The organism is Enterococcus sp. AZ103 (genome assembly GCF_051714685.1).
In the GTDB taxonomy this organism is placed as follows: Bacteria; Bacillota; Bacilli; order Lactobacillales; family Enterococcaceae; genus Enterococcus_A; species Enterococcus_A alishanensis.
Map to the genome: position 1 here is coordinate 2245621 of NZ_JBIOSI010000001.1, position 57671 is coordinate 2303291.

Annotated in this window: 59 protein-coding genes (1 of these 59 running past the window's edge); 25 read left to right on the forward strand and 34 right to left on the reverse strand. The window is 34.6% G+C overall.

Annotation, left to right across the window (positions count from 1 at the left end):
- The 13 genes from ID741_RS11275 to ID741_RS11335 all read left to right on the forward strand — a co-directional run.
- On the forward strand, positions 1-321 hold the 3' portion of the coding sequence (locus tag ID741_RS11275) for a hypothetical protein (RefSeq protein ID WP_438720034.1). 237 nt of this gene lie to the left of the window's left edge; only the last 321 of its 558 coding nucleotides appear in the window; its start codon lies beyond the left edge, outside the window; its stop codon occupies positions 319-321.
- Between the two features lie 348 nt (positions 322-669).
- Entirely contained in the window at positions 670-1683 is a 1014-nt protein-coding gene (gene trpX / locus ID741_RS11280) for a tryptophan ABC transporter substrate-binding protein (RefSeq protein ID WP_438720035.1), read from the forward strand.
- A 2-nt stretch (positions 1684-1685) separates the two neighbouring features.
- Positions 1686-2570, forward strand: a complete 885-nt coding sequence (locus ID741_RS11285) for an ABC transporter permease (protein ID WP_218325271.1) — start codon at positions 1686-1688, stop codon at positions 2568-2570.
- Positions 2570-3343, forward strand: a complete 774-nt coding sequence (locus tag ID741_RS11290) for an ABC transporter ATP-binding protein (RefSeq protein ID WP_218325272.1) — start codon at positions 2570-2572, stop codon at positions 3341-3343. Before ID741_RS11285 ends, ID741_RS11290 begins: the two co-directional genes overlap by 1 nt.
- Positions 3344-3691: 348 nt before the next feature.
- Positions 3692-4855 carry a chorismate synthase gene (gene aroC, locus ID741_RS11295; RefSeq protein WP_218325273.1) on the forward strand — a complete coding sequence of 388 codons (1164 nt, stop codon included), beginning with the start codon at positions 3692-3694 and terminating at the stop codon, positions 4853-4855.
- A gap of 13 nt (positions 4856-4868) precedes the next feature.
- A complete protein-coding gene (locus ID741_RS11300; RefSeq protein ID WP_438720036.1) occupies positions 4869-5933 on the forward strand; it encodes a prephenate dehydrogenase in 1065 nt (354 codons plus the stop codon).
- A 3-nt stretch (positions 5934-5936) separates the two neighbouring features.
- Complete coding sequence (gene aroA, locus ID741_RS11305; RefSeq protein WP_438720037.1) at positions 5937-7217, forward strand: 3-phosphoshikimate 1-carboxyvinyltransferase; 1281 nt, start codon at positions 5937-5939, stop codon at positions 7215-7217.
- Entirely contained in the window at positions 7214-7717 is a 504-nt protein-coding gene (locus ID741_RS11310) for a shikimate kinase (protein ID WP_218325276.1), read from the forward strand. Before aroA ends, ID741_RS11310 begins: the two co-directional genes overlap by 4 nt.
- On the forward strand, positions 7717-8559 hold the full coding sequence (gene pheA, locus ID741_RS11315) for a prephenate dehydratase (protein WP_438720038.1): 843 nt from the start codon (positions 7717-7719) through the stop codon (positions 8557-8559). The genes ID741_RS11310 and pheA overlap by 1 nt, the downstream gene beginning before the upstream one ends.
- Before the next feature lie 97 nt (positions 8560-8656).
- Positions 8657-9883 (forward strand): LCP family protein, encoded by a 1227-nt coding sequence (locus ID741_RS11320; protein ID WP_218325278.1) that lies wholly within the window; start codon positions 8657-8659, stop codon positions 9881-9883.
- A 79-nt stretch (positions 9884-9962) separates the two neighbouring features.
- On the forward strand, positions 9963-10811 hold the full coding sequence (locus tag ID741_RS11325) for a DegV family protein (protein WP_218325279.1): 849 nt from the start codon (positions 9963-9965) through the stop codon (positions 10809-10811).
- Positions 10812-10911: 100 nt separating this feature from the next.
- Positions 10912-11391 carry a DUF6530 family protein gene (locus ID741_RS11330; RefSeq protein WP_218325280.1) on the forward strand — a complete coding sequence of 160 codons (480 nt, stop codon included), beginning with the start codon at positions 10912-10914 and terminating at the stop codon, positions 11389-11391.
- Between the two features lie 16 nt (positions 11392-11407).
- Entirely contained in the window at positions 11408-13639 is a 2232-nt protein-coding gene (locus ID741_RS11335) for an AAA family ATPase (protein ID WP_438720039.1), read from the forward strand.
- A gap of 50 nt (positions 13640-13689) precedes the next feature.
- Here the strand turns inward: ID741_RS11335 and ID741_RS11340 are convergent, their stop codons facing one another.
- The 3 genes from ID741_RS11340 to ID741_RS11350 are packed head-to-tail and all read right to left on the reverse strand — an operon-like array spanning position 13690 to position 15532.
- Positions 13690-14229: a TIGR01440 family protein gene (locus ID741_RS11340; RefSeq protein WP_218325282.1), complete on the reverse strand. Its 540-nt coding sequence runs from the start codon at positions 14227-14229 to the stop codon at positions 13690-13692.
- Between the two features lie 15 nt (positions 14230-14244).
- Positions 14245-14739 (reverse strand): ECF transporter S component, encoded by a 495-nt coding sequence (locus ID741_RS11345; protein ID WP_438720040.1) that lies wholly within the window; start codon positions 14737-14739, stop codon positions 14245-14247.
- 1 nt (position 14740) lies between these two features.
- Positions 14741-15532 (reverse strand): bifunctional hydroxymethylpyrimidine kinase/phosphomethylpyrimidine kinase, encoded by a 792-nt coding sequence (locus tag ID741_RS11350; RefSeq protein ID WP_438720041.1) that lies wholly within the window; start codon positions 15530-15532, stop codon positions 14741-14743.
- 159 nt (positions 15533-15691) lie between these two features.
- On the opposite strand from ID741_RS11350, the gene ID741_RS11355 reads away from it, so the two are divergent.
- Positions 15692-16318: an NAD(P)H-binding protein gene (locus ID741_RS11355; protein WP_438720042.1), complete on the forward strand. Its 627-nt coding sequence runs from the start codon at positions 15692-15694 to the stop codon at positions 16316-16318.
- Between the two features lie 117 nt (positions 16319-16435).
- The gene (locus ID741_RS11360) at positions 16436-16984 is read left to right on the forward strand and encodes a hypothetical protein (RefSeq protein WP_438720043.1); all 549 of its coding nucleotides are present in this window, start codon (positions 16436-16438) and stop codon (positions 16982-16984) included.
- A gap of 81 nt (positions 16985-17065) precedes the next feature.
- On the opposite strand, the gene ID741_RS11365 is transcribed toward ID741_RS11360, so the two are convergent.
- On the reverse strand, positions 17066-17290 hold the full coding sequence (locus tag ID741_RS11365; RefSeq protein ID WP_218325287.1) for a hypothetical protein: 225 nt from the start codon (positions 17288-17290) through the stop codon (positions 17066-17068).
- A 34-nt stretch (positions 17291-17324) separates the two neighbouring features.
- Here ID741_RS11365 and ID741_RS11370 point away from each other — a divergent pair, with 34 nt between their 5' ends.
- Both ID741_RS11370 and ID741_RS11375 read left to right on the forward strand, forming a co-directional pair.
- A complete protein-coding gene (locus ID741_RS11370) occupies positions 17325-17885 on the forward strand; it encodes a GNAT family N-acetyltransferase (protein ID WP_438720044.1) in 561 nt (186 codons plus the stop codon).
- A 76-nt stretch (positions 17886-17961) separates the two neighbouring features.
- Positions 17962-18198, forward strand: a complete 237-nt coding sequence (locus ID741_RS11375) for a DUF3923 family protein (RefSeq protein ID WP_438720045.1) — start codon at positions 17962-17964, stop codon at positions 18196-18198.
- A 261-nt stretch (positions 18199-18459) separates the two neighbouring features.
- Here ID741_RS11375 and ID741_RS11380 read toward each other — a convergent pair whose 3' ends face one another.
- From ID741_RS11380 to pbp4, 7 genes are all read right to left on the reverse strand, one after another.
- A complete protein-coding gene (locus ID741_RS11380; RefSeq protein ID WP_438720046.1) occupies positions 18460-19011 on the reverse strand; it encodes a restriction endonuclease in 552 nt (183 codons plus the stop codon).
- A 454-nt stretch (positions 19012-19465) separates the two neighbouring features.
- On the reverse strand, positions 19466-21346 hold the full coding sequence (gene asnB, locus ID741_RS11385; protein ID WP_218325291.1) for an asparagine synthase (glutamine-hydrolyzing): 1881 nt from the start codon (positions 21344-21346) through the stop codon (positions 19466-19468).
- 175 nt (positions 21347-21521) lie between these two features.
- Positions 21522-22709, reverse strand: coding sequence for a hypothetical protein (locus ID741_RS11390; protein ID WP_438720047.1), 1188 nt, complete (start codon positions 22707-22709; stop codon positions 21522-21524).
- Position 22710: 1 nt separating this feature from the next.
- Positions 22711-23550, reverse strand: a complete 840-nt coding sequence (locus ID741_RS11395; protein ID WP_438720048.1) for a hypothetical protein — start codon at positions 23548-23550, stop codon at positions 22711-22713.
- An 82-nt stretch (positions 23551-23632) separates the two neighbouring features.
- On the reverse strand, positions 23633-24676 hold the full coding sequence (locus tag ID741_RS11400; protein WP_438720049.1) for a DUF1002 domain-containing protein: 1044 nt from the start codon (positions 24674-24676) through the stop codon (positions 23633-23635).
- 199 nt (positions 24677-24875) lie between these two features.
- Positions 24876-25058: a hypothetical protein gene (locus tag ID741_RS11405; protein ID WP_218325294.1), complete on the reverse strand. Its 183-nt coding sequence runs from the start codon at positions 25056-25058 to the stop codon at positions 24876-24878.
- Between the two features lie 54 nt (positions 25059-25112).
- Entirely contained in the window at positions 25113-27113 is a 2001-nt protein-coding gene (gene pbp4 / locus ID741_RS11410) for a penicillin-binding protein PBP4(5) (RefSeq protein WP_438720050.1), read from the reverse strand.
- A 64-nt stretch (positions 27114-27177) separates the two neighbouring features.
- Here pbp4 and ID741_RS11415 point away from each other — a divergent pair, with 64 nt between their 5' ends.
- Positions 27178-27720 carry a guanylate kinase gene (locus tag ID741_RS11415; RefSeq protein WP_438720051.1) on the forward strand — a complete coding sequence of 181 codons (543 nt, stop codon included), beginning with the start codon at positions 27178-27180 and terminating at the stop codon, positions 27718-27720.
- Here ID741_RS11415 and ID741_RS11420 read toward each other — a convergent pair.
- From ID741_RS11420 to ID741_RS11445, 6 genes are all read right to left on the reverse strand, one after another.
- Positions 27712-28332 carry a GNAT family N-acetyltransferase gene (locus tag ID741_RS11420; RefSeq protein WP_438720052.1) on the reverse strand — a complete coding sequence of 207 codons (621 nt, stop codon included), beginning with the start codon at positions 28330-28332 and terminating at the stop codon, positions 27712-27714. The two genes, ID741_RS11415 and ID741_RS11420, sit on opposite strands and share 9 nt — an antisense overlap.
- Positions 28316-29239, reverse strand: a complete 924-nt coding sequence (locus ID741_RS11425) for a sce7725 family protein (RefSeq protein WP_438720053.1) — start codon at positions 29237-29239, stop codon at positions 28316-28318. Before ID741_RS11425 ends, ID741_RS11420 begins: the two co-directional genes overlap by 17 nt.
- A complete protein-coding gene (locus ID741_RS11430) occupies positions 29236-29925 on the reverse strand; it encodes a hypothetical protein (protein WP_438720054.1) in 690 nt (229 codons plus the stop codon). The genes ID741_RS11425 and ID741_RS11430 overlap by 4 nt, the downstream gene beginning before the upstream one ends.
- A 74-nt stretch (positions 29926-29999) precedes the next feature.
- The gene (locus ID741_RS11435; protein ID WP_438720055.1) at positions 30000-31322 is read right to left on the reverse strand and encodes a dihydrolipoyl dehydrogenase family protein; all 1323 of its coding nucleotides are present in this window, start codon (positions 31320-31322) and stop codon (positions 30000-30002) included.
- A complete protein-coding gene (locus ID741_RS11440; protein ID WP_438720056.1) occupies positions 31319-32275 on the reverse strand; it encodes an ABC transporter ATP-binding protein in 957 nt (318 codons plus the stop codon). The genes ID741_RS11435 and ID741_RS11440 overlap by 4 nt, the downstream gene beginning before the upstream one ends.
- Positions 32276-33811, reverse strand: a complete 1536-nt coding sequence (locus ID741_RS11445) for an ABC transporter permease/substrate-binding protein (RefSeq protein WP_438720057.1) — start codon at positions 33809-33811, stop codon at positions 32276-32278.
- Between the two features lie 115 nt (positions 33812-33926).
- Between ID741_RS11445 and ID741_RS11450 the strand changes: the two genes are divergently transcribed.
- Complete coding sequence (locus ID741_RS11450) at positions 33927-34469, forward strand: hypothetical protein (protein ID WP_218325303.1); 543 nt, start codon at positions 33927-33929, stop codon at positions 34467-34469.
- Positions 34470-34577: 108 nt separating this feature from the next.
- On the opposite strand, the gene ID741_RS11455 is transcribed toward ID741_RS11450, so the two are convergent.
- A complete protein-coding gene (locus tag ID741_RS11455; RefSeq protein ID WP_218325304.1) occupies positions 34578-34919 on the reverse strand; it encodes a metal-sulfur cluster assembly factor in 342 nt (113 codons plus the stop codon).
- A 95-nt stretch (positions 34920-35014) separates the two neighbouring features.
- Complete coding sequence (locus ID741_RS11460) at positions 35015-35908, reverse strand: YitT family protein (protein ID WP_218325305.1); 894 nt, start codon at positions 35906-35908, stop codon at positions 35015-35017.
- A 140-nt stretch (positions 35909-36048) separates the two neighbouring features.
- On the opposite strand from ID741_RS11460, the gene ID741_RS11465 reads away from it, so the two are divergent.
- Positions 36049-36540 (forward strand): YajQ family cyclic di-GMP-binding protein, encoded by a 492-nt coding sequence (locus ID741_RS11465; RefSeq protein ID WP_218325306.1) that lies wholly within the window; start codon positions 36049-36051, stop codon positions 36538-36540.
- Here the strand turns inward: ID741_RS11465 and ID741_RS11470 are convergent.
- Complete coding sequence (locus ID741_RS11470) at positions 36527-38899, reverse strand: ATP-dependent DNA helicase (RefSeq protein WP_438720058.1); 2373 nt, start codon at positions 38897-38899, stop codon at positions 36527-36529. The two genes, ID741_RS11465 and ID741_RS11470, sit on opposite strands and share 14 nt — an antisense overlap.
- 55 nt (positions 38900-38954) lie before the next feature.
- Positions 38955-39281: a phage holin family protein gene (locus ID741_RS11475; protein WP_438720059.1), complete on the reverse strand. Its 327-nt coding sequence runs from the start codon at positions 39279-39281 to the stop codon at positions 38955-38957.
- Between the two features lie 132 nt (positions 39282-39413).
- Between ID741_RS11475 and ID741_RS11480 the strand changes: the two genes are divergently transcribed.
- From ID741_RS11480 to rpsT, 5 genes are all read left to right on the forward strand, one after another.
- Positions 39414-40034 (forward strand): MBL fold metallo-hydrolase, encoded by a 621-nt coding sequence (locus tag ID741_RS11480; protein ID WP_438720060.1) that lies wholly within the window; start codon positions 39414-39416, stop codon positions 40032-40034.
- Positions 40035-40055: 21 nt separating this feature from the next.
- Positions 40056-40757 carry a histidine phosphatase family protein gene (locus tag ID741_RS11485; RefSeq protein WP_218325310.1) on the forward strand — a complete coding sequence of 234 codons (702 nt, stop codon included), beginning with the start codon at positions 40056-40058 and terminating at the stop codon, positions 40755-40757.
- 139 nt (positions 40758-40896) lie between these two features.
- Positions 40897-41730, forward strand: a complete 834-nt coding sequence (locus tag ID741_RS11490) for an undecaprenyl-diphosphate phosphatase (RefSeq protein ID WP_218325311.1) — start codon at positions 40897-40899, stop codon at positions 41728-41730.
- 144 nt (positions 41731-41874) lie between these two features.
- Complete coding sequence (locus ID741_RS11495; protein WP_438720061.1) at positions 41875-43764, forward strand: heavy metal translocating P-type ATPase; 1890 nt, start codon at positions 41875-41877, stop codon at positions 43762-43764.
- Positions 43765-43888: 124 nt separating this feature from the next.
- Positions 43889-44143 (forward strand): 30S ribosomal protein S20, encoded by a 255-nt coding sequence (gene rpsT, locus ID741_RS11500; protein WP_218325313.1) that lies wholly within the window; start codon positions 43889-43891, stop codon positions 44141-44143.
- A gap of 27 nt (positions 44144-44170) precedes the next feature.
- Here the strand turns inward: rpsT and holA are convergent, their stop codons facing one another.
- The 13 genes from holA to ID741_RS11565 all read right to left on the reverse strand — a co-directional run bounded on the left by holA (position 44171) and on the right by ID741_RS11565 (position 57614).
- Positions 44171-45208 (reverse strand): DNA polymerase III subunit delta, encoded by a 1038-nt coding sequence (gene holA / locus ID741_RS11505; RefSeq protein ID WP_438720062.1) that lies wholly within the window; start codon positions 45206-45208, stop codon positions 44171-44173.
- 27 nt (positions 45209-45235) lie between these two features.
- Positions 45236-47335, reverse strand: a complete 2100-nt coding sequence (locus tag ID741_RS11510) for a DNA internalization-related competence protein ComEC/Rec2 (RefSeq protein ID WP_438720063.1) — start codon at positions 47333-47335, stop codon at positions 45236-45238.
- A gap of 125 nt (positions 47336-47460) precedes the next feature.
- Entirely contained in the window at positions 47461-47952 is a 492-nt protein-coding gene (locus tag ID741_RS11515) for a ComE operon protein 2 (RefSeq protein ID WP_218325316.1), read from the reverse strand.
- A 15-nt stretch (positions 47953-47967) separates the two neighbouring features.
- Positions 47968-48585 carry a helix-hairpin-helix domain-containing protein gene (locus tag ID741_RS11520; protein ID WP_438720064.1) on the reverse strand — a complete coding sequence of 206 codons (618 nt, stop codon included), beginning with the start codon at positions 48583-48585 and terminating at the stop codon, positions 47968-47970.
- 72 nt (positions 48586-48657) lie between these two features.
- Positions 48658-49701, reverse strand: a complete 1044-nt coding sequence (locus ID741_RS11525) for a SepM family pheromone-processing serine protease (RefSeq protein WP_218325317.1) — start codon at positions 49699-49701, stop codon at positions 48658-48660.
- Complete coding sequence (gene coaD / locus ID741_RS11530; RefSeq protein ID WP_438720065.1) at positions 49691-50185, reverse strand: pantetheine-phosphate adenylyltransferase; 495 nt, start codon at positions 50183-50185, stop codon at positions 49691-49693. The genes ID741_RS11525 and coaD overlap by 11 nt, the downstream gene beginning before the upstream one ends.
- A 1-nt stretch (position 50186) precedes the next feature.
- Entirely contained in the window at positions 50187-50741 is a 555-nt protein-coding gene (gene rsmD / locus ID741_RS11535; RefSeq protein WP_438720066.1) for a 16S rRNA (guanine(966)-N(2))-methyltransferase RsmD, read from the reverse strand.
- A 71-nt stretch (positions 50742-50812) separates the two neighbouring features.
- Positions 50813-51154 carry a YlbG family protein gene (locus tag ID741_RS11540; RefSeq protein ID WP_218325319.1) on the reverse strand — a complete coding sequence of 114 codons (342 nt, stop codon included), beginning with the start codon at positions 51152-51154 and terminating at the stop codon, positions 50813-50815.
- On the reverse strand, positions 51147-51572 hold the full coding sequence (locus ID741_RS11545) for a YlbF family regulator (RefSeq protein ID WP_438720067.1): 426 nt from the start codon (positions 51570-51572) through the stop codon (positions 51147-51149). The genes ID741_RS11540 and ID741_RS11545 overlap by 8 nt, the downstream gene beginning before the upstream one ends.
- A 1-nt stretch (position 51573) precedes the next feature.
- Positions 51574-52674, reverse strand: coding sequence for a CAP-associated domain-containing protein (locus ID741_RS11550; protein WP_218325321.1), 1101 nt, complete (start codon positions 52672-52674; stop codon positions 51574-51576).
- Between the two features lie 12 nt (positions 52675-52686).
- The gene (locus ID741_RS11555) at positions 52687-56112 is read right to left on the reverse strand and encodes a pyruvate carboxylase (RefSeq protein ID WP_218325322.1); all 3426 of its coding nucleotides are present in this window, start codon (positions 56110-56112) and stop codon (positions 52687-52689) included.
- An 11-nt stretch (positions 56113-56123) separates the two neighbouring features.
- A complete protein-coding gene (locus tag ID741_RS11560) occupies positions 56124-57305 on the reverse strand; it encodes an FtsW/RodA/SpoVE family cell cycle protein (protein WP_218325323.1) in 1182 nt (393 codons plus the stop codon).
- A 3-nt stretch (positions 57306-57308) separates the two neighbouring features.
- Positions 57309-57614 carry a DUF1507 family protein gene (locus tag ID741_RS11565; protein ID WP_438720068.1) on the reverse strand — a complete coding sequence of 102 codons (306 nt, stop codon included), beginning with the start codon at positions 57612-57614 and terminating at the stop codon, positions 57309-57311.
- Positions 57615-57671 lie beyond the last annotated feature (57 nt).

Sequence of the window (57671 nt, forward strand, 5' to 3'; positions counted from 1 at the left end):
AACTCTGACCAACAAATTAAAGATTCTAAAACGATAGCTGTCATGTTTTGTCAGCCTCATGGAGAGACCTATAAAAAAGTACTTGCTATTTTAAATGATCCTTCTCAGGAAGAAACCTTGAATCGAAAATTTTATTTTTATCCAATTGTTTACCATAGTGACCAAATGGCTAAAGACTATCAAATTAATCCAAATCAAGTTACCTTTGTTTATTTTAAAAAAGGTGAAGAGAAAAATCGATTTGTAGTAGAAGAAATGACTCACTTAAATAGTGAGTTTGTCCCAAAACTTAATCGTTTATCCCAACGTTATTTAGATTAGTTAAAATATTTTTAATTTTATTTTAATAAATATATTGACAATCTCATTTTCATTGGGTAAACTAATTTCAACATCAAAGAAGGAGTGAGCCACATGAAAAAAGCAAACTTATCTCAACAAAAGAATCGTTGGCAAAACTGGCGTAGATAAGTTGCGTTTATGGACTCATTTCATAGATGCAGCGTTTAGAACTATTCTAAATCTTGTATCTATGTTGGATGTATTTATTATGTACTTTCCCCGCATAGAGACCGATCTATGCGGTTTTTGTTTTTCGAGAGACAACTACCGTTATATTTAGGGTAGTTGTCTCTTTTTGCTTACATTAAAATATTAGGAGGAAATATTATGAAAAACAAAGGGATTATTGGTTCAATTATCGCAATAGCAGTTATTTTAATCGGGGTATTCGCTTATCAAATGGGGAGCCGTCAAACCACATCAAGTGCCACAACAGATTCATCAGAATTACAAACAGTTGGAATTTTACAATTTATAAGTCATCCTTCTTTAGACCAAATTAAAGATGGCGTGGTAGATGGTCTGAAAGATGCTGGATATGTTGATGGTGAAAATATCAAAATTGAATACTTAAATGGTCAAGGCGATCAAAGTAAATTAGATACCATGAGCCAACAATTAATCTCTAAGAATTCTGATGTTTTAGTTGGGGTAGCAACTCCGGCGGCTAAGGCTTTAGCTAATGCTACAAGTGATATTCCAGTAGTAATGGGTGCAATCTCAGATCCAGTTGGTTCTGGTTTGGTGAAGAGCCTAGAAGAACCGGGCAATAACGTTACAGGATTGAATAATTTATCACCAGTCAACCAACAAATTGAATTAGCAAAAGAATTATTACCAGAAGCAAAAACGGTTGGGATGATTTATTCTTCGTCTGAAGAAAATTCTTTAGCTCAGATTGCAAGAGCTGAGAAAAAAGCAGCTGATGAAGGTTACACTGTGAATAAATATGCGATTTCTTCAAGTAATGAAATTGCCCAAATTACACAACAAGCGGCTGGAGAAAATGATTTCTTATATATTCCACAAGATAATATTATCGCTAACGCATTTGATACATTAGTACAAGAAGCTGACAAGGCAAAAATTCCAGTCTTTGTATCTGTCGATAATATGGTGAAACAAGGCGGAGTAGCTACAGTGGGACAAAATCAATATCAAATGGGTGTCGAAACAGGAAAAATTGCGGCTGAAATGTTGGCTGGAGCAGATCCAGCTAAAACACCAGTGACGGTGATTGATACAGGCGATACAATTATTAATGAAACAAAAGCAGCAGAACTTGGTATTACTATTCCAGATAATTTAAAAAACAAAGCAGAATTAGTTGAAGGAGACTAGCTATGATAATTTCGTCAATTGGACAAGGATTTATTTGGGGGATTTTAGGATTAGGAATTTTTATGACTTATCGTATTCTAGGTTTTCCAGATATGACAACAGAGGGATCATTTCCACTAGGTGGCGCGATTTGCGTCACTGCCATTGTTAATGGTATTCATCCGTTTTTTGCAACAATCTTAGGAATCTTGGCTGGTATGTGTGCAGGATTTGTTACGGGGATGCTTTATACTAAAGGAAAAATTCCAGTAATTTTAGCAGGAATATTAGTTATGTCTGGTTTAAACTCAGTGATGTTGTTTGTCATGCAAACACCAAATTTATCTTTGTTAAATCAGCCCAAACTACAAGACTTTTTTACTCAATTGAATCTACCAGATCACTTTGATATCGTGTTGATGGGATTAATTGCAGTTGGAATTATTTTTACCTTATTATTACTATTCTTCTTCACTGATTTTGGTCAAGCATATATCGTCACAGGTGATAATGAGACAATGGCTCGTTCGATTGGTATTAATACAAACGGCATGAAAGTAATTGGTTTAACCTTATCAAATGGTGTGATTGCACTGTCTGGAGCATTAATTGCTCAAAATGATGGTTACGCCGATATTGGAAAAGGAACAGGTGTGATTGTCATTGGTTTAGCGTCAATTATTATTGGAGAAGTAATCTTCGGCGAAGTTACTTTTGCAGAAAGATTAATAACGGTTATCTTGGGCAGTGTCATTTATCAATTATTAATTCTAGCAATTATTAAAGTTGGCTTAGATACGACTTATTTAAAAATCTTTTCGTCAATTATTTTAGCGATTTGTTTAATGATTCCAAGATTGAAAGAAGCATTGAACTTGAAAACAGGATTTGAAAAGGAGGCTAAGTGATGGAGGCATTAGAATTAAGACAAGCGAGCAAGACAGTTAATAATGGACTAAATGAATCGCGCCCTATATTACGTGGGGTTGACTTAACGATAAAAACAGGAGACTTCATCACTGTCTTAGGTGGTAACGGCGCTGGAAAAAGTACTTTATTTAATAGTATTTCCGGTAGCTTACCTCTGGATTCAGGTACGGTAAAAATTATGGATCACGATATTACAAAATTACCTGAAGAAAAACGGGCAAAATATATTTCTCGTGTTTTTCAAGATCCTAAAATGGGAACTGCTCCGCGTCTAACTGTAACTGAAAATCTGGCATTAGCTGAAAAAAGAGGTCAAAAGCGACCACTAAAAACTCGTAAAATATCACAAAAGAAAGAATTTTATTATAATTTATGTGCACAAGTCGGTAATGGCTTAGAAAATCATTTGGATACACCTACTGGATTTTTATCAGGCGGTCAAAGACAAGCGTTAAGTTTAATTATGGCTACTATCACAAAGCCAGATTTATTACTTTTAGATGAACATACAGCCGCTTTAGATCCTAAGACAGCTCGACAGTTGATGACTTTAACAGATAAAATCATTAAAGAACAAAATCTGACTTGTTTAATGATTACTCATAAGATGGAAGACGCTATAAATTATGGTAATCGCATGATTGTGATGGAAAAAGGACAAATCATCAAGGATTTAAATGCATCTGAAAAGAGTCAATTAAGCTTGTCTGATTTGTTTTTATTTTTTGAAGAAGATGAATTGGCGTTGTAAAAATGGAAATACAATGAGAACTTTTTCAGAAAACTATAAAAAAACAATTGACTTTTCTCATATCGACACCTATACTAAGTCTAATCTTAACCAATTGGGAGCGAAAAATATGATTAATACTACTTTATCCCAACTGAATAATTTATACTTTAGCTATTTTAGATAGTTTGTATTCATGTGATTCATGGGTACGGACGAAGCAATTGTTTGTATCTATGATGGCTAAGGAACTTGTGTATGAAGTCAAGCCACGTAGAGAATCTATCTACTGTGGCTTTTTTATTTATTCAAAAAGCTCATTGTAGATAGCTACAATGAGTTTTTTAATTTTAGAAAAGAGGAAAAAAGATGCGCTATTTAACAGCAGGAGAATCCCACGGACCAAAACTTACTACAATTATTGAAGGTATTCCAGCCGGATTAACGGTTTCAGTTGATCAAATTAACCAGGAATTGACACGTCGCCAAGGCGGTTATGGTCGAGGCGGTCGTATGAAAATAGAAACCGATCAAGTAGAAATTACTGCCGGTATTCGACATGGAAAAACATTAGGTTCACCAATTGCTATGACAATTGAAAATAAGGATTGGAAAAATTGGACAAAAGTCATGTCAGTAACGCCAGTTGAGGATAAAATCGCTAGTCAAAGAAGAGTTGCAAAACCGCGTCCTGGACATGCAGATTTAGTTGGTGGAATGAAATATCAACACCGTGACTTGCGAAATGTTTTAGAACGTTCTTCAGCAAGAGAAACAGCTGTCCGGGTGGCTATTGGGGCATTAGCCAAACAACTTTTAGCCAGCTTAGAGATTGAAGTAGCGAGCCATGTTGCAGTCTTAGGAGGCATTAAAGCAACGGTTCCAGAAGTTATCAGTGTAGCAGAAATTAAAGCTAAAGCTGCAGCTTCTGAAGTTCGAACGGTTGATCCGACGGTCGATGAAGCAATGAAAAAATTAATTGATGAAACCAAAAAAGCGGGAGATACTCTAGGCGGTGTCGTCGAAGTACGAATCGAAAATGTTCCTGCTGGATTAGGTAGTTATGTGCAATGGGATAAAAAATTAGATGGTAAATTGGCACAAGCGATGTTAAGTATTAACGCCTTTAAAGGAGTAGAGTTTGGTATTGGATTTGATGCTAGTATGAAACCGGGTTCCGAAGTAATGGATGAAATTACCTGGAATGATACTGGTTTTCATCGGACAACCAATCATTTGGGTGGTTTTGAAGGTGGTATGACTAATGGCGAACAAATTATCGTTCGAGGAGTAAAAAAACCGATTCCTACTTTATACAAACCATTGATGAGCGTTGATATTGATTCGAAAGAACCATTTAAAGCCAGCGTAGAACGTTCTGATAGTACAGCAGTTCCTGCTGCCGCAGTTGTAGCTGAAAATGTGATGGCAACGGTGATTGCAAATGAATTATTGGAAAAATTTTCTTCCGATACTATGGAGGAATTGCAAATAGCAGTGAAAGAATATCGGGAAAGACTGCTAAAATTTTAGTGAGGTAAAATAAATGAAGGTTTTAATTGTAGGTTTAGGATTAATTGGCGCCTCCTTAGCTAAAGCGATCAAAAGACCGAATATGACGATATACGGTTGGGATCATTTAGTTGAGAGTAGAGATTTTGCAAAAACTCACAGGATAGTTGATGAATTATCCGATGACTTTGGTGAAATGGATATAATTATTTTATCAGTACCTATTCAGACGACTTTAGAATATTTAAAAAAATTAGCTAAAATTGAATTAAAAGATTCTGTGATTGTGACCGATACAGGAAGCACGAAAGAAAAGATATTCCAGCTTGCAGAAGATTTGCCCTTCACATTTATAGGTGGACACCCTATGGCAGGATCACACAAATCGGGCGTCAAGGCAGTTAATCAAAATTTATTTGAAGAAGCTTATTATATCTTGACTCCTAAAGTTGAGGATCAATCAGTTAACGTATTACAGGAAATTTTGACGCCAACGAGAGCAAAAATAATTATCACTGACCCAGCAAGTCATGATGAAATCGTGGCAGTACTAAGCCATTTGCCTCATATTGTAGCTGCAGGATTAGTTAAAATGAGTGATCAATTAGCTGAAGACTATCCTCGAGCATCACAATTGGCAGCTGGTGGGTTTCGTGATATCACTCGTATTGCCTCTTCTGATCCAAGAATGTGGACAGATATCTTATTAACAAATCGTCAAACATTGCTGACATTATTAAAAAAATGGCAAGAGGAAATCGAAAAAATTCAGCAATATTTGGTTGAAGAAGATCAAAATGCGATATATGATTTTTTTAATCAAGCAAAATATTCGAGAGACCGTTTACCACATAAGAAACAAGGAGCTATACCGGCTTTCTATGATTTATATGTCGATATTCCAGATATTGCTGGAGCAATTGCGCAAATTACAACCATTATTAGTACAGCAGGAATTTCGATTACTAATTTGAAGATCCAAGAAACTAGAGAAGATATTTATGGTGTCTTGGAATTATCATTTAAAAATCAAGTAGATTTACTTCAAGGACAAAAATTAATTGCAGCGGAAAACTTTTGCTGTCGGGTGAGGAGTTAACAAATGAAATTATTACAAGCGGATCGTTTAATAGGAGAGTTAATGGTACCACCAGATAAATCAATTTCTCATCGCAGTATTATGTTTGGTGCCATTAGCCAAGGAACAACGACAGTCCATAATTTTTTAACAGCTGAAGATTGCTTAAGTACGATTGATGTTTTTAAAGCATTGGGAGTAGACATTCAGAGAAAAGGTAATGTAGTGACAGTTATTGGTTCTGGAATTGATGGCTTAGAACAACCTCAACAGGAATTAAACGCTGGAAATTCAGGAACGACTCTCCGTCTAAGTTTGGGTATTTTAGCTGCTTGTGGTTTTACATCAAAGATTGCAGGAGATCATTCTTTAAATAAACGTCCTATGGAACGAGTGATGTCTCCTTTAAGACAAATGGGGGCAAATATTAATGGGGAAAATCAGACTGGTTTGCCACCTATTACTATAACAGGCGGTAAATTAAAACCGATTGAATATATTATGCCTGTAGCAAGTGCCCAAGTGAAGTCAGCAATCTTATTTGCTGCACTACAAACTGATGGTGAAACAACTATTATAGAGAAAGAAAAATCACGAAATCATACAGAAGAAATGATTGAACAATTTGGTGGGACGATAAAAGTTCAAGATAAAAAAATCAAAATAACAGGGAAACAAAAATTAATTGGCCAAGAAATAACGGTGCCTGGTGATATTTCATCGGCTGCATTTTTCATTGTTGCAGGTCTAATTTTAAACAATAGTCAAATTACTTTGAAACAAGTGGGAATTAATCCGACACGTACCGGAATCATTGATGTACTAAAACAAATGGGGGGAGCTATCACTTTTAGTCAAGTGGATAAAAAAAATCAAGCGGCAGATTTAAAAGTCTCTAGTAGCAAATTAAAAGCAGTTCAAGTAAAAGGTGAAATTATACCCCGCTTAATTGACGAATTACCAATTATTGCTTTGGCAGCTACTCAAGCTGAAGGAACAACCGTTATTTCTGATGCTGCTGAACTAAAAGTGAAGGAAACCAATCGGATTGATGTTACTGCTTCTGAACTAAATAAACTCGGTGCCAATATTGAAACCACAGAAGATGGGTTAATTGTCCACGGTCCGACCAAACTACATGGCGGAAAAGTTAGTAGTCATGGCGACCATCGAATTGGCATGATGTTACAAATTGCAGCATTACTTACAGAAGAAGTAGTCGAACTTGAAAATCCTGAAGCAATAAATATTTCTTATCCAACATTTTTTGATGATTTAGCGGAACTAAAGGAGGAAGAACAATGAGCGCAATTATTTTAATCGGATTTATGGGTGCAGGTAAAACAACTATTAGTAAAGAATTGGGAAAAACAACAAACGCGCAAGTTGTTGATATGGACGATGTGTTAGTGGAAAGAATTGGTCAACCAATTGCTGATTTTTTTGAAGAACATGGCGAACCGGCCTTTAGAAATCATGAGACAGATTTATTAAAAGAAGCAATTACTAAAAATTCAATTATTGCCACTGGTGGCGGTGTTATTTTACAAAAAGAAAACCAAAAAGTTTTGGTAGATAAAAAGGTTATCTATTTAAAAGCAAATGCGGATGTGCTAGTTGAAAGAATCCGAAATGACAAAACGAATATTCGACCAAATGCCATGAATAAAAATGATGGTGAAATTAAAAAATTGTATTTCAGTCGGGAAAAGTTATATGAAAAATTGGCTAAATTTACTATTGATACATCTGAAAAAACACCACAAGAAATTGTGGCTGAAATTCTTAATCAGGTAACTGTCTGATGAAAGTCGCCTATCTTGGTCCTAAAGGATCTTTTACTTATCAAGCGGTTAAAATGTATTTTAGTGGACAAGAAATAGCATTTATAGCTGTTGAAACCATTAATGAACTACTGGAAGTAAAGCAGCAAAACCAAGTAGATTGGGCCATGGTACCGGTGGAAAATACGATAGAAGGTTCTGTTTTACAAACTATTGATCAAATTTATCGTCGTTTGCCACAAATTAAAGCAGAAATAATTTTGCCGATAAAACAACAATTTTTAGTTGCAAAAAATAATCAAAAAAACTGGCAGAACATACAATTGATTTGTTCTCATCCACAAGCGTTAGCGCAATCTCAAAAATTTATTACTCAGTTTTTTCCGAGAATTGAAATTGAGCAAATGGCCTCTACTACTCAAGGGGCAAAAAAAGTTGCTGAACATCCCAACCAATTATTGGCAGCTATTGCCTCAAAAGAAGCAGCAGAAGAATATGATTTAGCAATTGTACAAAAAGATATTCAATCAATTTCAAATAATCAGACTAGGTTTTGGTTATTAGGAGATCAAGCATCACCAACAGAGTTGAAATATTTCCAGCAAAAAGCTACTGTTTTGGTTGATTTAGCTTTAAACCAACCAGGTTCTTTACACGAAATATTGGCGGTATTTCATCAGTTAAATATTAATTTAAGTAAGATTGAGTCTCGCCCACAAAAGACTAAGCTAGGAGAATATTTTTTTATTATTGATATTGATGTACCAACCGATCAAACCGTGCTTAAGGAAGCTTTAAAAGCTTTAAATCAGCAAAATAATCGTGTGACTTTATTAGGTAATTATCCGACTTATCAGCTCTAGTTGGATGATTTACCTAATTTTTTCTTATATTTTTAAAAATCTGACTGACAAAGGTACAATAATTTGTTATTTTTATTTTGCGAAGGATGGTGGACCCATGAGTCGAATGGACCGCAATAAAAAAATTCATGAGGAAAGCGAAAAAGTCCAGCGGAAAGAAGAACGTAAGAAAAAAGCTTTTCGCCGTGAGAAGACGACTGATGAATTTGAAAAAGAAACAACTCTCCACAACAAAACAGAAACTGAAGCAAAAAATGATAATTTTTTAGATACGGCTGATTTAAATTATTTAGAGAACTTAGATAATCCCTTTAAACAGAAAAATCAACAACGTGAATATCAAAAATCAACTTATCAAGAACCTATTCAAAAAAATAAAAAAAGATTTCCGTTAGCTTGGAAGAAAAAAACCAAAGACCCAAATCAACCACGCAAAAAAAGAAATTGGAAGAAAAATATTCTAAGGATTTTGATTTTTTTAATTGGCTATTCGTTGGTGACTTTTGCGATTGGGAATTTCCAAGCAAAACATGATGCTACAATGCCAGCCATCGAGACACAGGAATTTGCTGGTGCTAAGTCAGAAGATGGAACGAGTAATATCTTATTATTGGGTAGCGATACTCGGGATAATGTGAGCGGTCGTTCAGATTCTATGATGGTTTTGCAAGTAGATGGTAGCGGAAAACCGAAACTAGTATCATTTATGCGAGACATGTACGTAAGCATTCCTGGTGTTGGTGAGAATAAATTAAATGCTGCTTATGCTTATGGCGGAGCTGATTTGGTTCGCCAAACATTGTTAGAAAATTTCGGAATTAATTGTCGCTATTATGCCATGGTAGATTTTCAAACTTTTGAAAAAGGAATCGATGCACTCTTTAGTAATGGTGTGAAGATTGATGCTGAAAAAGATATGAGTTCTTATATTGATGAACCAATTTCTCAAGGAGAGCAACAAATGAATGGTCATACTTTACTGAACTATGCTCGTTTTAGAATGGATGAAGAAGGCGATTTTGGTCGTGTAAGAAGGCAGCAACAAGTAATGACAGCTGTTTCTAGCCAAATAAAGAATCCACTGGTCTTAATCAAAGCACCTTATGCAATGGGAAAAGTTTTTGGATATTTATCAACTGATATTAGTAACTTTTACATTTTTACCCATTTATTTGGTTTTGCAAAAATGGCAGGTGGAATTGATCGTTTAACCCTACCAGTTGATGGTTCTTGGAGCTATATTGATACTGATAATGCAGGGAGCGCTCTAGATGTTGACAATGCAACCAATAGTGCACAAGTTCAAGCCTTTTTGGCAAAGTAAGAAAAATCTTATTTCAATGAACTTTAGATTATGCTATATTTTATTTATTGCAAAATTTTAATTAAGTGAGGATATTTAGATGAAATTAGCGATCGTGACAGATAGCAGTGCCTATCTCAGTGAACGCATTAAAGACCATAAAAATTTATTTGTTATTCCAATTCCTGTGATTATTGATGGCAAACCCTATGATGAAGGGATTGATATTACTTATGAAGACTTTTATCGTCGATTGAATGAAACCAAAGAATTTCCAACAACTTCCCAGCCAGCTTTAGGAGAAGTAATCGAGATTTATAAAAAAATCAAAAATCTAGGATATGATACGATTATCAGTATTCATTTATCAGAAGGAATTTCTGGTTTTGTCCGTATTCTAGAATCAATTAAGGACGAAATAGATGGCTTGACTGTCATTCCCTATGATTCAACAATCACGAGTGTACCGATGGGTTATATGGTTGAAAAAGCACTAGAGCTTAACGACCAAAATAAAACTTTGCCGGAAATACTAGCAGGAGTAGACCATATTCGTGATACAACGAATGCTTATATTATTGTTGATGATTTGAATAATTTGGTTCGAGGTGGTCGTTTAACTAACGGAGCAGCGATAATTGGAGGATTACTGAAAATAAAACCAATCCTGACATTTACCAATGGTAAAATTGTCTTAGCCGAGAAGATTCGTTCTTTGAAAAAAGCTTTGCAACGAACGGAAGAAATTATTGAGAACCATCGCCAAGCAAGTAATGAAGAGTTGCGAATTTATGTGATTCATGCCAATAATCCAGATCTTGCAAAACAAGAATTAGAAAAATTAAAAATCAAATATCCGGAAGCAACGATTGAAGTGGGCACTTTTGGACCAGTTATTGGGACACATTTAGGTGAAAAAGCAATTGCTTTAGGCGTTTCCAGCATGTAAACTACTAGATTTTTTAGTAGTTTTTTCTTTGCATAATTTTAGATTTATAGTACTATTTTAGTAATTTAGTAAATTACTAGTTTAGTAAGGGAGTAATAAGATGAAAATACCAACAAATTTAAAACACAAACCAGTTTTTTTAGTTGAGGATTACGATAAAATTGATGGTCATCATGCATGGGAAAGTGATGCAAAAGGCTTAACGCTAGGCTTAGCTCAATGGAATGATCGGGGAAAAGTTGATATTTCAGGTAAAGTTTGGCGTCATACTGGAGAAAAATGGTCACGCCAATCAGAAGAATTACCGATTAGCAGAATTCTAGATTTGGCAATTTTAGTTGCTCGTTCTAGTTTATATTTACAAGATGCTTATCGTTTCGAAAAGTTTTATGATCCTGAAAATCCAGTAGTAGATATCATTGGACTACAAGGTGGCCGTATGACGGTAGAAGTTGATACAGAGAATCCCAAAATTGATGAAGATATTATTTTGTTCAATGACACAATGAATAAAGATGGCGAGTTAATCGGAGAACGATTTCGAACTTTGAGTCGCTTATTAGAAGAATTAGGTTATTAAAAAAGGAGTGACTCTTATGAATACAAGTTATTCTGTCACAAAAAATCGTTGGTTTTCTAAGATTGAGCAGCAAATGATTTGGCAAAAACCAAAAAGTCATCAGACAAGTGCTGAAGAAATTCGGATTGCCCAAGAAATTAAAACAAACTGGGATGATCCCGAAATGAAAATAAACAATATTCTATTGGAAGGCGATGCCGGATCGGGTAAGACGCAACTGGCACGTGCACTATCGGCCGATTTGCAATTACCTTATACTAAGGTCACTTGTTTTGCTGATATGGATAAAACCGATGTGTTTGGTGCTTTATTACCGGTGGTTAGTTCTGATGATGAATTAGATCATGAATTATTAGAGGCTGTTTATCAGACTGAAACTTTAAGTGAAGTTTTACGTTTAGTGGCGCAACATTACAGTATTAGTCAAGATCAAGCAAAGGTTCGTCTAGCTCAATTAATTGAGCGTTTAACTGACGATGAAAATATTCGACCGGTGCAATATAAATTTTATCCTTCTGAAATTGTTCGTGCAATGGAAAAAGGTTATCTGCTGGAGATTCAAGAGCCAACAGTGATTCGAGATGCTTCTGTCTTAGTAGCATTGAACTCTGCTTTGGAGAGTAATGGCCTGTTAAATTTACCAACTGGTATGATCAGCCGCCATGATGATTGCGTCGTAGTGATTACCACCAATAGAAATTATCAAGGTAATCGCCCATTAAATGAATCTTTAAGAGACCGCGTGCAGCATGCGGAAAAAATGGATTTACCTGCAATTGGGGTAATGATTGAACGGGCAAAAAGTAAGACCGGCTTTACCGATGAAGATTATTTAAAAGTTATGGCTGAAATCATCCGCTTATTAGATGAAACCGCAAAAGCAAATGCCGTTAAAGGTGTGGCGGGTATGCGTTCTTACTTTTATTGGATCAATAGTTTGAAACAAGGGCAAGATCCGTTAGAAAGTCTTTATCCGAAAGTTTTATATAAGTTGACTACTGATGAATTGGAACTAACTATCTTAACGGATACTCTAGAATCGAGCGGCTTGATTGCTCAATTACAACAAATTAAAAATCAACAAAAATTGAACCACGTTTCAGGGCGAAAAATAAGCCAAGCAGAGGCTGAGAAACGAAATATTACAGCTGAAAGTGAGGAAGCAAATCTTGTAGCGCCAACGGAGCTAGAAAATATAGATACAAACGAATCTTCTGAAAAGGAAACAGTAGCAGAAAAAAAACCAGAACAAAATGACAAAATAAATTTTTCAGAAGACCAAAGAACGCAAAAAGCGGCAGAGAGTCAAGAAGCTTTTATTTCTGAGGAAGAAAAAATTGGCTCTGCAATGTCATTAGCAGATCAGGCCGAATTAGATAAAAACAAACGAAAAGAATTGAACAAAACCACTAGAGAAATTCTTAAAGAAACCATCCATGCTAAAGAAGGAACGATTACTCATCGACCTAAAATAACTACTGAATCAATTCAAGAAGGTAAAGAATTAACTCAAGCAGTATTGCCAGAAGTAGATAGCTTGAGTCGTGTGATTAATGATATTTTGAACAAAGAAGAAAGTAACGAATTTAGCAGTGGCAAATATTATGGATCTCGATTTAATGCTAGTCATGTTGCTTACGGTGATTTACGTAATTTTGTTAAAAAAAATCCACCAAACGAAAACCCATCTTTGGCTTTAGCGGTAAGAGTTGATGAGTCTGGCTCAATGTTACGGGATGGTCGAATAGAACAGGCAAAATTAGCTGCCATTGCCGTTAGCTTATTTGCAGAAGCAGTCAAAATTCCTTATATGCTTTATGGTGATTCTGCAGATGTTAGTCAGAGAGAAAAAACATCTCTTTATTCTTATAAAGAATTTGACGATAGTTACGATTTTATCGCAGCAAAAGTTGCGACAATGAAGCCGCGACAAAATAATCGCGATGGTGTTGTCTTAAAAGTAATGGCTGAAAAGTTATCTCGACAAACAGCTGATACAAAAGTTTTACTTTCGATCAGTGATGGTCAGCCAAAAGCACTCCCTGATTACACTGGTGAAAAGGCTAAAAAAGATATTCAACAAGTCTTGGCAGACTATGAACGAAAAGGGATTCTTTTTCTAGCCTGTGCCATTGGTGAAGACAAAGAACAAATTAAAGAATTATATGGTGAAAGTAATTTTGTAGATATTAGTGATTTAAATCAGCTTTCTCAACAATTGCTGCATTTAATTGCTCGATTTATTTAAAAAAAACAGGAAGCTAAGAGATTTTTTTCTCTTAACTTCCTGTTTTTTTCTTAATAAGTTGCTCTAGGTCCACCAATATATTTTGGCCGGTTGCGTAGGGCTGTGACATGGGCGCCACCAAGTTCTTTAATACTTGGTCTTACAGGTACTTGGACATGTTTAACATGCATGCCAATAGAAGTATCACCAATATCAATCCCAGCATCAGCAACAATATGCTCAACCTCAACGGGATCTGTAAATTGTTCAAAAGCTGCTACTGAACACGCACCTCCAGCATGTAAAGCCGGTTTGACATTAACAATTTCCCAATCTTTTTTTTCAGCTAACTCTCTTTCAACAACCAATGCACGATTGATGTGCTCACATCCTTGGACTGCTAAAAAGATGCCTTTTGAATCCAGGATACCTTTTAAAGTTTCAATGACCCATTGACCAACTTTTTGACTGGAATTTTTTCCGATTGTACCGCCAACTATTTCACTAGTCGTACAACCTAAGACAAAAACTTGTCCAGCTTTTAAGTTGGCAACTGATAGAAGATCTTCTGTAATAGTGGTTAGTTGTGCTTGTAATTCTTTTTTCTCCATGATAAAAACTTCCTTCTAATGATATTGTAGTTTTGAAAATACTTTGTTGAGACTTTGGTAAAGTACCATAGTAACGGCAATCCCAAAAATGTTTTGAACCAAATTTGAGGGAATCGAAATAATTCCAGCCGGCCAAGTATAAAGTAAGGCTGTCGCTAAAGCATACCCTGTAATCATTACTAAGGAAGCTAAGGTGAATCCAATCAGCATTCCTTTAAAGTTAGGCCATTTACGATAAATGAAGCCCAGGGTTAATCCTTGTAAGCCGTGGATAACAAATGAAAAAATCATCCACTGAGGATAACCAGATAATAAATCAATCATACCACCAGAAAAAGCGCCCACTAAAAATCCAGCCAAAGGTCCCAAAAATAAACTTGCAGAATAGATACCAACTTCACACAATGTTACAAAGCCATTGGTAGCGGGAATAGGGATGATTACAATTAATGATAATGCCACAGTTAAAGCTACTAGCATTGCGATTCTTGTCAAATTACGAATTTTCACATTAAATATCCTCCAAACTTAAGCCACGCCAAACATTGCCAGCACCATTTTTTAACGTGACGCCTCGTTTTATTGCTTGATATACGAAATCTTTACTATTTAATACAGCATCAAGTAGTGATTGATCTAAAGCTAAGTTAGCTGCAATCGCTGAAGCGAAAGTGCACCCAGCACCATTGACAGTCTTTTTATTAATTTTAGTTTTTTGTAAAACTTGACACTGCGTACCATCAAAAAATAGATCGCAGGCCAATTCTCCAGCTAATCGTTCACCACCTTTAATAATCACCGATTGCGGACCAAAAGAATAAATTTTTTGGGCGGCTTGCTGCATTTCAGCTAGATTACTAATTGATTGTTGGCTTAGAAGTTCAGCTTCCTTCAAGTTTGGTGTAACAATTGTTGCCAATGGAAATAGCTCATTAATTAGTTTTTCACGGTATTGATTATTGTGAATCTCATCAGTTTCTTTAAAAGCTAAAACAGGGTCTAAAACAATGGGCACTTGAGATTCTTGTAAAAATTTCTTGATTAGTGTCATTGTTTCTAAGTTATGAATAAGTCCAATTTTTATCGTATCCAACACCACGTTATTTTGAATTGTATTTAATTGTTTTGCAACTAAATCTGGTTCTACATCATAAATGTTAAATTCATTTTTTAACAGCACAGTGATGCAAGTAATTACCGTTAAACCAAAAGTATCAAAATCTTCAAATGTTTTTAAATCTGCTTGTAAACCACCACCAGCTAAAGTATCAGACCCGGCAATAGTTAAAATATTTTTTGTCATATTATTTACTCCTTGCATATATTATAAGCCTCCTTAAAAAGATGGAAACAGCCAATTGGTTTATTTTCAACTCATCCAATTGTAAGGTAAATCTTTTTAATTGTGTATTTATTTAAAAAAAGTTATGCTTTTTTCATAACTCAAGGAGGCAGTATTAATATGAAGATATTTGTAGCAGGTGCAACAGGTCGTGTCGGACAAATTTTAATTAAACAATTAGCTGATAAAGGTCATACAGTTTATGCTGGTGCAAGAAGAGAAGAAGAAATTGAAAAAAATGAAAAAATTCATCCAGTACACATGAATTTACATTCAACAGTCGCTGAATTAACTAAACTACTATCTGATGTAGAAGTTGTTTATTTCGTAGCAGGATCAAGAGGAAATGATTTGCTTCAAACTGATTTAAACGGTGCTGTAAAATTGATGGAAGCAGCAAACCAAGCAGGAATAGCACGCTTTATTCACTTAAGTGCACTTCATTCGTTAGTACCAGAACAGTGGCCAGAAAGCATTCCAGATTATTACGTGGCAAAATTCTTTTCTGATAAATGGTTAATCGATCAAACAGATTTAGATTACACAATCGTTCAACCTGGTAGTTTAGAAGAAACGGTTGGTAGTGGTAAGATCACAACAAATGTGACTGGTTTCAGTAAAAACTCAATCGAAAATGTTGCCAGTGTATTAGCAGAAGTATTGGACAAACCAAATACAATTAAAAAACTAATTTCGATGGGTGACGGCGATACTCCAATTGAAGAAGCAATCAGAAATATTAAATAATATCGAATTAAAGTAACGGACTATTATAGTTCGTTACTTTTTTCAATTTAGAATGCTCAAAAGACAAATTCATGATAAAATACATAAAGATAATTAAAGAAAAGGGGAGGGAATCGAATGATTAAGCTTAAGCATCTGAGTCGATATTATCGAAAAGAAAAAAATTATTCGAAATCCGAGGCAAGAAAACTTGCTGAAAAAACTCAACCTTCTCTTGAAGCAGCAGAAAATATATACCTATCAATATATGATGAGACGCAACCTAAATTCTATGAAAAGAGTTCAAAAGAAAAAAAATGGTATGCCTATCAATGGGTTAGCTTAATTATCTTCGCCATTTATTTTTTAATTGTTTTAAGAAATGGCTTTTTTACTAGAACAGCTAGTTTCAGTCATTTTTTTTTGTTGGTTTTAGCCGGGAATTTATATAATGCAATCCGTGTGAATTTAAAAATAAATCAAATGTTACATGAACAAAGGATAGCTGCAGTTTTAGAAAGTGATTTAATCGTAAATGAAAAATTAGCGGATGTCGAAAAGCTAAAAAAAAGGATCTTTCGTCAAGAACAAAAGGGAAATGAATTACGCTTAGCTCGAGAAAAACAAGCCAGAGAGTTAGAAATAGTAAAAAAACAAAATAAAAAAGAAACGTCTAAGGATAAATAGGCGCTTCTTTTTTAACTATTAAAGATTAAAATAAAAATATCGCAAAAGAAATAAAAAATTATCAAATCGAGTAGTAAGGGATTATTGATCTTTTATTTTATAAGAAAATGTTGCTTTTTCTTGAGGTACTTGGTCATCAAGATTAAATAATAAATGTTCATTGTTTTGTTCGTCATGAACTATAATTAATTTCCCTTTTAAATTTTTCCGACGATCTTCTTCGATTTGAGCTGTACGAATCAATTCTTTCTCATCTTTGCTAGAAGCTAATGCATTTCCTAAATTAAAAAAGATAGTTTCTTCCATAATAAATCCTCCATTCATTTTAAGGAGCCAAAACATGTATCTAACTGATAATCAGATTGAAATAAAGAGTATCACAAAAAAACAATTATTTGAACTATGGTCATTAGCATATAACAAATCAGCTGATTTGTCATGGCGTAAATATGATGATCCTTATATACCGAATCCACTTTTCTTGACTTGGGAAACTTTCCAAACTGATTTAGCAGAAAAAATGTTGGAAAATCCTCATTGTGGATTGATCTATTTTGATAAGAAAATCATTGGTTTAGTTACTGCTTATTGGAAAGATGGGCAATTACAGCGTTGGTTAGAAGTGGGCATTGTTGTCTATGACTTTGAATTTCGGAATCATGGTATCGGAGAAAAAAGTCTTCGCTTATGGATCACTTACTTATTTCAGTTACATCTACATATTCAACACATCGGATTGTCTACTTGGTCGGGAAACCATAGCATGATTCAATTAGCAAAAAAATTAAAATTAGTCGAAGAAGCTTGTATTCCTAAAGTCCGTTTTTACCGAAATAACTATTATGATGCTCTTCAATATGGCATTTTAAAACCCGATTGGCAAAAATTAAATAATCTATAAATTTTCTTAAGAAGATATGCTAAAATATAATTATGTAGTTGCTTTGCCAATTAAATTTGAAAAGTAGGGTAGAAAGATGAAAATTTGGTGGTGTTTAAATGTTGTTTGGTTGCTACTATTTGGATATGGTGCTTATTGGTTTTTGACCCAAAAAAATGACTGGACAGGGACGCCACAGACATTGGAAAGCCGAATTTTATCAATTATCGCCTTAGTTGTTGTTTTCTTAGTTATATTATTAATTCAATTGATTATTGGTTTTTTTATTGCAAAGCATAAAAACAAAAAAAGACAGCAAACAAATCAAGTTTAGCAAAGTCATCAATTAATCTGATGACTTTTTTTGTTTAAAATGAATACGGAACAAAATAGAGATTTTCTAGAAGAGCACGTTGGCTAAACGACCTGAAGGGGGACAGCTACAAACGGATTTCTGGTATTAAGAAACAGCAGCAGTCCCAACAACGATTCTAGAGTGTAAAGAAGGTATTATGTAGCAATCAAATGCCAAGTTCAAATTTTTATAAAAAATCATAAATTATCCAGTATGATAAAGATACACGGCAAATATTTTTTACTTAGCTACAGACTGTTCTAATGAGACTTTTTCTATCAATCTAGTTATTGTGTTTCTATCCCAAAGTTCGACGTTATTTCTTTTTGCTAATTCTTGTGCAGGTTTTGTAAAATAATTGTTAGTTATAACCACGGCAATATCCAATGAATAATATCCAATTCCAGCATGAACTTCCTGAATTGCTTTATTACCAACTTTTTTCTTCCAGCGCTTGCATTGAAATCCATATTTAATACCATTTTTTGTAGCTATGATGTCAATTCCTTGGTCATATTTAGGTGTTAATTTTATGTTTTGAAACTCGTTTTTCTTTAAAAGATAAGAAATGTATTCTTCAAAATCATAGCCGGTCATCACGTCAATTGACTCTAATTGAGCGCGAGAAAAACGTTTTTTCTTACTAATTATAGGGTAAAAAGTTGTAAAAAGAGCAACTAGAATTATTATAATTGCCAGATAGAAAATATATGGTGATAATGTGCCTAAATGAAAATATAAGACAATAAGCGCAATTCCCAAAATAATCCCTGAAAAAGAGTCTGATTTCATAAAAAAATCCTTTCTTTCTTGTTAAATTAGGGACAGTATATCATATTTTAAATAGTTATTAATGATAATAATAGGAATATTTTTTTTGTTCTTACTTTTGATTCTTCAAGGCGTTTTAGAATAAGCTTCGGATAGAAAGATTTTTATAAAGGTGAAATAGTTAGTAATTAGATTATTAACTAGATTCATAGATTATTAAAGTCTGGCTGGATATTGCTGATTTACCAGATAAGTTTTAAATATAGCTTTGTATAATGTATATTATGTAAACTAAGTAGTAAAAAAGCGAATATCTTTTTATAAAGTGCAACAAATAACACTTATATATATTTTCCCTTTTTATATAAAATAGTTTTCAAACTTTTTTTGAGTTCATTTATACACCATGTATTGCCAATTTTTTTATTCATTTAAAAAAAGCCTCAGATTTATTCGTTATCTGAGGCTTTCTAAACTATGCTATTTGTTCAACAACTGGTTTTTCTCCATCATTTATGAAGTAAACTTGATACCATGTTAAAAATGTATAAATCGTCCAAATTTTACGACGTTCATTATTTTTTTCTTTATAATTGTCATCTAATAGTTGAATGATTTTGTCTTGATCAAAAAATTCTTTTACAAAATCTTGTTGGAAAACGTCTCGTACAAGTTTGTAATATTTTTCTTCTCGTAACCAATCTTTAATTGGTACTGGGAAACCTAATTTTTCACGATTATACCACTCTTCGGGTAAATGACGTGCTGCCGCTTGACGGAAAGCAAATTTAGTATTTTCCGGTGTAATTAAATATTTTGTTGGCACATTTTGAGCGACTTTCATCATTTCTTTGTCTAACAACGGAACGCGTACTTCTAAGGAATTCGCCATAGCTAGTTTGTCAGCTTTAAGCAAAATATCTTTTGGCATCCATTGATGTAAATCTAAGTATTGCATTTTCTTCACTTCTGATAAGTCTTGTGCTTTAGCGTAAACTGGCGCCACAATTTCTTGAACAGATTTGCTGTCTTGATATTTTGTTTGTAAATAATCATCTGCTTCACTTTCTTCAAAAACACGTGCTTGGCCAATGAAAAATTCTTCCGCCGGAGCTAAATTTGTATATAAATGTAGCGCACCTTTAAAAGTTTTTCCCTTCAAGCTTCTTGCGATCGAATAACGCATTTTCTTAGGTAATTTTTTCAATCCTTCAGCAACAACTTTCACTGTTTTAGAACGAGTATTTACACCATAAGCTTGATAACCAGCAAATAGTTCATCTGCTCCTTCCCCACTTAAAGCAACCCGTACATCACGACTTGCTAATTCAGTTAGAAAATAAAGTGGGACACATGATGGATTCGAATCCGGTTCATCTAAATGATATTGAATCAATGGGAAATATTCAAAAGCTTCTTCCCCAGTGACAACTCTAGAAACATTTTTTAAATCAATTAAGTCAGTTAACTTTTTAGCTTCAACTGATTCATTATAGGTTTTGTCACCAAAGCCTATTGAATACGAATGTTCAGGTCTCAAAACGGCTGTTACATAACTTGAGTCAACACCTGAAGATAAGAAAGATCCGACTTCTACATCAGCAATTCGATGTGCCTCAACTGATTCGACGACGGTTTTGTCGATTAGGTCAATTGTTTCTTCAAGGTTCATATTGCTTTCACCTTCAGAGACATCCCAGTATTCTTGAATATCTAATTTGCCATCTTTGTAAGTAAAATAATGACCTTCTTTAATGCGATAAACATTTTTGAAGAAAGTTTCATCTAAGGCAGAGTATTGGAAAGTTAAATATGGTTTTAAGGCTTCTTCATTTAATTCTTTCACAAAATTTGGATGTTTCAAAAAGCTTTTAATTTCTGACCCGTACATGAAAGTACCATTCATTTCTGTATAATAAAGCGGCTTAATACCAAAATGATCTCTTGCACCAAATAATTCTTGTTTTTCAGTATCCCAGATGACAAAAGCAAACATCCCGCGGATAATTTGTAATAGATCCACACCATATTCTTCATATCCATGTAACAACACTTCTGTATCGCTATGGGTTGTAAAAATGTGCCCTTTTTTTATTAAGTCTTCACGAATACTTTGGTAATTATATATTTCACCATTAAAAGTAATGATTTTTGTTTTATCTTCATTATAGATTGGTTGAGTCCCACCTTCTAAGTCAATAATACTTAGTCGTCTGAAGCCTAGCGCCACGCCTTTATCAATAAATTGTCCAGAGCTATTAGGGCCTCGATGAACAATCGTATCCATCATTGCTTTGATGTTTTTTTCTTTATCCGTAACTGCGCTGCGGTCTACAAAGCCGACAATCCCACACATATCTTAAAACCCTCTTCCAATTTTTTTTCACAGTACTTAAAATACACTATTTGGATCATAAATGAAATACTTTTGTGTCAACTCAGGTATTATACCATAGGAGTTTTAAACTTTTTAAAAGGTTTGACTAAAATAAATGACAAAAGCAGCGGACTTATAATCCACTGCTTTCCTTTTATTGAGTCATTGCTAAATCAACTAAATATTGATACGTACCAAAGAACTCAATTAATGATTTATTTGTGTAACCAGAATTGATTTTAAGTGTTGCAGCATCCTCTTCTACTTGTTGCTTGATGGTTACAGTTTGTTCGTTTTCTAGAGCAACTAGGTATTCATCCTCAGCTAATTTTTGGAAATCGTGTCTTTCGTTATTCATAGCAGTTATAAAGATATCATCCAATACTTCTTCAGAAATAGTATGAGGTAACTGGTAGTCTAAGTTTAACGGTTTGCTATTGTCTAACAAATTATCTTCAATTTCAAAGCCTAATTGTTTCATGTTTGCTAAGACTGTATTGATTTCAAAGCTGAAGAACGAAATTTGACCACTTGTAAAAATATGGTGACTAAAGCAACCTGTTAAGATTTCCAAAACAGCCTCGTCAGAAATGATCACTTTTTGATTACCAGGGAAAACATCCATCAGTGGAATGTATTGATTTAATAAACGATCATCACTTCTTGGTAAAATTAGTTCAAAGGAAATCATTTCATTATCGATCAATTGATAACTAAGTTCAAAATGCTTGGTTTCCCAAACAGAATATTGATGATCAGACAAACGTAAATCATGTTTTTCTAATGGTTTTAACAATTCATACGTGAAATATTCCAATAATGCATCTTCAGCAATTGCAGAAATTGGTAAGGTTTTAATAATGAAAACTTGATTGAAGAAGCTCATTAGTTCATTGAAATCTGATTCCATCAATTGTTTGCGGAATTTTAAATCAGCTAATTCTCTTTCAGCTTCATCAATTAAGCTCAGCAGATCTCCATAAGTCGTTTGTCTAAGATCTTGATAGGTTGGCAATGAATATGTCTGCTCTTTTGGAATTTCTTCTAATTCAGTTGTTTCTTCCTCTTCAATTAACTCAAGATCTTCATTAATTTCGGCTAGTTCTTCTGGTTCTTCTATTTCGTTCACTTCTTCGGCTTCAATTACTTCCTCAGACAGTGTTTCAGTAACGTTTGCTTCATCTAATTCAGGTGTCTCTAGTGCGTCAGCTTCAGCATTTTTTTGCTCAAAATCAGCTTCTCGTTCTTCGGCCGCTTGTAAAACATCAACTGGAATGGTCACACGATCTTCTTCAACTAGTGAATCATAAATTTTATTGAATCTATTTTTTTCTTCGCTCATTCTATTCGCCTCCAATCTTCAAAAAGTTTTGATTGAATATTTGGAGCTGTTCTTCCATGTTTTTGACATCATTAAAATATTTTTTGATTAGACGTAACTCTTTGATGGCAATCGCTTGTTCCAGCATTAGAGCTTTAATTTGCTGATTTAATTCGTTGGTTGGATTGACCGAATGGTTTTCATTGGTCAAATATGGCTGCCATTTTTTTATTTCCGCTTGCAGGTCGTCATATTTATCATCTAAATCAAGTAAATCCTCTTCGATCTTTTTGCGATTACGGAAGGTTTTACTAGCTTCCAGCTCTTCTTTTTCATCATTAATTTGATCAATTAAATTCTCTAATTTTTTTATTTCAGTCGTTGCAAGAATTTTTTTAGCTTCAAAATCATCTTCTTTATTTTGGAGACGTTTGATTTCATTCTCGTAAAAACCAGTTTCAACTTGTTCCCACTGTTGTTTAATTTCAGGTAAAACAGTAATTTCTGGTTGCGTCGCATCAATTTCAATGACTGTTCGGTCACGGTAGTAGGAGCTGATTTGGTAATCCATTAGGACTGGTGATACTTTTTTTCGTAGAATCATAAAAGGAAAAGTCTTAATGAATTCACGATCAATTTTACTGGTCAAGAAATTGTCAATTTCATGGTTTGCATTACTTGATTGTTGGATTGATACAGGTAACTCTTGCCAATAGATTTGATACACAGCACCCATGTCTTCTTCATCCATCGCTTTTTCTAGTCGTTGAATTTTCGACATTAATCCGCCTAAAACATCTGAAGCTGATTCCTTTACGGTATCAAAAGAACTGTCGGGTTGTAAATTATCATTTTGAGTCAATGTTGACCCTCCTAACTTCTTCATTTGTTTAATAGTATCATTTTTTCAGCGAATTGGTTATTGAAAACGCCAATAATTTTGATTAATTTGTTAAGTTAGTAAAGAAATTCTTGATCGTATTCCATAAATTAGTGAAAAATCCTTGATTATCTTCAATTGTACCCTTTAATTGATCACCAAAACTACCTAATTTATCAGTGATTTTATTAAGATTATCTTTGAAATCACTACTGATTTTATCCAACTGCGCAATTGATTCTGCGTCTAGCACACCATCAGTGGTTTGATATCTTTCAGCTAATGAAACAAGTTTATCAATGTCAGCTTGTGATATATATTGGGTTAAATTATTATTTTGAATAGCATTATTTACAATTGTGGTAATTTGAGTAGTCGAAGCATTCGACCTATTTTGCTCTTTTAAATCAGCTAATTCTTGTTTAATTTCAACTAATGTTTGATTTAATTGAGATTTGTATGCTTCATCAGCTTGGTCTTGTTCACTACTTGATAAAGTAGAATCATTTGAACTATTGGCACTATCGATAATATTTTGTGAAACATCAGAAGTTGTATCTAATTCGTCTTGTGCAAGTTGTGCTCGATTAGTATCAATGGTTTCACCATTTGCTTCAAAAGCTTTATAGACACCTGTTAAAGCACTTTCTCCGGTTACTTTCACAACACTAGCAACTTTGACTGAAGCATCAGTAATCCCAGCGGTTACAAGCGGATTTTTATATTGATCTGCTGAAATTTGAGTAATGTTTGCTGGTGTTAAGATATCAACCGTAATCCCTGAGCCACTATCGGTACGATTTACGACAACAGAGCTGAGCATCACGCTATCATCTCCACTACCAGAGCCTAAATACTTAATTAAATCAGCACCAGTTGCTGTTTGTTGATTCACTTCACTTGAGGTAATGCCTAACACATTCATTGTTTCTGTTAGTTGACTATTGCTGAGGCCAGCACCTGCTACAAAAGTTGGTTTGCCCCAGCGTTCATCAATAACCGTGCCATTATTTGTAGTAGAAGCTTCTACTTTTTGATTAGTGGCAATAATACCTGCTCCTAAGGACATAGTTAAACTTGCTAAAAGAATATATTTATGAAATTTCAATTTATGTTTCCTCCTAAATATTGATAATTCTATTTTACATGAAGCCAATTACCTGTATAGCTAGATCGACTTTCTTTAAGTAATTATTTAGCAAGATTAGGTTTATTTAAGAAAATTTTCAAACTAAAGTCGGATGTTTTTTCTTTAAAAATAAAAAAACCATTTTAGCTTCTGTTTCCTCACTAAAATGGTCTCATATTTATTTTTCCTTTGTAAGAAAGTGAATGACACCTTCATCGTCACGGGTTAAAAATGTCGTTTCTTTTAAATAGGAAAATTGCAATTCTTGAATGGTCTTGTCAGTAATCATTTTTTCATATCCTGCAAAAATTTCCCGAATATATTTTTTATAAGTTTGTTTTTTTCTCTGTCTCTTGTTCATCTTGCACCATCCTTCAGATGTTATAGTATCAATCTTAACGCTTATGCTCAAGTATTATTGATAATTTTCTGAAAGATAGGTTAATAAATCTCCTGATCTACCTACTGCACTATCCCCATCTTGAGCATTCTCCAAGAAATTCAAAACAGAGTACGCTTGATTACTGGTATCGAAAGCGTATAAGAAACTATTTTCTTGTCCTTTTGTATCTTGTTCGGTTTTAATTTCAGCAGTCCCTGTCTTAGCGGCAATTGGTAAACCTAAGCTATTCAATATATACGCTGTTCCATTAGGATCAGTCACAACAGCCTGCATATCAGTTGTAACTGTTGTTGCCGAACTTTCTTTAATAGCAGCTTTTTTGGTCTTTGTCTCTTTTGAAGCTAATAGTTTTGGATATACAAGTGTTCCCTTATTAGGAAGTACAGAATAAGTCGTGATTTGTTGAATTGGGTTTAATAACAATTGTCCTTGTCCATATCCAGTATCTGCTAATAAAATGTCTGAAGAAAATGTACCGTCATTAGAAATTTGTGCTGGATTCATAGAAATAGGCAAATCTAATTTTTCGCCAAAAATAAATTTATCCAAACCTGCTAAAAAGGTTTTGCTACCCATTTTTAATGTTTGTTGGGCCATATAAATATTATCTGAATAAACCAATGCCGTCTCTAAATCAACTGGTGAAACTTCACTAACTCTGGTAATTTGATAACCGCCCCAAGTACTATCTTCTTGCCATTTTAAACCATCAATCGCTATTTCTTCACTGGGATTCAGTGTACCCGCATCTAAACCGATTGAAGCAGTAATTGTTTTAAAGGTTGAACCTGGCGCATAACCAGTTGAAAATCGGTTTGAAAATGGTAGGTTGGCATCGTTATTATAGGCATCATAATCAGTTTGGCTGATCCCATTTGTCATTAAGTTGGGATCAAAACTCGGTGAGCTAGCTAGAACTAACAAATCACCTGACTTTGGTGCCATTGCGACACTTGATCCAGGTTGCCCACCTAATGATTGATAGGCTACTTGCTGTGCCTGACTGTCAATTGTTAATTTAATATTTTTTCCATCTTTTTTATTCACCTTTTGTAAGACTTTTTTCTGGTCACCATTTTTATCGTTAATTACTAAAGTACCACCATCAGTTCCTCGCAATTGTTTATCATAGGATAGTTCTAAACCGGCACGCCCAATCACAGAACCTGATACTAAAGCATTATTTTTTTCGATATCTTCTGCTGTTGCTTTACCCACGTAACCAGTTAATTGTGCTGCAGCCTCACCTAGTGGATAATTTCGCCCCGTTGCCTCCTGATAATCCAATTCTTCTGGTAAATCTTCAGGAAGGCTGTTAACAGTTGCCAATGGGACGAAAGAATCATCCTCTACCCAACCCTGATCCAATGCAGTATTGATTTCATCCGTGGTCAAACCAGTATAGGTAGCAATTTCTTCAATGGCTGTATTTTTCCCACTGCCTGAACCTAATTTAACCGGGGTCACACCTAATCTGTATACTGTTCCATTGGCAGCAATTGCAGCATCATTACGATCTAAAATCTCACCACGAACAGCCGGATCATTTTGGTAACTGACGGTATCTTTACCTGACATCGTCGGAAAAATTAGATCTGGTTTCCAATTGATTTTTTTATTTTGATCAGAAAAAGTACCACTGTAATTATTCTTTAGACTTCCTAATCCAGTACTAAAACTTAATTCATAGGAAAAGTCGTCACCTTTGATTTTTATGTCTGAAATTTTTACATTGTTTGCACCAATTCCTGTAAAAACAGCTTGGTATTTTTCATTCACTGCTTTTTTCGAATAGTTTTTCTGCGTTTTAGCATCGATTGTAATGTAGTTAGAAAGCTGGTCGTAATTTTGGTTTTTTAATGCCTTAGTAAAGGCAGTGATGGTCTCTTCACCAGTCTTTTTTGCCGTTCTAGCTTGGAAAGTAGTATAACCTAGAAAGCCAGCAGCACCGATAGCGATGGCAGCCAATCCTATTATCATGATTTTTTTATTGTTTTTTTCATTTTTTTTCATTTTTAAATTCCTTCCTAGCAAATACTCACATCTTTCATTATACTAAAAGAAAGGAAGTGAAGGAATGCATTATTGCTATTTATTTATGGGACCTAGTGGCTCAGGAAAAACTACTTTAGCCGAAAAAAGTTTTTCCTCTCAACAAAAGATCGTGTCTTATACCACCAGAATACCACGTTCTTCCGAAAAAGATGGTTTAGATTATCATTTTGTTTCAAAAAAACAGTTCAAGCAGATGGTTATTGACGACCAATTTGCCGAATTTGATGTTTATGATGAAAACTATTATGGTATTGCCTTAACCAGCATAAAAAAAGCCCTGGAGATTTCAGATTGCTATGATCCGATTACTCCATTAGGCTTTTTAAATCTATATAAAAATTTTGCTCAACAAATGGTTCCAGTCTGGATCCATATTTCCAAAGAAACTTTAGCTGAACGCTTAGCTCATCGAGCAAGTCCAGCTGAAATTAAAAGAAGAATTGCTTTATATGAAAAAGATTTGGCTTATTTACCTGAACTTAAAAAAATCGAAACATTAATTGAAATTGACGGCGAACAATCCGTTGCTGACATGGTGGCACAATTCAGAAAAGCTTTAAATTAATTGAAAAGCTTTTCTTTCACCATTGATAAAATCAAATTCAATCATGCCTTGATAAGTAAAACCAACTTTATCAATTAAATGAAGCATTGGTCCGTTTGTAGGATAAGTATCAATTCGAATATCTTGATAGCCCAATGATTGGGCTTTTTTTATTACTTCTTCTAATAATTTTTGCCCTAAACCCAGGCCTCGATAATTTGAACTAACTGCAACACGATGAATAGCAACATAAGTATCAGTGCCCAGGTCATTCCAAGCACCATCAATTGCTTCATAGGCCGAATCTTTTTCAGCTATTAAGGCGCACAGACCTACGACTTCATGATTCAAAGTGAGTACATAACTAACATCATTTTTTATATCATTTTGAATTGTTTCTTCAGTAGGTGCTTGATTATTTTGCCATTGTGGTGAACCTTGCTCTTTTAAATATGCTGTTGCATCTTGAATCAATAACATAATTGACGGAACATCCGTTGGAATAGTCTTACGAAATAGTATTTCATCGGATTTTTTTTGTCCTTGTTCTGCCTCCACCATCATAATTTCGTCAGCAGCTTCTCCCATTTGTTTTGCCTGTCTTAAAATAAAATCTTCATCCTTGTATCCCATATTTTTTCCATCCCTTCAAATAATGGTTTCCTTCATTTAAATAGGCACCTAATAACTCCAAATGATGCGCTAAGGACCATTTTTTTATTGTTCCCAATCCTGGAAACTTTTTAATTTTTAAATAATTAATTAATTCGGTCATACCTAAAGTCAGCAGTAACTGATCTTGATTTCGATCATACCATTCCAACATTTTTTCAGCAGCTTCAAAAAATTTTAAAGCTTGATCTTTGGCACTATCATTAGTATCAGAGACAAAATGCTTCACCCGTAAATTTAAATAGGCATCAAAATAAGTAATATGAATGGCGATTGCTCGACTTGGTCCGCCCTTATCAAAATATTTACTACTTTCAATCGTATAATCACTGAAACCAGCAAACCCATCCGTCTGATAATACAGATGTTGATCGCTAAAGAAATCATCGTCATGATTTCCATAAGTTTCAACTTTTTTTCTAGCGATAAAGGCATCATCTAAAATAATTTTTTTCTGAAAAGGCAAAATCCGAAATCGTCCTTGGTTCGGCAATAATGCGAGCTGATTAGACTTCAACAGATTTTGATCTCGAGTAGATTGTTCATTGAAAATCGCTAAGCTTGTTTGATCTAGTTTTTGATTTGTTACAATTTCTGCTGAGTAAATGCTGGTATCTGCTTTTAATTGCCACGGATGTTGCTTTGCTTCAAAAAATTTAAAACGGCCAACTTGCGGGTTTTCAATGATATATAATTGTAGTTTTTCCTTTTGAAATAATTCGATAGTTTTTTTTAAGGTGGCAGAGTCTCTAACTGGTTCGATAATTGGAATAATTTTTTTAGACCAGCGTTGCTCTTTAACTAAAGTAGACAACGCTAACAGGTCAAACTGTTTTCCCCTGAAATAAGGGTAGTACATTTTTCTCACTCCAATCTTTCTGTTGGACGTCGTTTAACTTTTCTCTGGCTTTTTAAAAATTGATAATCTTGTTCTAGAGCCGCCAGTTCTTCTTCTAAACTTTTAATACGCGCGTTTTCAACATCTGAAAAAAAGCGATCGTGGAAGTTTTCTGAGTGTAAATGATCCTTTTCTTGTCCACGCTTTTTCAACTCTTTATATAAAGCTTCAGTTGGGAAAAAACTGGTTCCATAAGACATTTGTTTCGCTTTGCGAACTTCCCGAAATAATGAAAACATAAAACGTTCTAGCAATAAATCTTCTGGCACTTTTAAAGACTGCTTTTGTGGTTTTTTGGCTAAGATAAAAGTACCCGGAGCCATCTGTTCCTCTTGAAATTGATCATAGGGACGATAAACCAACACCCCAATCTCAGCAGGAATTAATGCTTGAACTTTTTCATAAAGCTCATTTGGTAAGACAAAATAATTGTAGTCTCCTACGAAAGAAAGCTTTGCAGCTGACATAAAATCCGCTTTACTTACCTTTAATTCATAGCAACGCCATTCCATTTTGTTTTCTTTAAAAAAACAAGCTAAAGTGTCTACAATACCACGTTCTTCTGGCATGGTAACTTCTTCTACGACAATCCCACCTAATTCCATACAATAAAAATAAAGTGATTTTTCCATTTCTAATGTTAAGTCTGTCTTCATTTTTTCTCCTGATACGTATTTGTTTTAAAACCTTAGCATAAAATCGATAAAAAAAACAGAGGTTCCCCTCTGTTTTAAATAAGATATTCTAAATCCGATGCTGGTGTGGGATAGCCAAAAATAAAGTTACTAACTTCTTCCTTAGAAATTTTTTTTTCTAGCACAAAATAAAGATCATTGATAACTTCATCTGCCAAAGACGACAATAGACTGATTTTTACAATCTTATCAGAGGAATCATAAACAACCTTTGCTTTCGCGCCCTTTTCATTTATTCGGCGATAAGTGTACCAGTCACTTAAATCAATTGTTTGGCTATGGTATTCATTAGCATTATCCTTCAATTCTTTTTGACTTAAACCAATTGTTGCCAAGCGTTTATCACCGAATACAATGGTTGGAATCAAAGGATAGTTAATTGGTTTTTGATTGCCATTCATGGCAGATACAGCATAATTTGCTTCAAAACCAGAAACTGGTGTTAATTTAGGTTGTTTTTTGGCAATGACGTCACCAACCGCATAAATATGAGGAAGATTCGTTTGTAAATATTGATTCACAACTATTCCTTGTTTTGTATATTGTAAACCAATTTTATCTAAGTTTAACGCTTCGATATTCGGAATCCGACCAGTTGCACCAAAAACTACATCAGTGACCATCTCAAAATCTTCGCCCGATAATTTGAAATGTGGATTGATACTTTCGATTTTCTTGATATCAACGTTAAAATGAAATTGAATGCCTTCTTCAGTCAAATGCTGTACTAAATCAGCGACTAAATCAGGATCAAATTCTTTTAACGGTTGATCATTGTGATGAATGATATGAACTTCACTACCAGCTGCATTCGCAATTGTTGCTAATTCAATCGCAATATAACCAGCACCTAAGAAAACCATTTTCTCTGGTAAATGACTCATTTCTAGAAAGTCACGACTTGATTGCAAATAATCTTGTCCTTCTACTGAAAGCAAACGAGAACGTTGTCCGGTAGCTATTAAAAATTGTTCAGCTGTTAAGATCTCTCCACCGACCATTAATTCATGAGGTCCAGAAAACTCTGCCTGACCCTCAAAATAATCAATGCCAGCATCAGCAAAACCAGCTACTGTGTTTTGGGGAACAAAGTCTGTATAGTCTTTTTTGTGTTGCATTAGATCTTCCCAATTGATTGTTGGAACTGTTTCTAAACCTTTTTCGATTAGATTTTTTACTTTATATTTTGCTTCAACAGCGCTCATTAAGATTTTTTTTGGGTCGCAACCATAGTTAGGACAAGTCCCGCCCCATAATTCTGATTCAATGACAGCAACTTTCTTACCACCTTCCTGAAGACCGTAGGCTGCTGCACCACCTGCTGGACCGCTACCGATAACTATTGCATCATATTTCATTTTTTATCCTCCCGACTTAAATAGCAAAACATTGATTGTCTAGTAATTTTACCAAAAGAACCGGTTTTTAAGCGAATAAAAAGCAAGTCTTGTTTCGCTAAAACTTCGTAAGCTTCATTAAGAGTCGTATCTAATGAATAAATGGTTTGATTTTCTGGTACAGTTGTTTGTTCATAATTATCAGTACTTACCAAGTCTGCTAATGTTTTTACATTATTTTCATCTTGAGTTTCATCAAAGAATTCTAAAACAAACTCATCGGCTGGTTTTTTTTGAATTTCTTCAGGTGTTGCACATTGAATCACTTTTCCATCTCTCATCACAGCGATACGATCACCTAACTTCATGGCCTCCTTCATATTGTGGGTCACAAAGACAATCGTGTTATTCAGCTTTTCATGCAATTCCAAGACCAAATCCTGTAAACTATTTCTAGAAATCGGATCTAAGGCACTAAATGGTTCATCCATTAAAATCAAGTCTGGTTCAGCCGCTAAGGCGCGAATAATTCCAATTCGCTGACCTTGTCCACCAGATAATTCTGCTGGCATACGATCACGATAAGTTTCTGGATCTAAATCTACCTCAGACATTAACTCGTTGACTCTGCGACTACGGGCATCCTTGGTCCAGCCTAGCATTTCAGGAATTACTTCGATATTTTCTTTTACAGTCATAGTTGGAAATAACGCAATTTGTTGTAAAACATAACCAATTTGAAAACGTAATTTTTGAATGTTATATTCTTTAATTCGCTTGTTTTTGAAATACACATCACCATCGGTTGGTTCAACCAAACCATTAATCATTTTTAACGAAGTGGTTTTTCCGCTACCGGAAGGGCCGACTAAAACAAATATTTCTCCTTGATTGATTTTCAAATTAATATCATTTAAGACTTTTCCCTCATCAAATTGTTTGCTAACATCTTTAAATTCAATCATTGTTTCCATCTACTTGTCCCCCTTAATGATTTTTTCTTTAACTAAAAAGTCATGAGCGACATCTGCTGGATCTTTTTTCTCAACATTCACTTGATAGTTCATATCCACCATCTGATCTTCAGTAATTTTTCCTGCTAACTTATTCAAGGCTTTAACAACTTCAGGATGATCTTTGGCAAAGTTTTCTTTCAATAATGCAGCTCCTTGATAATAAGGGAATAAATGTTGGTCATCCTCTAAAGTAACCAAATCATATTGTTTAATCTCACTATCGGTTGAATAAGCATCGACTACATCAACATCACCATTATTAATTGCTTGATAACGTAAGGCCGGTTCCATGCTTTGCACTGAGTTAAAGTTTACATTGTATTTTTCTTGAATCCCTCGATAACCATCTTGCCGATCGATAAACTCTAAGGTAAACCCTGCTTTTAAAGTACCTTCATAATTTCTCAAATCAGAAATTGTTTTAATTCCTAATTCATCTGCTTGAGATTTACGCATCGCTAAAGCATAAGTATTTTGATAAGCCATCGGTTTTAATAATTCCATCTTAAATTGGTTCTGCAACAATTTATTGGCTTCTTGATACGTGCCATTTTCATCTAAGTCAGTTGGACTATTTTCTGGTACTTTAACCAAACTTTCCAAGACGGTACCAGTAAATTCAGGATAAATATCGATTTGATTATTTTCTAATGCACTGAATAAAAAACTAGTCTTGCCAAAGTTAGTCTTCAATTCGACATTTACATCTGAATCATTATCCTCAATCACATCTTTATACATGTTAATTAAAATATCTGGTTCTGAGCCAAGTTTCCCAGCAATTGTGATGGTTTCTTGACCGCTACCGGTATTTTGAGCAACAAAAATACCACCAATCCCCAAAATAAGAATCACAAAGGTAATCAAGCTGGTTTTCATTGAACGGTTTTGTAAGAAACGGATCAGTCCGCTAAAGATAATCGCTAATAAAGCAGCGCTCACTGCACCAATCAAAGTTAGTGTTGGATCGTTACGGTCAATTCCTAGCAAAATAAATGTCCCTAAACCACCAGCCCCGATTAACGCTGCCAGTGTTGCTGTTCCAATAATTAAAACCAAAGCAGTACGAATACCAGAAATGATAACTGGCATAGCAATCGGTAATTCTACCTTAAATAATTTTCGCATGCGACTCATTCCAAAAGCATCCGCTGCTTCTTCTAAGGAAGGATCAATTTCTGACAAGCCAATATAAGTATTTTGAAAAATTGGTAATAGAGCATAAACCACCAGAGCAATCAATGCTGGAACAGTTCCTATTCCTACAAAAGGAATCAATAATCCCAACAAAGCTAATGACGGAATCGTCTGTAAAATACTGGTAATCTGTAATGCTACTTCTGCAATTTTTTTATGTTGACTTAATAAAATTGCCAATGGAATTGCGATAATAATAGCAATCATCAAGGCACTTAATGATATTGCCAAGTGTTCAAAAATCGCGCTTAGTAGTTCCCCTTTTCGTTCGCTAAACGTTTGTATCAATTCATTCATTTATAATAATCCTCTCACTTCTGATTTCATTTCAGTATAACCGAAGTTTTTTTTAGCACAAAGAATTTAACTTTTTGACTATTCAAAGTATACTTAGAAAAATGGAGGAATTAATATGACTGAAAAAGAGCTTACTTTTGAAAAAAACCATAAAATTTACAAATATTCCCACTCTCATTACTACAATTGGTACAAAGCTTTAACCCTGAATTTGCTTGAGAGTGAAAACTTTACTGCTTTTTTTGTAAAATTAAAAACCCACGATAAAGTCGCAGTTGAAACAGTTAAAAATGACTTGCTTAAAATGAGTCAGCTCAGTTTTACTGAACAATTAGATGATCTTGATACTTTTATTTTGTTGACTTTCGCTTGGGCACAAGGCTTTAATACTGAGCAACTATCTTCTACCCAAAGGCTGCATCATTTCTTAACAAACTACACTATTCAAAAAAACGATTTAATTGGTATTAATCAAATGAATGCTGATTTAAATCAAGCTTTGCTGCAGCATTTCCCTAAAGTCAGACAACAAGATTTAAAACTTATTTATCGACTATTATCTTTACAAAACAGTTCAGACCCTGAAATTGCCAGTGAACTAACCAAACTTAATCAAAGAGCCGCAGACCGCACCAGGAAACTACTTTCTTTAATCTAACTTTCAGCTTTTTTTGATCTAAACAAATTTTGATTGGTTAAATTTTGATACAAAAAAACTCTCACCCATATTTCTTTGAGTGAGAGTTGCTTTTTTTTAATAAAAATATTAACGAATTCCTAGAGCAATTCGTGCATAACGAGACATTTTGTCAGTGGTCCAGGCTGGATACCAAACAAGTTTTACTTCCACATTAGATACTTCAGGAATCTCATGTAAAGCTGCTTGAATTGAGTCTGTTAAAATATCTGCCAACGGACAACCCATCGTAGTTAAAGTCATTTTAATTACGGTGTTTCCGTCTTGTGCAAAGTCAACATCATAAATTAAACCAAGATTCACAATATCAATACCTAATTCTGGATCGATGACAGATTCTAAAGCTGTCAAGATTCGTTCTTTAATCTCTTCCATTTCTTCAGCTGTGCGATACTCTTTGTTTTCTTCCATGTTATGTCCACTCCCTTTCGAAGTTTCGTTATTATTTTACTTCATATAAAGTGTTTTGTAAATGAGAATTAAAGCAATTCTTTCTCAATTAGCACTTACTTATTAGATTTTGCTTGTTTTTGTTGTTCTTGGCTCCAGAAGCTACCAACGACTGATTCGGTGGCAACGATATTTGTAAATGATTTTGGATCAACTTCAGCAACAATTTGTTTTAAAGCGTAAAGCTCGTAACGAGTCACAACAATCATGATTACATCAAGGGGTGTGTCACTGAATCCACCTTTAGCAGTCATGGCGCTCATTCCCCGTACCAAATTTTCACTTAAAGCCATTCGCATTTCTTTGCCATGAGCAGTAGAAATGAAAGCAGTCATTTTTTGATGGCTAGTATGGATAGCATCTACGACTGTACTCATAGTAAAAATAGTAATAATTGTATATAAAGCACTTTCCCAATTAAAGAAGAAACCGGCAACTACTACGATGACACCATTTAAAGCCATCATATAATTCCCAACGGTTCGCCCTGTAGTTTTTGATAAAAGCAATGAAACAATATCTAAACCACCAGTTGTAAAGCCAAGTTTCAATGAAAAGCCAGCCCCTACTCCGAGTAGTACGCCACCAGTAATCGCATTCATAAGTACGTTATGTGTAATTTCACCGACAGGAACCAACGTCGTAAAAACCGACATAGAAATAACATTTGCGAAACTCAAAATCATTGCAGATTTTCCAAGCTTAATAAAACCTAAGATAAAAACTGGTACATTCAGTAAAAAAATTAAAATCCCTGTATCAACTGAAACGCCAAATATTTGTTGGAAAAAGGCGCCAATAATCTGAGCAATCCCTGTCATTCCAGCAGAAAAAACATTTGCCGGAATCAAAAAATAATTCAAACCAACTGCGCCAGACAAACCAGTTAATAAGATTACAACCACCTTTTTAGTCAAATCATTCGTGGTGTAATTAATCACTTTTTGCAAAACAATCCCTCCTATGTATATTATCCATTATTTATTTAATCTATTATTCAATAAAATAGCAATATTTTTTAAGACTTATGGGAGAAAGATTATGGCTTTCTTATCGTTTTTTGATAAACTAAAGAAAAAGGAGGGAAATTATGGCGAAAGATGCAAGTTTTGACATTGTTTCAGAGGTAAACAAAGAAGAAGTCAAAAACGGGATTCAAATTGCTTTAAAAGAATTGAATAATCGTTTTGACTTCAAGGGTGATAATTTTGATATTCAGTTAGAAGGAAATCAACTGGTTGTTAGCGGTCCGGATGATTACAAGATTGAACAAATTAAAGATGTATTATTTAGCAAATTAATTAAACGCGGTGTTCCTTTAAAGAACCTTCATTTTGGTCAATCAGAGCATGCTCTTGGCAGTACGGCTCGACAAAAAGCTGATTTAATTAGTGGCATTGACCGCGATGTGGCCAAAAAAATTAATACAGCCATCAAAAATAGTAAGATTAAAGTTAAGTCTCAAGTGCAAGAAGACCAATTACGGGTAACCGGCAAAAATCGTGATGACTTGCAACAAGTTATTGCATTAGTAAAAGATTTAGATTTACCAATTGATGTGCAATTTACTAATTATCGCTAGCTGATGTATCAGCTAGCTTTTTTTGCCAAAATTTCTCTACTTCTATAGATATTTCCGTTGTTTGATGAATAATCTTGCGGTCATACCAGCTTGGTGGTAATAACTTTTGGTAGCTAGCTTGATTGAAACGCTGGTCTAACAATAAAATAACTCCACGGTCATTCATTTGTCTAATTACCCGACCCGCTGCTTGAATAACTTTATTGATTCCCGGTAGTTGATAAGCATAACTAAATCCTTGATTGTTTTTCTCATCAAAATAATCTTTTATCAAATTTTGCTCATGGTTAATCTGAGGCAACCCTACTCCAACAACAACAACGCCGATGAGTTTATCACCAGTTAAATCAATTCCTTCTGAAAATATTCCTCCTAAAACAGCAAAAGCAACCAGGGTCTCTTTATTATTCCCATCAAAGTTTGCTAAAAACTGTTCCCGCTCTGATTCGCTCATCTGACTTGCTTGAATTAAGGAGTTATATTCTGGGAATGTTCGTTTAAACTCCTCTGCCACTTCATCTAAATATTGAAATGACGGGAAAAAGACCAAATAGTTACCTTTTTTTACTTTTACTAATGCCTCGATCGATTTTACAACTTCTGGCAAACTTTGCTGTCTTTTCTGATAAGTTGTTTGGATATTGTTATGAACTAATAATAATCTATTTTCATTTGGGAATGGATTTGGCAATCGATAAGTTAAGCTTTCCGTATTTTCAGATAGCACTTCCTGATAATATGGTAAAGGAGAGAAACTAGCTGAAAATAAAACAGTACTTCCGACAAGATTCATTGATTGTTGTAAAAATAGAGACGGATCAATACAGTAGATTTTAACAATTAAATCATATTGCTTTTTCTCAACAGTAGTTTCATAGTGATCATCATAAAATTCACTTAGCCGTGTAAAGCGTAAAATATCAAAATATAGATTCAACATTTTCTCTTGATTATCATCTTCTGGATGCTCAGCGAGCCATTCCTTCATTAAGTCTTGTAATGAGTATAAACGATTGACTAAACTTTCAGCGGCGGCTTTTTGATGATGGTAATTTGTGTTCTTTTCTTCGAGAACTTGATGAATTAGTTCAAACTCATTGTCTACTTGATTGAATGCTTTACGTAGTTTTCTAAAGGATTTTTTTGTAGCTTGACCCACTGTATAGATTTTTTCTCTAGAAATTTCAGCAGAATACATTTCCTTGGAACGGTTTACCAAGTTATGGGCTTCATCAACCAGTACAATATTGTTTGGGTTTTCTTCTTCGAAAAATCGTTGCAAATGAACAACTGGATCAAATAAATAATTGTAATCACCAATGACCACGTCACAAAATAAACTAACATCTAAAGATAGTTCAAAGGGACATAATTGATGTTTTTTTGCATATTGCTCAATTACTGGTCGAGTAAACTGATCTTCTTCTTGCAACATATCCCATAATCCATCGTTGACGCGATCATAGTATCCAGCGGCAAATGGGCAGTGCTCGGGCGTACAGTTACGCTCTGATAAAAAACAAATTTTATCTTTTGCTGTCAATGTAACACTTTTTACCCGTCCATTTTTTTTCGCTAATTTGTCAATTGTTTCCTCTGCAACTGTCCGTGTAATAGTCTTGGCAGTTAAGTAAAAGATCCTTTCTCCGACCCCTTCTCCCAACGCTTTAAAAGCGGGAAAAAGAGTCGAAAGTGTCTTGCCTGTACCTGTTGGCGCTTCAACAAATAGTTGCTGTTGATGATAGATTGTTTTATAGACCGCTGCAGCTAATTCTCTTTGACCAGTACGATATTGTGGAAAAGGAAAAGGCAATTCCTTTAATGATTGATTTCTAATTTGATGCCAATTAGTTTCAAAAACTAACCAACCTTCATAGCGACTCATTAAGTCTGAAAAGAAACTGATAAGCTCATCGAAAGAATATTTTCTAGTGGTAGTAGTTATTTTCTTTTCAATGGTTTGAAAATAACGAACTTGGACATTGATTTCTGACAGTTCTTGAGCTTCAGCATATATATAAGCGTAAACCATACCTTGATAAAAAAATAAATTTACTAATCCTTCAGTTAAATCTTCAAAGGGAGTTTCAGAAGTTTTTATTTCATCGATTGTTATGCCTGTTTCTGAGGTGATAATTCCATCGGCTCGACCTTCAACCTGAACAGTTTTATCAGCTAATGTCAGTTGTTTTTTTAACCAAACCTCTTTTTCATAACCAGTACCAGCCTGCTTTTGTAGTGAGCGATGAATTTTAGCACCTTCTTGAGCAGTATGTTGACTGTTTTTCCCTTCATCAATACTACCCGTTCGCATTATGAACTCAACTAATTTTCGAACAGCAATCTTTTTAACCGTCATCCACTCACCTCTTTCACAAGTGCCACAATAAGCGAATTTCATTTATTCGTCAAGTTCATTTCTTCTTTAATTGTTCTAGTAATTTCTTAAACTTATCAATCTGAATACCCATTTTTTGATAGTTTTCCAAAATTGATACGACCTCCATCCACAAAAAACTTAAGTAGAAAGTATAAAGCAATGCTTGCCCTGCGTGAAAGGGAATAATTTTAGCTACAGGCCACAAAAATAAAAGTAACATTATGCTAGCAATTTTTCTCAAAATACCATTGATCCCGACTTTTGATGAAATAGATTTAGTGATTCTTGCACTAATTATTCCTGTTAATAAATCTAAAACCATCGCAATTGAAATTAAAGCTAAGATTTCTAATTCTTTCATTTCTTTCACCTCCCCTTATATCCTTTAACTTTAATAACGAAAGTTTTTAATGAAAAGTTCAATCGAACTAATGCTTTTTCTATTTTTTTAAATTTAAGGTATAATATAGTGGAATTGTTTGGAGGGAAACATATGCAGATTGAAGCAATAACTAATCAAGTTGCGGGAGAAAATACTTACTTTATTTATAATAAAGAAAATCTATTAATTATTGATCCAGGATCAGATGTGGAAAAAATTATTGATGCTATTCGGCGAATCAATCGAAAACCTGTGGCAATTTTGCTAACACACACTCATTATGATCATATTGTGGGCTTGGAATTGATTCGAAAAAAATATGAAATACCAGTTTATGTGAGTCCATTAGAACAAGAATGGTTAACTAATCCTCAGCACAATGGCTCTTTAAATAATCCTTTCGTGCCGGATATTTATGCCAAACCAGCGGAATTCGAATTGGAATTAAGGGATTATGAATTAGGCGGAATGACATTTTCGGTTGTGGCAACACCAGGTCATTCGATTGGTAGTTTAAGTTTTGTTTTTGAAGACTTTGTGGTTGTTGGGGACGCCTTATTTAAGGGAAGTATCGGGAGAACTGATTTATATAGTGGTGATTTAGGACAATTACTGGCAAGTATCACAGAAAATTTATTTAGTTTGCCACGAGAATTACCTGCTTATCCAGGCCATGGCGAAGCAACAACGATTGGTCATGAAATCGATACAAATCCGTTTTTTAATAATTAAAACTATTTTGGAGGTTTTTAAATGAAAGAGACAAATTTATATTTGGTACGTCACGGAAAGACAATGTTCAACACATTAGCAAGAGTTCAGGGATGGTGTGATACACCTTTGACTAAACCGGGTCGTGAAGGAATTACTGCTGTTGGTTTAGGTTTAAGAGATACAGCGTTTGAAGAAGCTTATTCAAGTGATTCAGGTAGAGCAATTGAAACAGCTCGCTTAATTTTAAGAGAACATCCCCACCAAGATGTAATCCCATATAAAACAGATCCACGTGTACGGGAATGGTGTTTTGGCTCTTTAGAGGGCGGTTACGACGCAGAAATGTGGGGAGTTCTTCCACGCGTTCTGAATTTCAAAACTGAAGATGAATTATTCTCAACAGATGTCACTTTTGAAGAGATTGCTAATGCAATTGTTGGCGCAGATACTGCAAACTGGGCTGAACCGTATGAAGTTTTAAAAAATCGTGTATGGCAAGGTTTTGAAGATATGGCGAAGTATCGTGAAGAACGTGGCGGCGGAAATGTCTTAGTAGTCTCTCATGGATTAACAATTGCTTTTATGTTAAGTCTAATTGATGACAAGCAACCTGTTCGAGCGAACTTAGAAAATGGTAGTATCAATCGTCTACGTTATGAAGATGGAAAATTTTCAATTCGTTCAATTAATGATATCTCTTATCAGGAACGTGGTCGTTTAATTATGGCCGAAGAAAAATAAATATTTATGGACTGGGAAGAATAAAAAATCTCCCCAGTTTTTTTATTCTTAAAAAAAGCTTAGCCTTTTTAAGATAGTCAAATATTTTTCTAAAAGGTATACTAGTGATTGTTATGAATTTGAAGGGATGGATTTTTTAATGTTTGTTGCAAATATAATTAAAGCAATTATTTTAGGTATTATTGAAGGAATCACGGAATGGCTACCAATTTCTTCAACTGGACATTTAATTTTAGCTGATGAATTTATTAAGATGAATGTATCATCGGCTTTTACCGAAATGTTCAACGTAGTGATTCAATTAGGTGCAATCCTTGCCGTTGTTCATCTTTTTTTCGCAAAGCTGAATCCTTTTTCAAGTACGAAAAACTCAGTTGAAAAACGTGATACTTGGACTCTTTGGACAAAAGTTATCATCGCTTGTTTCCCGGCTGCGATTATCGGCTTACCTTTAGATGATTGGTTAGATGCACATTTCCATAAATTTTTACCGGTTGCTATTATGTTGATTGTCTATGGTGTTGCCTTCATTGTTGTTGAAAAAAGAAATAAAACCAAAACTCCAAGATGGACAACTTTAAATGATTTTACTTATCAAGCGGCTCTTATTGTTGGTATGTTTCAAGTCTTGTCTTTAATCCCTGGGACTTCTCGCTCTGGAGCCACAATTTTAGGAGCTATTTTAATTGGCGCGTCTCGTTACGTTGCAACTGAGTTTTCTTTCTTCTTGGGAATTCCAGTAATGTTTGGTGCCAGTGGATTGAAAATTGTTAAATTTCTAGCTAACGGTAATTCGTTTGATGCTCAACAAATAATTATTCTATTAATCGGGATGATTACCGCGTATGTTGTCTCGATCATTGCCATTAAATTCTTATTGGATTATATTAAGAAAAATGATTTTACAGTTTTTGGCTGGTATCGGATTGTCTTAGGTATTATCTTAATTGCTTATTGGATTATTGCTATGTAATTATAATTATTATAAAAAGACTCTTGCGAGAGTCTTTTTATTTTGCTCTTTTCTAAATGATAATCACTTTCATTCTCAATTACGCGATTTAATTATCAATTAGTTTTTTTCTATGCTATCATGATTATGAAAGGAGGAATTGTGATGAGTAAAGAAGAAAGACAAGCTTTTCTCTCAACAATTTTCTGTTTGGGATTCTTGATTTTTGGTAGAGTGATAATGTATTTTAGCTTATCCTACGCACCGCTCCTATTTATTTTAGCTATTATTAGTGGCGGTTGGAAACAAACATACGAAGGCATAAAGGAATTAATCCAAGACAAAACATTAAACGTGGATTTATTAATGGCTTTAGCAGCAATCGGTGCATGTATTATTGGTAATTGGTTTGAAGGGGCGATGTTGACTTTCATCTTTTGTTTGAGTGGTGCTTTAGAAGAATATGCAACCAATAAAAGCACGAAAGAAATCACTGCTTTAATGAATTTAAGTCCAACAACTGCTTTAAAAGTTTTAGCGGATGGAACAAATCAAGAAATTGGGGTTGAAGATTTAAAAATTGCAGATACTGTCTTTGTACCAAAAGGCAGCAATATCCCAATTGACGGAATAATTTTAGATCAAGCCAGTACAATTGATGAATCTAGCATCACAGGCGAATCTGTCCCAGTGGAAAAAAATGTTGGTGATGATATCTTTGGTGGGACGATTAATACAGGTAATGCTTTCAAAATGACGGTTACTAAAAGTGCCGAAGATACTTTATTTGCGCAAATCATTAAACTAGTTGAAAATGCGCAAAATGAGAAAGGCGAAACTGCCAGTTTTATCGATAAAATTGAAAATGTTTATGTCAAGATTGTATTGTTAGCTGTTCCACTATTTATTGCCTTTACTCACTTTGGCTTGAATTGGGCCTTTAATGAAAGCTTTTATCGCGGAATGGTTTTATTAGTTGTCGCCTCCCCTTGCGCTCTGGTAGCATCAGCAACACCGGCAACTTTAGCATCTATTTCAAATGGTGCAAAGAAAGGTATTTTGTTTAAATCTGGTAAAGATCTTGAAAAATTAGCAGAGTTAAAGGCGATTGCCTTTGATAAAACTGGTACTTTAACTAGAGGAAAACCTCGTGTAACAAATTTCAAAGTATTCGATGCTGATCCTTTGATTCCAGCAATCTTATTTTCGATGGAGCATGCGTCTAGTCACCCTTTAGCCAATGCGATTACTCAGTTTTTCCATGAAGAAAACATGTTGGAATTAACCGTCGAAGAAAAAGCAGGTTTTGGTCTAGAAAGTTTTTACCAACAACATCATTGGATTTTAGGTAAAACAGGAATATCAGCAATTCATGATGACTTAGCTGAGACTTGGCGATCTCAAGGAAAGACAGTTATTTTTCTGTCACGAGATGAAGAAGTAGTTGCTTTACTAGGACTGCTAGACTTACCTAAAGCAAATGCTAGTGAAGTCATTCAGTACTTTAAAGATAATCAAGTTCATACAGCTATGTTTACAGGAGATAATGAAGGAGCTGCCCACACTGTTGCAAAATCAGTCGGAATTGACGAATACAGAGCCAATTGTTTACCGGCTGAAAAAACGAAATTAATTACTACAGAGAAAGAAAAATATGGTGTTAATGCCATGGTTGGCGACGGAATAAATGATGCACCGGCTTTAGCAACTGCAACAATTGGTGTGGCTATGGGCGAAGGTACTGATGTTGCGATGGATGTATCCGATATGGTGCTTATGAAAAATGATTTAAGTAAACTAAGTTATGCTCATCGTCTTGCTAAAAAGATGCGTCGCATTATTAAACAAAACATTGTATTTTCCTTATTAGTTATTGCCATTTTAATCGCTAGTAATTTTCTACAATTTCTAAATTTACCTTTAGGAGTTATTGGGCACGAAGGTAGTACAATTTTAGTCATTTTTAATGGGTTACGGTTACTCATTCCTTTAAAAGAAGACTTGCTAAACAATCAGATGGATTGCAGTGATTGTCCATTGCAGCATTTAGAATAATAATTGTGTTAAGGAAAAAAACTTGTCACGAATTCATTGCATTGGATTGCGCCTTTATGTATAATGAGTAATGTTGAATTGTACGGACTTTCCGTATAAGATCTGAAATCGGAGGTGAAAATCCATGCCAAACATTGAATCTGCAATTAAACGTGTTCGCACAAACGAAGCTGCAAATATCAGAAATGCTTCTCAAGCTAGCTCAATGCGTACAGCTGTTAAGAAATTCGAAGAAGCTGTAGCTGCCGGTGCTGATAACGCAAATGAATTATACCAAGCTGCTGTTAAAGCAATTGATATGGCTGAATCAAAAGGTTTGATTCACAAAAATAAAGCTGCTCGTGACAAATCACGTCTTGCTAAAAAATTAGCGAAATAATAAAAACCGATCGCAGGATCGGTTTTTTTATTTGGCCAATTTTATTTTTTCTGCCGTTTTTAAAACAAATAATTGAAAACTTAATTCTTTGTCGGCTTGCCCACTCTTGACTAAGAAATCATTCTCAACAAGTTGATCAAATAAATCAATCAGTAATTTCTCAGAAATTTCTTTAACTTGTTGCATTGCCATCTTTACCCGATAAGGATGGACACTCAGTGTTTCTGCAATGTTAGCTTGTTGATAGCCTATTTTCATCAAAATCTTGGTCTGTAGCAATAGTCGTATTTGACTGATTAAAATCGCGTTTAATCGAATTGTTTCTTCTCCTTGAAGGAGTAAATCTTGATATATTTGAATCGTTTTTCCAGAATTACCTTTCAACAATTCCTCTGTTATTTCAAACACATTATGCTCCAGTGTTTTAGGCACAAGATTACGAACTTCAGCAATTGTAATTCCAACCGATGGATCAGCTGCTAGAATCAATTTTTCCAGTTCATTCATGATTTTTGATAAGTCAAAGTCAGTCAGGCGCAATAACAAGTCAAAAGCCTCGGCTGAGATCGTAACATTCTCTTTTTTTAAATATTGTTGCACATAACTTTTCAAAGGGGCTTCAGCTAAGGGTGCAACTTCAATTGTTTCGGCAGCTTTTTTTAATGCTTTAGTTATTTTTTTACGGGCATCCAATTTTTCATAATTGGCCCAAAAAACTAGGACAGTTGATTCCAATGGCCTTTTTAAATAAGTAATCATTTCCTCAATCGCGGCTTCCTGGTCAGCTATTTTCTTTTCACCAGTCAAAAAGCTGGGGTTCTCAACAAAAACTAAGCGATAATTTCCAAAAAAAGGCAGACTCTCTGCTTCCGCCACGACACTAGCAAGATTCCCTTCACTACTATCGAAATTCATAAAATTTAATTCTTCTAAATTGTCCCTTTTCATCCGTGTGAAAAAAGCGTTGCGAATCACTTGTTGTAAATAACCCTCTGTTCCAAGAATAAGATAGACAGGTTTTAAGGGATCATTAGTGATTTCTTTTAATGCTTGTTGTACGTTCATAAACTCCTCCTGTCTGTTATGCTATCACTAATTTACCGGAAAATCTATCAAGCATTTTCGTTTTAAATCAGAAAATTGATACCATTGATAATAAATCATTCCCTGTTGATCCGTTCTTAAGATTATTTGCTGATAATCAGCCAAAGTTTTTAACACTTCACCTGTCGGATGTCCATAACGATTATTCTGCCCTACTGAAATAATCGCTTCTTGACTTTTTAATTGTGCTAAAAAAGCTGGTGACGTAGAAGAATTGCTACCGTGATGGCCAATTTTTAAGACATCTATTTTTAGCTTAGGATAGTCTTCCATTAATTTTTCTTCACCAGCAATTTCCAAATCACCTGTAATTAAAAATCGTTTCTTTTTTATTTTAAAAAAAGTAACCACTGAATCATTGTTTTCACCTTTGCCATTTTCAGGTGCCAATATGTTTAGTTTTAAGTATTTTCCAACTGTATCGCCTTTTCTAATTTGATGCAATTTAGTATGGATAGGTAATTTTCCGATTGCTTCAGCAAATCCTTTTTTTGCACCCGTTCCAATATAAATATTTTTGACTCTTATTTTAGTTAATAAATGATTCACTTCCCCTAAATGATCAGCATCATTGTGGGTTAATATTAAATGGTCAATTTTTTTGATGTTACTTCCCTTTAGTACTGGTAATAAATTATATTCCGAAGCAGCTTTTCGTTGATATCTTTGCCATTCTTCCTTTTCGAAATTTAGACGACCGCCTGTATCAATTAAAAAAGTTTCTTTTTTAAAAGGCAATTTGATTAATAAACTATCCCCTTGTCCCACGTCAATAAAAGCCATCATTCCAGGCGTAAATAAACTAAAACTAGCAATTATCACAACGCCAACTACAGCAGTAAGAATAAATTTTTGTCGGTATTTTATTTGATGAACCAAAAGCATTAAACCTAGCAATAGTAAAATAGCTAAAAAGAAGAAAGGTTTACCGAACTGTAATGGTTTCATTGTTACTAAGGACAATATAAAGTTAATGCCTGTCATGAGCTGCTCACAGACTGTTAGAATAAATGCTGGAGTGACACTTCCAAACATTGTTAAAAAGCCACAGAGAGGCAAAATGAACCATTTGAAAATTGGGACCATTAAAAAGGTCAGTACACCTCCTAAAAGTGGCCACTCACCAAATTCAATCACTAAAATTGGCATAATTAAGAATGAAAACAGTAAATTTTGTTGCCATTCTTTTAAATTAAAACTAGGAATATAAAGCAACAGAAATGCCATAAAAATGCTCAAGCGACCGCCAATTGACCAAAGTACAAGCGGAAAACACAAAGTTAAAATTAAACACATCAAACTCCACTGATCTAATTTTGAAAGGGATAAATTAAAAGTTAAACAAACAAAGGCAATCATAAAACTTAAGACACCGCGAATAACACTAAAATTCCCACCTGTCATAATGATCACGAAAATTCCTGCTACAGAGAGCAGTATTAGTCTTGGCCCTCTTAAAATGGCTAATCGCTTCAGCAGAAGATGAAAACTACCTAAATATATAGTGATGTGCATCCCAGATAACGCAAAAAGATGTAACAATCCATTAACTTGATACACTTCTGTCAACTGATTGAAGTTTTCATCTCTAAAACCAAAAATCAAAGCATTCGTGTAGGTCGCTAAATTTTGTGGTAAATTCTGTTCTAATTTTCGCCTTATTTGATACCTAAAAATGGCTAATTGAGTTTTTCTGCCGACCCCTTCGAATTCATCGACTGAAATAACACCATGAATCCCTTGGCTTTGATGATGTTTTTTTTGATCAAAGCCATGTAAATTTCTTTTTGGATCAGACGCACTTAGACTGCCATTTATTTTAATTTGATTAGGAACATAGGCTTTTTGCCAAAAAAATTTTTCTGACTCTTCTTTTAAACTATAATACAATTGATATTTTTTATTATTCATTTCAACAATAGCTTGTAACTGATCACCGTTTATTTTTATGGTATCTTCTTTTAATATAACCACCTCATCAATTTTTTCAGCTAAAGGTGTTTGGAACCCATTTACATATGTGATTGTTCGAATACAAGCAAATAAGCTGCATAAGAAAACCAAGACAAATAAGCCTAGTTTTTTCATGCAGCAAATTCGAAAGAATAAAAGCAAGGCAAAAATCAGCCAGACAAGCTTCTTTTCATAAAAACTTGTCGCGACTAATAAACCACAGGCAATTGGCAGAAATAAATAATTTCGGCATTCTTTGATCATTCACTAGGAGATGTGGCAGCATCTTCTCCTAATTGTAATTTGGTAAAATATTTACTTTCTAAAAAGACTTGATTTGCACTAGCACCCACCTGTTTAATTAAGTCCACCGCATAGTCGTCATTACGATAATCTTTCAGATAATTAATTTTTTTTATTCCAGCTTGTAGTAACGCTTTGGTACACGCTAAGCAAGGAAAATGTGTGACATAAATTTCTGCATCATTGGTAGGAATACCCAATTTTGCACATTGTAGTAAGGCGTTCATTTCTGCATGAATCGTCCGGATACAATGACCGTCCACAACATAACAGTCCTCATCTATACAATGAACGTCGCCCGACACAGAGCCATTATAGCCACCCGCGATGATTCTTTTATCACGTACAATTGTTGCACCAACTTCTAGCCGTGTGCAGGTACTTCTTAAAGATAACAATACAGCTTGTGCCATAAAATATTGATCCCAAGGTATTCTTTCAGTCGTCACAGTATTTCTCCTTTTTTAGTTAATTGTAATAAAATCTCGTAAATTTTCAAGCGTCTTTTCGCCAATCCCAGAAACATTTAATAAATCTTCTAATTTTTGAAAACTGCCATTTTCCTCTCGATAATTCAAAATGTCCTGGGCCTTTTTTTCACCTATGCCTGATAAGGTTTGTAACTCTGTTGAATCTGCTGTATTTATATTCACTTTTCCAGTTTCATCAGAAGAAGAATCACCTGATATAATTGTCTCTCCTGCTTGAATTGTGGGAGGAGTTTCACCAATTTTTGGAATGAAAATAACCTCTTGATCAGTTAATAGTTTAGAAAAATTGACCTGGTTCCGGTCAGCCTCTTCCAAAAATCCACCTGCTTGGTCAACAGCATCCATTAAACGTGTACCCTCTTTTACTTTGTACATACCCGGTGCTTTTACTGCACCTTTTACATCCACATACCAATCTGTATTAACTTTAGCAGTACTTTCGATTGTCTTTTGCTCGGAGCTTGAAAAAGTGGTCACTTCAGCGTATTCTTCTGGTTCCTTAAATAAGTTAAACAAAACTAAAAGAAGAATGGCTAAAAAACCAAATCCTGCCAAAATGAACCAACGATACTTTTCCCAAATTTTTTTCAAATAAATACCTCCTTTATTTAAAAGGTACGCAAAAAAGCAAGAATTAATGTCCTCATTAATTCTTGCTTTCTTTTATTTATTTTCAGCTAAATAATCTAATGCATCTTTGACTGTCTTAACTGGAACAATTTTCATGTCTGTTCCCAGTTTTTTTGCTGCGGCTTTAGCCTCTTGATAATTGGTTTTAATCGTTGGATCAGCTTTTTTCATTGCTTTAGTGATTTTATCATCTGGAGCAAAGAATATTTTTGCTCCATCAGCTGATGCACTGGCAACTTTCTTATCTATACCACCAATTCGGCCAACTGTTCCCTCTGAATCAATCGTGCCAGTTCCAGCAATTTTTTGACCGTTTCGTAGATTTTCACCGGAAATTTGTTCGTAAATTTCTAAAGTAAACATCAACCCAGCCGATGGACCACCGATATTTTCCGTTTCGAATTGAACATCATAATCGGAAGTTATCTCAGTATGATCTGTCAAAGTAATACCAATCCCAGCTTTTTTATCGCTAGGTAACTCAATTAATTTTTCTTTAACTGTTTTAGATTTTCCATCGTGCGTATACGTGATAGTCATTTCTTGTCCGACTTTTTGGCTTTTTACGTAATCCATAAAGTCTTCTGTATTTTCAAAGGTTTGGCCATCCGCTTCAGTGATTGTATCTCCAACAGCTATTTTCCCATAAAAATTTGAGCTCTTTTCAATATTTAAAACATAAACACCTTTATATTCTAACTGATACTCTTTACCTGCTAAGGACAAGGCTTGTTGAATTGCAGCATTTTGTGAAGATTCCATATAGTATTGTTGTACTTGATTGTATTCCTCGTCGCTAGATCCACCAGTTAATTCTCTGGCAGAAATCACTTCTTCAAAGGGACGAAATTGAGCAATCGCTGCTAATAAAACTGTGGCCCTCCTAACACCAACTGAGGTCAAACTAAATGAACCGTCCTGTTTATCCGCTTGATTATCCACCTTAATCAATTCTTTTAGATTAATCGTAGCTCCAGGTGACTCGACATAATAAGGAATCGGAAAAACAACGCAGGCTAAAATAAGAACGGCAATAACTGCAGCGATAATTCGTTTAATCATTTTTTTATTTTTCAAATAGATCACGCTTCTTTTCTAAAGCAGTATAAACTGCAGTTGGTAAATAATCTTGAATATCCCCGTTAAATTTCCAAATTTCTTTTAAAATAGAAGAACTCACATGATTATATTTAGGTGAAGCCATCAATATGACCGTTTCAATATTTTTATCTAAATGAGCATTCATTGTAGCAATATCTTTTTCATATTCATAGTCTTTTACATTTCGAACGCCACGCAATAAAAATTTTGCCCCTAATTGATTTGCCACATCAACAGTTAATTTTTCTTCTTGCGCAATTACCTTTACATTTTCAATATGTGCTACTGACTCTTTAACGGTGGCTAATTTTTCATCATGAGTAAAAAAACTATTTTTATTAGTATTTACAAAAACGCCAATAATCAGTTCATCAAATAACTTAGCTCCCCGTTCAATTGTGTCTAAATGCCCCATTGTTAATGGGTCAAAACTTCCAGGAAAAAGTGCAATTCGTTTCATTCTAGTCCTCCCAATCATAAATAGTCACTGCAGAAATGCCATAGACTTGGCGTTTTCTAAATTTTAAATTTAGTATATCTGCTGCCAATTCAACATTTTTATCAGTTTCGCAAACAATTGTTGCTTTGTCACTTAATAACCCTTCTGTGACTAAGTATTTTAATTGCTCTTCAATTTCTTGTTGCGCATAAGGTGGATCTAGTAGAACTAAATCAAATTTAATTTGATCAGTCTTGAATTGTTCCAACGCTAATTTAGCTGGCATTTTTAATAGCTTAAAAGCAGAATCAGCTTTAGTCATAGCAACATTTTCTTTAACAATCGACATTGCCTTACCATTTTTTTCAACCAAATAAGCTTTTTCCATGCCACGAGAAACGGCTTCAATTCCTAACGAACCACTGCCTGAAAATAAATCCAGTGCTTTTCCTCCATCAAAATATGGGCCAATCATGTTAAAAATTGCTCCCTTGACTTTATCTGTCGTGGGTCTAGTTTGACTGCCACTTAAAGTTTTCAATTTTCGACCGCCAAATTCTCCGGCAACTACTCGCATTTCAGACATCCTTTCCAATAAAAAAAGTGAAAAATGAATGATTATATCACACACTTTTCACCCTACTTTTCTTAAACAGTTTCAGCTAAACGAATTTGTGTATTGGCTTCTACAACATCCAGTTCTTCTTCTTCTTTTACCTGATAAGCAGCTTTTGTTCCAATGCGATCAGCAAAGTTCATCTCCACATCGGGACGATAGGATGGTTCAACGCCACGAACAAAATGTAAAGCATTAAGTTTTGCTTCAACTTCAGCTACCATTTCTTCATTTACATATAGGACAACATATTTCATTTTTTTTGAAACATAATGTACTAAGCCAAAACGCTTTAACGTTTTTAATTGTTTCAAAGAATAGACCCACACAATAATGCCTCTTCTTTTTTGTATTTCAAACTCTGGTTTATCCATGACAATTCCCCTTACAACCAATTTTTCCAGTTTCAAAAAACGGATTTCCCGCATCAACTTTGATTTCATTGGAGATTGCGGCCGCTAAACGTTGACTTATTTCATCTAACAATGCTTGAAAATCATTCTCAGCTAAGCGGTATTCAGCAACCTGTTGGTTTAAGTCTAACGTACGTTTACTCTTTCGTAAAGTCCGTTGTTGTTCTTTATAATCAGGCGCATACTTTCCATATGCGGAAATTTGCTCAAATTTATCTTTTTCTTTGTTAAAGCTGCTTCTTAAATATTCTACTTCAGGTGATTGATCCATAGATTCTTTGCAGGAAAAGTAGTTTTGATAAGTTGAGCTATTTAATATCGCATCAATTAAAGCTTCATTAGAATCTTCCAGAGCAAATAAACTATCATTTATAATCATGTTATTGACTATCCTCCGTACTAGGTTGTTGAATTAAGATTAGCACACTTTCTTGAGAAAAGGCAATATTCAATTTCCCCGGATCAGCTTGATCAAATAAATGCGTTAAATGGGTTTGGCTCAACCAATAGAGTAAAGTAAAAGTTGGATCAATCTCAGGTGAGTAATACAGTGCTCTTTCAAAATCTGTTTTTTGATCTTCCGCTAACTCTTTTAATTCTTTTTCAGTCAATTCAAAATGAAGATTACCAATATAGGCACTTTGTTCGATATCCCAAGCCTCTTGCCTTGCCGTACTCAAATAATTTTGTGGCTGATTTAAAAAAGCAACTATCATCCTTTGACTATCTTCATTATTACCATTAGTATAAACTGGTTGATCAATTAAAAGACGATAAGCATTAACTGACTGTATAGTTCGTTGTTGTCTCTGCTGATTGATCATACTCCAGTCAAGATTTGACTCTTGCATTCTACTGGATAAAGGATTTCCGCTATTTATTTTGTAGGGCATAAACCTCAAAAGTGTTTCCTTGTCCATATAAACGGTTCCTATCAATTTTTCTGAAGTACCATTGAAGAAGACCATAGCAAAAGAATCATTATTAAATGCAATCAAAGGTCGGTGACGCATATCATCTTCACTTAATTCTAGCATGACAGGTTCTTCATCAAAATCTAAAGAAAAGTCGGCAGACAAATTGTACTGACTAGCTAGTTTTCGAATCGTTTTCCCAAAAGAAAAATCACCACTGTCAATTTGATTTCCCAAAACCTTAATTGCAGTAATTTTATTTTCTTCAATATTTACTTCTAAAATACCAGACTCTACCGAATAGGTTCGAATTTCAAAGAAAAATCCACTGTTTTCCACCGAATTTGGTAAACCATAAACCGCTTCAAAACTTTCTAAGCTACCGCCAATATAATTAGCGAAGCCATCAGACTCCACTACGGTATGTTTTAGAGGTTGATGACTCACGCTACTTTCCGTTGGTTGAACCGGTATATTTACCGAGGATCTTGGAAAGAGAATTGGTTGCACATAATAGCCAATAATAACTAGCAAAAAAATTGCGACAAAACCAATTACTCTTTTCAAGTTCTAATCCTCCTATTTTTCTTTTACTTCGATTAACAGATCACCAGAAGCAATACTTTCACCTTCAGTGACGTATAAATGACTGATTTCTCCATCAAAACGTGCATCGATTGAGGTCTCCATCTTCATCGCTTCAGTTACTAAAAGTGGTTGCCCTTTTTTAACTAAATCACCTTTTTTAACTAATACATTTAAGACCGACCCAGACATTGTAGCACCAATATGTTCTCGATTGGTTGGTTCAGCTTTTCTCTTAGCTTGTACAGCACTTTTGATTGATTGATCTTTGATTACAATTTCTCTTCTTTGACCATTTAAATTAAAGAACAGGGTCCGGTTACCTTCGATATCAGGTTCACCAATCGAGTCAAGTCGAATAATCAAGGTTTTACCTTTTTCAATTTGGACATTAACCGTTTCACCAATTCTCATACCATTAAAGAACGTTGGAGTATCCAATAGGGTCACATCACCAAAATTAGCATAAGACTTTTGGTAATCTAAATATACTTGAGGATACATTAAATAACTCAGTATATCTCGGTGATTTGGTTCGAAACCAACCAGTTCTTGTAATTCTGCTTTGACTTTTTCAAAATTAATCGGTTCAGCTAAAGATCCTGGACGAACAGACAGCGCTGGGCGACCTTGTAAAATTACTTTTTGTAATTTTTCTGGGAATCCACCGACAGGTTGACCTAATTCTCCTTGGAAGAAGCTAATAACAGAATCAGGGAAGCTTAGTTCGTCCCCTTTTTCATAAATATCTTCTTCTGATAAATTATTTTGCACCATGAATAATGCCATATCTCCAACAACTTTTGAAGAAGGAGTTACTTTGACAATGTCTCCAAACATTAGATTTACTTTACGATAGACTTCTTTAATTTCATCCCATTGCTCACCTAAACCAACTGCTTTGGCTTGCTGCTGTAAGTTAGAATATTGTCCACCAGGCATTTCATGCATATAGACTTCAGTTTGCGCTGCTTTTATCCCATTTTCAAAACTTTCGTAATAAGGGCGCACATCTTCCCAATAATGATCCAATTGTGCGACATTATTGATGCTAATTTCTGGTGCACGATCACCATTTTGTAATGCATAAAATAAACTACTAATGCTTGGTTGACTGGTTGCACCACTCATGGCACTAGCTGCAACATCCACAATATCTGCCCCAGCTTTGGTTGCTGCAGATAAGGTAATAATCCCATTTCCAGCAGTATCATGCGTATGCAGATGGATTGGCAAATCAACTGCCGCTTTTAGTTCGGAAACCAAGCGATAAGCTGCTTGCGGTTTTAGTAAGCCAGCCATATCCTTAATCGCAATAATATGAGCACCCAGCTTTTCTAGTTCTTTCGCCATGTTTGTATAATATTCAACATTATATTTTGCACGGTTGTCATCTAAAATATCACCTGTATAGCAAATAGCTGTTTCAGCAATTTTTCCAGTATCTCTTACTGCTTGAATACTTTTTTCCATTTGTGGAATCCAGTTTAAGCTATCAAAAATTCTAAATACATCAATACCTCGTTCAGCTGCTTCTTTAATAAATCCTTCAATGACATTATCGGGATAATTAGAATAACCCACGGCATTTGATCCACGGAAAAGCATTTGTAATAGAGTGTTAGGCATCGCTTTACGTAATAATTTTAGACGTTTCCAAGGATCTTCACTTAAGAAGCGATAGGCAACGTCAAAAGTCGCTCCGCCCCACATTTCACTAGAAAATAGTTCTGGAATTGCTTCACTAGTTTTTTCAGCAATTTTAAAAATATCAGTCGTGCGCACACGAGTTGCTAATAAACTTTGATGAGCATCACGGAAGGTAGTATCAGTTAACAAGACATTGTTTTGTTGTTTAATCCAATCATTAACTGCATCGGCACCTCTTGTATCTAAAATATTTTTTGCAGTAATAATTTCACGTTTTTCTAAATGTTTAGGTAAACGTGGTTTTTCATAAAATCGTTTTTCTTGTTTTTCAATTCCAGGAAATCCATTGACAGTAATCTGAGAGATGTAGCGCATCGTTTTATTCCCACGATCACGAATCCTAGAAAATTCAAATAGTTCTGGTGTGTTATCAATAAATGTTGTTTTAGCATTGCCACTTTGGAAAACCGGATGACTAATAACATTTTGCATAAATGAAATATTAGTTTTTACACCACGAATCCTAAACTCTCGTAAGCATCGTTGCATTTTTTGAATGGTTTGATCAAAAGTTAATGCATGTGTACAAACTTTAACTAATAATGAGTCAAAATATGGTGAAACTTCTGCACCCGCATAGGCATTACCGACATCCAAACGTACACCAAAACCACCTGGTGAACGATAAGTATCAATCTTACCTGTATCCGGCATAAAGTCATTCAATGGGTCTTCAGTTGTAATCCGGCACTGAATCGCTGAACCACTGAAAGTAATATTTTCTTGTGTAGGAATCCCAATTTCTTGATGGATATCCTTTCCTTGAGCAATCATTAATTGTGAAGTTACAATGTCAATACCAGTAATTAACTCGGTAATTGTATGTTCTACTTGAACGCGTGGATTCACTTCGATGAAATAAAAATTATCTCCCTCAACTAAGAATTCAACTGTTCCTGCATTCACATAGCCAACGTGCTTCATTAATTGTACAGCAGCCTGACAGATTTTTTCTCTTTGCATATCTGAAAGGGACATACATGGGGCTACCTCTACAACTTTTTGATGACGTCGTTGCACTGAACAGTCACGTTCAAATAAATGAACAACATTGCCATGTCTGTCTCCTAAAATTTGCACTTCGATATGTTTAGGATTTGCAACATATTTTTCCACGTAGACTTCATCGCTACCAAAAGCAGCTTTAGCTTCACTTTTTGCACGGTCATAGCCTTCTCTTGCCTCTTTTTCATCATGAGCCACACGCATTCCACGACCGCCGCCGCCTAATGCTGCTTTTATCATAATTGGATACCCATTTGTTTCAGCAAATAACAAGACATCTTCTACCGTATTAATCGGCCCATCAGAACCAGGAATTGACGGAATTCCTGCTTCTACTGCTGCCGTTTTAGCTTTAATTTTATCTCCGAATATATCTAAATGATGTGTCGAAGGCCCCACAAAAATGATTCCTTCTTCCTCACAACGTTGTGCAAAGGTTAAATTCTCTGATAAAAAACCATATCCCGGATGAATGGCATCAGCTTTGGCTTCTTTAGCGACACGAATAATATCTTCAATGTCTAAATAGGCATCAATTGGTTTTTTTCCTTTACCAACTAAGAAGGCTTCATCTGCTTTAAAACGATGGACAGAATAAGCATCCTCTTCAGCAAAGATCCCAATTGTTTTAATATTTAGTTCGCTACAAGCACGAAATACCCGAGTAGCGATTTCACCTCTATTTGCCACCAAAACTTTTTTCATTAACTTCACTCCTAACTTTTTAAATAATCATATTCGATTGCTAACTGCGTACGCCGTTCATCTGCACTAATGTTTAATGCAAAGCCGACCCCTACAGATAAGACAAGCAAACTATTTCCACCTTGACTTAAAAAAGGAAATGTAATACCAGTCAAAGGAATAATACCCAAAATCCCACCAAGATTAATAAAGACTTGGATTATAAATAAACTGCCAATCCCAATACAAATTAATGAATTGAATGGCTTTTTTGAGCGAATTCCAACCAACAAAATTCGCACAATCATAAAAAGAAGCAAACCTAAAATAATTAGGCCACCAATTAATCCAACTTCTTCTACCACAATAGAAAAAATGAAATCAGTATGAGCTTCACTTAAAAAACCTCTTTTTTCAATACTATTACCTAATCCTCGGCCAAACCAACCACCATTAAACATGGCGTAATAACCATTGACCAATTGGTGACCGTCTCCTAGTTCATCCACAAAAGGGTTTCTAAAGACTTCAAACCGACTACCAATATATTGAATACGTTCAGGCAAAATAGTTTTTCCGAAGCGGCTTAAAAACTCAATTACAGCAACACTACCAATTACGGTTACACCACCAAAAATTGCTGTGTAAAACCAATTAATACCACTTGCTAGTAATAAAATGATAGCTAACAGTGTAATGATTGCTGCATTACCAACATCTGGTTGAATCGCTACAAGAAAAACCATTAAAGCAACTAAAACCATCGGCTGACGCATATCAATAAAAAAGTTTTGTTGAATGCTTTCTTGTCGTTTAGACAATATATAAGCCAAATACCAAATAACTAATATTTTTAAGTATTCAGCTGGTTGCATATTAAAAGGACCAATGCTAATCCATCCTTTGGCCCCATTTACTTCCTGTCCAACGAACAAGACTATAATCAAAAGGCCGAAGATAACCAGAGTTAAGGTAATAATTAAATTCTGATTTTTTATCACGTCGGTCTTCATCTTATACATTAAGCTGATGATGATTAAACTAAATACCCAAAATGCACCTTGGTTAATCACTGAACTAGCAGGATTTAAATTATCGGTAATTAAGTTATAAGATGTTGAACTATAAACAAAAATCAGTCCAATAATACTAAGGACTAAGTAAGGAATTAAAATACTATAATCTAAAAAATGACGCTTTCGTAACTTTGGCAAAGATTAAGCCTCCCAGCTAGATTCAAGACTATCTTGACTGCGATTTTCATACAAATCTGTATACAATTGATTGAGGTCAGCTTCGAGAGCGCTTAACATTTTCTGACCTTCACCACGTTTTAATACGCCAATTTTTTCAGCATAAAAAACCTGTCTGGAGAAGCCATACATTTGAGTATCCACGACTTCTTCAAAAGCTTTACACTGTGAAATACATAAACTATTGTGTTGATTGCGAATCAGTAATTTGATGCGATTAGCATCCTCTAAAAGCAATTCAACCGCATATTTAGAAGAAATTTGTTCCATTTTGCTTCCCTCCTATCTTAGTTTTATTATTATAGCATAGAAAAAATTTAAAAGGAG

Bases quoted from the DNA above. Each gene is read 5' to 3' on its own strand.
- trpX (WP_438720035.1), top strand. From the start codon at position 670: ATGAAAAACAAAGGGATTATTGGTTCAATTATCGCAATAGCAGTTATT.
- ID741_RS11285 (WP_218325271.1), top strand. From the start codon at position 1,686: ATGATAATTTCGTCAATTGGACAAGGATTTATTTGGGGGATTTTAGGA.
- ID741_RS11290 (WP_218325272.1), top strand. From the start codon at position 2,570: ATGGAGGCATTAGAATTAAGACAAGCGAGCAAGACAGTTAATAATGGA.
- aroC (WP_218325273.1), top strand. From the start codon at position 3,692: ATGCGCTATTTAACAGCAGGAGAATCCCACGGACCAAAACTTACTACA.
- ID741_RS11300 (WP_438720036.1), top strand. From the start codon at position 4,869: ATGAAGGTTTTAATTGTAGGTTTAGGATTAATTGGCGCCTCCTTAGCT.
- aroA (WP_438720037.1), top strand. From the start codon at position 5,937: ATGAAATTATTACAAGCGGATCGTTTAATAGGAGAGTTAATGGTACCA.
- ID741_RS11310 (WP_218325276.1), top strand. From the start codon at position 7,214: ATGAGCGCAATTATTTTAATCGGATTTATGGGTGCAGGTAAAACAACT.
- pheA (WP_438720038.1), top strand. From the start codon at position 7,717: ATGAAAGTCGCCTATCTTGGTCCTAAAGGATCTTTTACTTATCAAGCG.
- ID741_RS11320 (WP_218325278.1), top strand. From the start codon at position 8,657: ATGAGTCGAATGGACCGCAATAAAAAAATTCATGAGGAAAGCGAAAAA.
- ID741_RS11325 (WP_218325279.1), top strand. From the start codon at position 9,963: ATGAAATTAGCGATCGTGACAGATAGCAGTGCCTATCTCAGTGAACGC.
- ID741_RS11330 (WP_218325280.1), top strand. From the start codon at position 10,912: ATGAAAATACCAACAAATTTAAAACACAAACCAGTTTTTTTAGTTGAG.
- ID741_RS11335 (WP_438720039.1), top strand. From the start codon at position 11,408: ATGAATACAAGTTATTCTGTCACAAAAAATCGTTGGTTTTCTAAGATT.
- ID741_RS11340 (WP_218325282.1), bottom strand. From the start codon at position 14,229: ATGGAGAAAAAAGAATTACAAGCACAACTAACCACTATTACAGAAGAT.
- ID741_RS11350 (WP_438720041.1), bottom strand. From the start codon at position 15,532: ATGACAAAAAATATTTTAACTATTGCCGGGTCTGATACTTTAGCTGGT.
- ID741_RS11355 (WP_438720042.1), top strand. From the start codon at position 15,692: ATGAAGATATTTGTAGCAGGTGCAACAGGTCGTGTCGGACAAATTTTA.
- ID741_RS11360 (WP_438720043.1), top strand. From the start codon at position 16,436: ATGATTAAGCTTAAGCATCTGAGTCGATATTATCGAAAAGAAAAAAAT.
- ID741_RS11365 (WP_218325287.1), bottom strand. From the start codon at position 17,290: ATGGAAGAAACTATCTTTTTTAATTTAGGAAATGCATTAGCTTCTAGC.
- ID741_RS11370 (WP_438720044.1), top strand. From the start codon at position 17,325: ATGTATCTAACTGATAATCAGATTGAAATAAAGAGTATCACAAAAAAA.
- ID741_RS11375 (WP_438720045.1), top strand. From the start codon at position 17,962: ATGAAAATTTGGTGGTGTTTAAATGTTGTTTGGTTGCTACTATTTGGA.
- ID741_RS11380 (WP_438720046.1), bottom strand. From the start codon at position 19,011: ATGAAATCAGACTCTTTTTCAGGGATTATTTTGGGAATTGCGCTTATT.
- asnB (WP_218325291.1), bottom strand. From the start codon at position 21,346: ATGTGTGGGATTGTCGGCTTTGTAGACCGCAGCGCAGTTACGGATAAA.
- ID741_RS11390 (WP_438720047.1), bottom strand. From the start codon at position 22,709: ATGAGCGAAGAAAAAAATAGATTCAATAAAATTTATGATTCACTAGTT.
- ID741_RS11405 (WP_218325294.1), bottom strand. From the start codon at position 25,058: ATGAACAAGAGACAGAGAAAAAAACAAACTTATAAAAAATATATTCGG.
- pbp4 (WP_438720050.1), bottom strand. From the start codon at position 27,113: ATGAAAAAAAATGAAAAAAACAATAAAAAAATCATGATAATAGGATTG.
- ID741_RS11415 (WP_438720051.1), top strand. From the start codon at position 27,178: ATGCATTATTGCTATTTATTTATGGGACCTAGTGGCTCAGGAAAAACT.
- ID741_RS11420 (WP_438720052.1), bottom strand. From the start codon at position 28,332: ATGGGATACAAGGATGAAGATTTTATTTTAAGACAGGCAAAACAAATG.
- ID741_RS11430 (WP_438720054.1), bottom strand. From the start codon at position 29,925: ATGAAGACAGACTTAACATTAGAAATGGAAAAATCACTTTATTTTTAT.
- ID741_RS11435 (WP_438720055.1), bottom strand. From the start codon at position 31,322: ATGAAATATGATGCAATAGTTATCGGTAGCGGTCCAGCAGGTGGTGCA.
- ID741_RS11440 (WP_438720056.1), bottom strand. From the start codon at position 32,275: ATGGAAACAATGATTGAATTTAAAGATGTTAGCAAACAATTTGATGAG.
- ID741_RS11445 (WP_438720057.1), bottom strand. From the start codon at position 33,811: ATGAATGAATTGATACAAACGTTTAGCGAACGAAAAGGGGAACTACTA.
- ID741_RS11450 (WP_218325303.1), top strand. From the start codon at position 33,927: ATGACTGAAAAAGAGCTTACTTTTGAAAAAAACCATAAAATTTACAAA.
- ID741_RS11455 (WP_218325304.1), bottom strand. From the start codon at position 34,919: ATGGAAGAAAACAAAGAGTATCGCACAGCTGAAGAAATGGAAGAGATT.
- ID741_RS11465 (WP_218325306.1), top strand. From the start codon at position 36,049: ATGGCGAAAGATGCAAGTTTTGACATTGTTTCAGAGGTAAACAAAGAA.
- ID741_RS11470 (WP_438720058.1), bottom strand. From the start codon at position 38,899: ATGACGGTTAAAAAGATTGCTGTTCGAAAATTAGTTGAGTTCATAATG.
- ID741_RS11475 (WP_438720059.1), bottom strand. From the start codon at position 39,281: ATGAAAGAATTAGAAATCTTAGCTTTAATTTCAATTGCGATGGTTTTA.
- ID741_RS11480 (WP_438720060.1), top strand. From the start codon at position 39,414: ATGCAGATTGAAGCAATAACTAATCAAGTTGCGGGAGAAAATACTTAC.
- ID741_RS11485 (WP_218325310.1), top strand. From the start codon at position 40,056: ATGAAAGAGACAAATTTATATTTGGTACGTCACGGAAAGACAATGTTC.
- ID741_RS11490 (WP_218325311.1), top strand. From the start codon at position 40,897: ATGTTTGTTGCAAATATAATTAAAGCAATTATTTTAGGTATTATTGAA.
- ID741_RS11495 (WP_438720061.1), top strand. From the start codon at position 41,875: ATGAGTAAAGAAGAAAGACAAGCTTTTCTCTCAACAATTTTCTGTTTG.
- rpsT (WP_218325313.1), top strand. From the start codon at position 43,889: ATGCCAAACATTGAATCTGCAATTAAACGTGTTCGCACAAACGAAGCT.
- holA (WP_438720062.1), bottom strand. From the start codon at position 45,208: ATGAACGTACAACAAGCATTAAAAGAAATCACTAATGATCCCTTAAAA.
- ID741_RS11510 (WP_438720063.1), bottom strand. From the start codon at position 47,335: ATGAAAAAACTAGGCTTATTTGTCTTGGTTTTCTTATGCAGCTTATTT.
- coaD (WP_438720065.1), bottom strand. From the start codon at position 50,185: ATGAAACGAATTGCACTTTTTCCTGGAAGTTTTGACCCATTAACAATG.
- rsmD (WP_438720066.1), bottom strand. From the start codon at position 50,741: ATGCGAGTAGTTGCCGGAGAATTTGGCGGTCGAAAATTGAAAACTTTA.
- ID741_RS11540 (WP_218325319.1), bottom strand. From the start codon at position 51,154: ATGGATAAACCAGAGTTTGAAATACAAAAAAGAAGAGGCATTATTGTG.
- ID741_RS11545 (WP_438720067.1), bottom strand. From the start codon at position 51,572: ATGATTATAAATGATAGTTTATTTGCTCTGGAAGATTCTAATGAAGCT.
- ID741_RS11555 (WP_218325322.1), bottom strand. From the start codon at position 56,112: ATGAAAAAAGTTTTGGTGGCAAATAGAGGTGAAATCGCTACTCGGGTA.
- ID741_RS11565 (WP_438720068.1), bottom strand. From the start codon at position 57,614: ATGGAACAAATTTCTTCTAAATATGCGGTTGAATTGCTTTTAGAGGAT.